Genomic DNA, 54,484 nt, shown 5'->3' with positions numbered 1-54,484 from the left:
AATGGTGATCTCGGCGAGCTTCGCATCGTCAACCTGCAATTCGCCCATGGCTTCCATAGCGCTGCGGTGGAGGAGCAGAACCCCTCGACGCGCTGGCGCGTCGATCCGAAATTCGCAGGCCCCAGCTATGTCCTCGGCGATGTCGGGACTCACCCGCTTTATATCGCCAAGGTCATCCTGCCGCACCTGAAGATCAGGCGTCTGCTCTGCACCCGCCAGAGCTTCGTCAAAAGCCGAGCGCCGCTGGAAGACAATGCGGTGACCCTGATGGAATATGACAATGGCGCGATCGCCACCATCTGGTCGAGCGCCGTCAATGCCGGCTCCATGCACGGCCAGAAGATCCGAATCGTCGGCTCGAAGGCCAGTATCGAATGGTGGGACGAGCGGCCGAACCAGCTCTCCTACGAGATCCAGGGCGAACCGGCTCGAATCCTCGAGCGCGGCATGGACTATCTCTATCCCGAGGCCAAGATCGACGACCGGATCGGTGGCGGTCACCCGGAAGGTCTCTTCGAAGCCTGGGCGAACCTCTATCGCCGCTTCGGCTTTGCCATCAACAGAGAGCGCGGCCTCGCCCCTGCGGGGATCGAAGACCTCGTCTTTCCCGATGTCGATGCCGGACTGGAAGGCGTACGCTGGGTGGAAAACTGCGTGCGTTCTGCCGACGCTGGCGGGATCTGGCTGGATTATCGCTAGGTCTTCAAGGAGCCCTGGTGCGTCCCTGCCCTCAGATCGCGCCATATGCCGGCTTACACGGCTGCGCTGGAGACCTGTTCAAGGACGCCTTTCCATACCCTCTCAGATAAGCGGATCGTCATCATCCGTTGCCTGCGGCGGGCGGCGTCGCGTGCTGTCGTTGGCGGCTTTCTTATGCTCGTCGGCAGCTGCCTCGCGGATTTTCTGGAAGCGGTTGTCGCCGGCGTCGTCTGCGGGTGGCTGCGGGTCGCTCTTTTTCACAAAACGGATCATTGGTCATTTCCTGCTTTGAGAGTGGAAGCGCTCCGCACACATATCGGAGCGCTCTGAAAAATGGTGTCAGATGGCAAGCGCGGTGGCGCAGGCCTGAACACTTCGGCTGTCGGGTGAGGTCTGCCCAGGCATGGTCGCCCAACCGCCGGCCTCGACGAACTGACGCTGCTTGTAGCCTTCGGTAATCGCTTTGAACTCGATCAGTTTAGCGCCCGCATCCGGCGCCGCATTGAACCGTTCGACGCAAATGGCGGACGCCAGTTCTCCGCGTGCAACGTCGCCGGCGGCGGCTGCCGCTTTGCTTGACGTGCCGCCTGTTACCCAACCTCCCCAGCTGAAGCCGATAATCATCGTGGCGATTGCCGTGACGACGCAGGCCCAGACGAGAAGTGTCTTGGATGGCTGGTAACTGTCGAAACGCTGGGTGATCGATGTCTTGCTGCTGCTCTGAACGGACATTGGAATTCTCCCTGTCTATTGTTCGGGTTCGCCGTCCGGCCACGCCGGACGGTTCAGGCTGTTCTCAGTATCCCATATCGCCCATGCCGCCATTTCCGGCTGCAGGGGCGGAGTCTCTTGCGGGAATGTCAGCGATCATCACCTCGGCGGTGATCAGAAGCGCCGCAATCGAGCCGGCGTCCTGCAGAGCGGTGCGCACGACCTTGGCGGGATCGACGATGCCGGCCTCGATCATATCGACATAGGTCTCCGTCTGTGCGTCGAAGCCCTGATTGTGGTTATTGCTGCCCGCGAGTTTTCCAACGACGATGGAGCCCTCGAACCCGGCATTGTCGGCGATCTGCCGGATCGGCGCTTCGAGCGCCCTGAGCACGATCGAGATGCCCGCCGTCACGTCGGCGTTCTCCCCGGTCAGGCCCGTGAGCGCCGACTTGGCGCGCAACAGTGCCACGCCGCCGCCGGGCACGATGCCCTCTTCGACCGCCGCACGGGTGGCGTTCAGCGCATCGTCGATGCGGTCCTTCTTTTCCTTGACTTCCGTTTCGGTCGCGCCGCCGACGCGGATAACCGCGACGCCACCGGCGAGTTTCGCCAGGCGTTCCTGCAGCTTTTCCTTATCGTAATCGGAAGTGGTCTCCTCGATCTGCGCCTTGATCTGCTGGATACGAGCCTGGATGGCCGCTTTCTCGCCGGAGCCGTCGATGATCGTGGTGGATTCCTTGTCGATCAGCACGCGCTTGGCGTGGCCGAGCATATCGAGCGTGACGTTGTCGAGCTTGATGCCGAGATCCTCGGAAATCATCTGGCCTGATGTGAGCACGGCAATGTCTTCCAGCATGGCCTTACGGCGATCACCGAAGCCCGGCGCCTTGACGGCTGCGACCTTCAGGCCGCCGCGCAGCTTGTTGACAACAAGCGTCGCCAGCGCCTCGCCTTCGACGTCCTCCGAGATGAGGAGCAGCGGTTTGCCGGTCTGTACGACGGCTTCCAGGATCGGCAGCATCGCCTGCAGACTGCCGAGTTTCTTCTCGTGAACGAGGATATAGGGATCCTCCAGTTCCACGCGCATCTTCTCGGCGTTGGTGACGAAATAGGGTGAGAGATAGCCGCGGTCGAACTGCATACCCTCGACGACGTCGAGTTCGGTCTCGGCGGTTCGCGCCTCTTCGACTGTTATGACGCCCTCATTGCCGACCTTGTCCATCGCCTTGGCGATCATCTCGCCGATGGCGGCGTCGCCATTGGCGGCAATGGTGCCGACCTGGGCGATCTCGCTTGACGATTTGACCTTCATCGCCCTCGCCTTGATTTCCTTGACGACGGCGGTAACGCCGAGATCGATGCCGCGCCGGAGATCCATAGGGTTCATGCCGGCAGCGACGAGCTTTGCGCCTTCGCGGAATATGGAGGCGGCGAGCACCGTTGCCGTCGTCGTGCCGTCGCCGGCAAGATCATTGGTCTTCGAAGCCACCTCGCGCACCATTTGCGCGCCCATGTTCTCGAACTTGTCCGCGAGCTCGATCTCCTTGGCGACGCTGACGCCGTCCTTGGTAATGCGCGGTGCGCCATAGGCCTTGTCAATGACGACGTTGCGACCCTTCGGGCCAAGCGTCACCTTGACGGCGTTGTTGAGCAATTCGACGCCGCGCAGCAGGCGGTCGCGCGCGTCGTTGGAGAATCTAATTTCCTTGGCAGACATGATATTTCTTCCCAGTTCAGTCTTGAGATGCTGTCACAAATTCGACTCTCAGGCGGCTTTGTCGGCAGCCGCCTCGGTCTTTTCGACGATGCCCATGATGTCGGTCTCCTTCATGATCAGAAGGGTTTCGCCATCGATCGTGACCTCTGTCCCCGACCATTTTCCAAACAGAATGAGATCACCGACCTCGACATCGAGCGGGACCAGATTGCCGCTTTTGTCGCGCTGGCCCGGGCCGACTGCGACCACTTCGCCTTGCTGCGGCTTCTCCTTGGCGGTGTCTGGAATGATGATCCCGCCCTTGGATTTGACATCGCCTTCCGCACGTCGAATGACGACGCGGTCGTGAAGTGAACGGAATTTCATAGAGGTCTTTCTGCTGCCGGCGCGTATGGCGGCTGCAACTCATAAATAACACTCGTGGCACTCGATTGATAGGAGTGCCAAGAAATATTATTCGCGGAGGAATTTTTTTGAGATATTCAGGAAATCAATCCGACCGGATATTTTGTAATAATCAGGAAATGAATAGAATTTTATACGCCATCTCGCTTCATTTTATTTTCCTGAACGAAGAGTTAATTTGGCGTTTTTTATAGATAAATCAGAATTTATCTTGATTTAAACTCAATAGAGGCGCAATGATAGGTCTCGTCGATTTGGCCGACTTGGCTTCGCGGTGTCAGAGACCTACGACCCGCCATCACCACTGAATTCTCGACAGCGATCCATGACGTCGTTCCGGCGTTGAGTTCGTCTGTTCCGATCCGGAATGAGCTTGGCGCTGACCGCGGATGTACCGGCAGCCTCGAGTTCGTCCGGTTCGGATCTCAACGATACAGGAAATGCATCGGTGTATTCCTGCGGAGGCCTCAGCCGTGACAAGTCGCACCACACAAACCGTCGTCCGCTTTTCATCCCCATTCCGCCTGCCCGGTTTCGACGCGGCGCAGCCAGCCGGAGAATACCGCGTCGATTATGACGAGGAATTGATCGAAAGCGTTTCCAGGCTTGCCTGGCGACGGGTCGGCGCCTTCATCCACCTGCCGGCGATCGCCGCGCAGAGTTCGACGCAGCAGATGATGCCTATCCACCTGTCAGATCTCGAAACCGTGCTCGAAAAGGACCACAAACCGTCATGACCGCTACGCGCATCCCGCAACGCAATGGACGCTCAGTCCGGCGCGAGGCAGCAACACATATCTTCAAGGTGGGGCAGACTGTCCGGGTGAAGGACGGGTTCTTGGTCGTTCCCTCCAAGCTTCCCGACACATACCGCATTACCGCCACGCTGCCTCTGAGAGGAAATGTGCTGCAATACCGCATCCGTAGTGACGATGAACGTCATGAGCGGGTCGTGACGGAAGATAGCCTGGAACTGGTAAACCTATCGCCCGCCGGCAGCGGCGCAACACTGATCGAGAGGACGTTTGGCCAAGGCCGCGGCCCGAATGACGAAAGGTTGACATCGTGAACAGCCATGGAGACGAAGCCGAACGAAGACGGAATGCCTTTGCCGTCCACACATGGGAAGCGCCCGGCCGCTACTCCATGGAGATCGAACACGACCGCCGGATCGAATCCGCCCGTTCGTGGACCGTCTATCGTGTTTCTGCAAGCGTTCCCGTACACGCCGACCATGCCATGATCGGCAAGAGCCGTTCGGAGGCCGGGAAAGACATGATGTCCTTCAATCTCCTCAACATAGGATATCGCAAGGAATGGTTGAGGCTGTCGGGCGCCGCTCGGAGTGCTCGTAAGAGCCCGCCGGTCCAACCATGGCGCTAGCGTTTCTAAACCAAAGCCGAAGCTTCGATGCTGTGAGAAATGCTGTGCGCTTCGTCGGACATGACGGCATGTTCCAGGTGTTGTTCTTCATCGAGGTTGGCGCACTGGCGAAATCCGATGCCGCATTGCAAAGAACCGAGCCTTCGGAAACGAGGTGGCTTTCCTCCTTCGACGCCCTGCGCAACTCCATTCAGGAGGTGGCACACAAAGCCTATTCCTACCGCCGCCGCGCCTTCTATACTCTAACTGCGGCGGATTTCCGCTAGACGGATCCGGACGCGCGAGAACGCTCCATGTTGATCCGTTACGGCTATGAAATGACGCTGACCTGCCCGCAGCCGACCGCATTGGTATGTCTGTTGTCGGTGCATGAGGATCGTGCGGCCGACATCAGAATTCCGGAAACGGTATTCACCACGCCCAATGTTCCCACTTCGACTTATCGCGACCTCTTCGGCAACCGCTGTCTTCGGCTGGTTGCCCCGACGGGCGACCTGACCATATGGGGCGATGCGACGATCGAAGACGACGGCAAACCGGACAGGTCGCTGCCAGGCGCCAGGGAACTCCCGGTTTCGGAGTTGCCGGATGATTGCCTCGTCTACCTGATGGGCAGCCGCTATTGCGAAACGGATCGTCTCAGTCAAATTGCGTGGGATATGTTCGGCACCGTCTCACCCGGCTGGAGCCGCGTTCAGGCGATCTGCGACTTCGTTCACGGCCATATCCAATTCGACTACATGCAGGCGCGATCGACGCGGACAGCCTTCGAGGCGTTCCACGAACGCGTCGGCGTCTGTCGCGACTTTGCGCATCTCGCGGTGGCGTTGTGCCGTTGCCTCAACATTCCTGCCCGATATATCAATGGCCATCTCGGCGACATCGGCATTCCCGTCGTCGATCCGATGGACTTCAGCGCCTGGATCGAGGTCTTCCTTGACGGTGCATGGCATGCATTCGATCCGCGCAACAACACACCGCGGATCGGTCGCATCATCGTCGCACGCGGGCGCGACGCTGCCGACATACCGCTCATCAATTCCTTCGGACCGCATGTGCTGAGGGCGTTTCGAGTCTGGACCTATGAGGTGACGGACCTGCACCAGATGCAAAACGTCGCTGAGGGCGCTGTTTAAACGAGACCTGGGCGGGATGCGGCGATGTCCGGTCTCAGCTTTACCGCAGGCGACTGCAGTCGCAGGATTGCCTGTCCCGCACACTTTTGCGCGACATGCTTTAGAACACGGTTGAAAGATGTTGGCGTCGAGCCATCTTGGGTGTGAGCAGTCATTAGCGGAAGATAGGGAGTTTCGCAGTCCATGTTCGATCATATTTCCATCGGCGTAAAAGACCTGGAAAGAGCCCGCCGTTTCTACGATGCGGCGCTAACGCCGCTCGGATATGAGCGCCTCTCCAATTCCGACACCACGATCGGCTACGGCCTGGAAACGGTCGGGCTCTGGGTGATGCAGGTTGAACAACCTGTTGTTGCCGACATGCGATCCGGGCTGCATTTCTGCTTCGTCGCCCCGAATGAGGCTGCGGTCGATGCCTTTCACGCGGCGGCCGTCGCATCTGGCGGCACGGATAATGGTGAACCGGGTATCCGGCCGGATTACGGGCGCTTCTATTATGCTGCCTTCATCATCGACCCCGACGGCTATCGCCTCGAAGCTTATTTCCACAAAGGCGAGCTATAACGGACCGTCAGGCAGCGGCTCTCGGAATGGATACGCAGCAGCCGGAAGCTTCGAGCGCCTTATTGGCTACATCGATGAACAGGCGACGGAACCAGCGCGCCCGGCCGTCCGTCTGGTCGACTCGGCGATAAAGCATCGTCACGGGATCGGTCGGCAGCGAAAGCGGCGGCTCGCAAAGCATCAGCCCATGTAACTGCGCCATGCAGCGACCGATCGATTCCGGCACGGTGGCAATGGCGGGCATCGCCTTCAGCACCATCGGCAGAGCGGAAAAGCGCGGGACGGTCGCCACCACCTGTCTCACATCGCCGGTGCGGTTCAGCGCCATGTCGATACCGGTCGAGGTGTTGCCTTCGAACGAGACGGTGACATGCGCGACATTGGCGAAATCCTTGAGGCTCAACGGCGCCTTCAGCCCGAGCTGAGCTTCATCGTAGATGCAGATCGAGACTTGGTCGAACAGCGGCGCGCGAATGTGCCAGGAGGCCGGTTCGTCATGCATCGCGACGCTAAAATCGAAGACGCCTTCATCCAGCCGGCGTGCGGCATCGCGCTTTTCGGAAGCGATGCCGATCAGCCGGGCGCCGGGTGAAAGCTGGAGAAGACGGGCGGCGAGCGGGCCGAAGAAGGCCGATTCAAGATTGTCGCACATGCCGATGCGGAACTCGCCCTGCCAGCTTGCCGGATCGAATTCGGCCTGTGGGCGGATGGCGCGCTCGATGCCCGACAGCGCATCCTCGATCGCCGGGGCGATGGAAAGAGCGCGCGGCGTCGGCTGCAGGCCGCGGCCGACACGCACGAACAACTCATCGTCCAGCGCTTCGCGCAGGCGCCGCAATGCGGCCGACAGGCCCGGCTGGCCGAGCAGCAGGCGCTCGGCGGCGCGACTGACGTTGCGCTCCTGCATTAGCACCGAAAAGGCCAGCAGGAGATTGAGGTCGATCTTGCGAAGCGTGGCGTCATTCATCATCGTCAGTAATACCTGGCATGGCTACTATCAATTTGCAATAGGAATAGAAGCTGTACATTTTCTCGTTCCCTGCCGCCCGGCAACCTCCCCCGATGAGGCGGCAGTAAAGAAGGAACGATTTCGATGACTCTTTCCAAACCGCGAAGCGGGGCGGGGCTGGCATTGCTGCTGCTCTGCACCGCCAATTTCCTCGACGCCATGGACGTCTCCACCATCGGCGTTGCCTTGCCTGCCATCCAGGCCGAACTCGGCATGGAGGCGACATCGCTGCAATGGGCCGTCAGCGCCTATGTGCTCGGCTATGGCGGCTTCCTGCTGCTTGGCGGCCGCGTCGCCGACGTCTTCGGCCATCGCCGCGTCTTCCTCTGGTCGCTGGCGATCTTTGCCGCCGCCAGCATCGCCGGCGGCTTCGTCGATAGCGGGCCGACGCTGATCGCCGCCCGATTGATCAAGGGCATTGCGGCTGCCTTCACCGCGCCTGCAGCCCTTGCGCTGCTGCTCTCCGTCTTCGGCGAGGGAACCGCACGGGCAAAGGCGCTTGGCGTCTTCGCTTCGACCGGCGCCACCGGCTTCGTGCTCGGCATGGTGCTCGGCGGTGCCGCGACGATCTTCAGCTGGCGGGCGACGCTTGTCATGGGCGCGCCCGTCGCCATTCTGACGCTCTTTCTGGCGCCGCTGGCGCTGCCAGCCGACCCCAAAAGGACGGGACCGCGGCCCAGCTTCGACTGGGCCGGCGCGCTGACGATCACGCCAGGGCTGCTGCTCTTCGTCTTCGGCATCACCAATGCTGCGGCCGCCGGCTGGCAAGCCTTCCCGACTTGGGGTTCGCTGCTGGCATCGCTGGTGCTGATCCTGCTCTTCCTCGTGGTCGAAGCGCGGCATGCCGATCCGATGGTGCCGCTCGGCATGTTCCGCCGGGCCAAGCTCCGGCATGCCAATGCGATCGCCGCTCTCTTCCAGGGCGCCTATGTCGGCTTCCAGTTCCTGGCGACGCTCTATTATCAGAACGTCATCGGCTGGTCGGCCTTCACCACCGGCTTCTGCTTTGCGCTCGGCGGCGTCTTCGTGATGTTCCTGGCGCCACGTTTTGCGACGCTTGCGCAAAACCGCGGCGCCACCGGGCTGATGGCGGCGGGTGTCGGCCTGCAGGCGTTCAGCTACATCTTCTGGGTGACAGCACTCGGATATGTCGACCCGATCCTACTGGTGCTGTTTTCGCAGATCCCGCTCGGCCTCGGCTACGCCATGACCTACCCCTCGGTGCAGGTCGCGGCTCTTTCCGACGTGGAAGACGACAAGTCAGGGCTCGCCTCCGGACTGCTTTTCGCCTCCTTCCAGATCGGTGGCGGCATCGTGCTCGCGGCCGCCTCGGCAGTCTTCGGCGCCGCGCCACATTTCGGCTGGAACCCCTATATCGCCGGCATCGCTTTCGTGGCGCTGCTTGCGGTGGCGATCACCCTGCTTGCAGCCGCCGGTCCGCGGAGATCGGCCGCCCGGAGGCCCATCTATCAGGCGGCGGAATGACCGTCATCGGCCCGCACCCTGACCGGTGCGGGCTACTCATCAACCGCAGCGATATTTGCTGCAAGAATCCCGTTGCGTTGCCTGGGTGAAAGGCGCATGGTCGCAACTTCGGCAGCCAGTGTACGGGCGCTGCCGACTGAGGGTTTTTATACCCTTGCCCCGATGAAAGGAGGACCGATGTCTTCCACTTTCGAAAAGCCGCATCTGACTTCGTCCGATCTCGACATGCTGCAGGGCGTGCTCGACGACGCCGGCTACGACGCCAAAATCCTGATCGGCAACGAACGTGTCTTCAACGTCGCGGCCATACTGTTGATCAGGCTGTTCGAAGAGGGCGTCACCTCGCCGGCCTTGCTCTCACAAGCGCTCGAACACCATTTCGGCAAGCTGAAGACGCCGCCGAAACCGGTAACCCCCGTCTTTAACCGATATGCGATACAGGGATTACCCCGCGAAAGACGCGCTGTCGGCTAGAGCAGTACCAGCAAAAGTGCGCAGCGGTTTTGCCTCCGGATAGCGCAAAAACAAAAAGATTGAGCATTTCCGTCACTCGGAGAAACCAGGAAATCCTCCGCTACATAACTCCTTAAATCGGAATCGATTTAAGGGCAAAATTATGCAGCAATTCAAAGTGCTACAGCGTCCTTTGCGCGTCTAAAAAGACGCACGGCGCTGTAGAGGCAAGCGAGCCGCCCGGCTCCGAAGGATTATTGTGCGGAAAATCCTCTTGCTCTGTATCTGCGTCGTAGCGACCGGTTATTTCGGATGGGTGCAATTCGGGGCTTACCAACAACGGCAACAGGCTAGGGATCTCGCAGACATCGACAGGGAGCGCCGGGTGGCGCTCCTGGAAATCGATGGCTGCCAGGCGAAAGTGGATCTGCTTCTGTCGATGACAGACCGCCTGCTCAAGGCCGGCGGTATGCTGGTGCCGCTCGATATCGGACGGGACATAGAACTCTGTTTGGCCCGCGGCATCATGTCGACATCAGGCCTGGCGGAGATGGAAAGAACGAAGCTGATCCGCCTGTTTCCGGTGAATGACTAAGGCGGTCGCAATCTTTCAGATTCGCTCCTCGCGCTTCAGCTCTTTGTTTTCACGCATTTCGTGATCGCAAAACCGCTGCATGGTTTTTGTGCGACAGGCGTTATGCCCTGTGGAAATATGGCTTTCCTGCGGCGACGGCCTTAATGGCACCTCAATTTTACTCTATAAGGAGGGCTCGCTGATTTGGCCGATGCGGCATTTGCGGTGACCGGATTTCCGGCCCGCCATTTTCCCGATCGCGAAAGCATGGTGACGTCCCGTCTCAACGTCGGGTTTGGCTTTCGGTGACCTCTCCGGTCATCCGCCTCCAGACAGCGATGCGGTTTCAGCAGGCATCATTTTCATTCCATCCCTGCGGCCCGGTGTTGTCGGGTTGCCCCTCATGACGATCCCGCGATCTCGATCGCGACCGACAAACGGGGCGAATACCACGCAGGCTGCGGCTTTCAATTTCGATCTAAAGGGAGATTTTATCCATGGCAAAAGGACAGGTAAGAAGCAATCGCGAGGTCCGGAAGCCGAAGAAGGACAAGCCGGAAGCGAAGGTGGAAAGCACATTCGCCAACCAGATGAAGACGGCGACCAAAACCGCCCCGCAGGGCAGTGCTCCAAAGAAATAGAACCTCTTATCGAGCCGCCACTCTCGCCCTCGCTGCGCCTAACGGCGCAAGTGATAGCGCGTCCTGTCGGACACGCTGGCGTGACATCATCACCCATTGACATCTTCTCGAAAAAGGAATTGCTGCAACCATGACCACTCTTCATACAATGTACCACTTCGACTATCCGCTCTTCCTCATTCGCTCGGCCGTAGTGATTGCACTCGGCCTTTCGGCCATCGCGGCCTTTCACGGCGTCACTCTGTGATCGAATCTGCGCGCCGCAGCGAGTGCGAGGAAATCCAGGTGGCCCCTTTGGGCGAGTCTGACGAAAACCCGGAGAACGAAACCCCTGAGCGATCCCGGGCGAATGCCGAGCTTTTCGCTGAAAAACGCTGGCTGAAGATCCTTGCCGGATATCGCCAGCCACGAGCCGGACGCAGCGCTTTCGAGCTTGTCGTCACCGTCATCCCTTTCGCGCTGTTCTGGGCTGCCGCTTGGGCAGCGGTTCATTACAGCTTCTGGCCCGGCCTGATCCTCGTCCTTCCCGCCGCCGCCTTCCTGCTCCGGTTATTCATGATCCAGCATGATTGCGGCCACGGCTCGTTTTTCGCCCGTCGCCGCGTCGACGACTGGGTTGGACGCACGATCGGCATCCTGACGCTGACGCCCTACGACTATTGGCGCCGGGCGCATGCGGAACACCACGCCTCGGCCGGAAACCTGGACGAACGCGGCGTTGGCGACATCGAAACCCTGACAATCGCCGAATACAACGCGCTGTCGCGTTGGGGCCGGCTTGGCTACCGGCTCTACCGGCACCCGATCGTGATGTTCGGGATCGGACCGGCCTGGCTGTTCCTCTTCAAGCAGCGCCTGCCTTTCGGCATGATGCGCTCCGGCGCCCTGCCCTGGGTTTCGACCATGGCGACCAATCTTGCCATCGCACTGGTCGCCGCGCTGCTGATCTGGGCCGTCGGAATCGTCCCCTTTTTGCTGGTGCATCTGCCGACCGTGCTTCTGGCCGGTGCTGCCGGCGTCTGGTTATTCTACGTGCAGCACCAATTCGAGGAAACACATTGGTCGAAGAAGCCGGACTGGCAGTTCCAGCATGCGGCCCTCCACGGTGCCTCGCATTACGACCTGCCGCCAGTGCTGCGCTGGATCACCGGCAATATCGGCATCCACCACGTGCACCATCTGTCGAGCCGGGTGCCTTACTACCGGCTGCCGGAGGTGCTGCGAGACCATCCTGAGCTTGCCGATATGGGCCGCATCACGCTCATGGAAAGCCTGCGTTGCGTCAAGCTGGTACTGTGGGACGAACAGACGAAGCGACTGGTCTCGTTTCGCGACGCAGCGCGCCTCGCCGCCGCCCGGTAACGGACTTGAGAGCGGTTCAGACGACATCATGCTCTAATTCAGATTTTAGGCCGATCCGGCCTAAAATCATGCTGTTCTAGCGATAGCCCGTCACATCCGCCGGCCTGCCGGGCTCCTGCACTTCCACCATGTAGCGCCAGCAATCCGGCCGAGAACCGTCGATATCGTCGAAGCCATAGGTCTTGGCGATTGCACCGCTCGATAGCGATTGTCCGTTCCAGCGGGCGCGGTCGGGATCGGCAGCGATAGCGGCAACGGCACGGCCGACGAAATGCGGCGTTTCGGAAATGGCGAAATGCGGCTGCACCTTCGTCGCCTCGCGCCAGTTCTCCTCGCTGACGCCATAAGCATCCAGCATCATTTCGGAGCGCAGCCAACCGGGCGTGATCGAAATTGCGGTGGCGCCGTATTTCGCCAAATCTTGCGCATGCGCCCAGGCCATACGGGTGACACCGGTTTTGACGACGTCGTAAAAGGGCGACAGCCGGTAATGGGTGGCATTGTATTCGGCCGTGCCGTCGGTCATCTCGACCAGCAGCCCGCCGGGCCGCTCGATCATCAGCCGCAGGGCGTAATGGGCGGTAATCAGATGCGTCTCGATGCCGAGCCGCAGCATGCGCAGGCCCTTGTCCAGCGAATGCTCCCAGACGGCCTTGTCCCATTCGAACAGTTTCTCGCAGCCCCAGATGTCGTTGACGAGAATATCGAGCCGGCCGGCTTCGCCGCGGATGCGGGCAACCAGCGCCTCGACCTGTTCCTTGACGAGATGGTCCACCTGAACGGCAATGCCCCTGCCGCCGGCTGATGTCACCAGCTCGGCCGTCTCCTCGATCGTCTCCGGTCGCATATATTCGGATTGCTGCGCGCGCGTCGTGCGCCCCGTTACGTAAACGGTTGCGCCGGCGGCGCCGAGTTCCACCGCGATGCCTCGACCGGCGCCGCGCGTTGCACCCGCCACCAAGGCTACTTTCTCCCGCAGGTTCGCTGTCACTTCTCCATCCTCCACGCTAAAACGGCCTTCACGCCGTAAGCACCCGGGTTTAGCTCTTTGTTTTCACGCAATTCCGGAAGGAAAACCGCTTCACACTTTTCCTGGAATTGCTCCAGCTGACGTCGCTTGTATATAAACGAATGATCGTTTACATTCGAGGCGAATGCAAGAGGAATTTCATGCCGCGTCGCCGCACACTTTCCGATGAACAGCTTCTCGCCATGGTGCTGGCGCTGATCCACGCCGAGGGGCCGGAGGCGGCGACCTTTGCGGCGGTGGCGAAAGCGAGCGGACTTTCCGGCTCGACGCTGGTGCAGCGTTTCGCGACGAAAGCGGCGATGCTGCGCGCCGCGTTGCTTTACGCCTGGGGCCGGCTGGATGCGGAAACAGCGCGGCTTGCCGAGACCGTGCCGAAAACGCCGGAAGGCGCCGTCGCGCTGCTCGTCGGCCTGTCGCAGGATTACGGCGACAATGCCGCCGCCTATGGCGAGGGACTGCTGGTGCTTCGCGAGGATTTCCGCGATCCGGTGCTGCGTGCCCGGGGTGCGGCCTGGGGAGCGGCACTGACGGCGGCAATCGCCCGATGTTTCGGATCGGCAAAGGCGCCGGAGACAATCGCCCGGCTGATGCTGTCGCAATGGCAGGGATCGCTGCTCTGGTGGGGTTTTGGCGCAGACGGGCCGGTGGCTGCCTATGTCGAGACGGAACTGCGGCGCTTCCTCGCGGCAATAAGGTCCTGAGCCCGCCCAGAGCATGATGCCGAAAAGTGTAAGCGGTTTTCAGACGACATCATGCTCTAACTCTTTAAGTTAGAACAGGATTCAGATTTTAGGCCGACCCGGCCTAAAATCATCTTGTTCTAGGCTTCCTCTTCGTCCTTCTCCTCACCCACCGTCAGCGGCCAGTCGACGACATAATCCTCGAGATCGTCGATATCGATCTCATTTTCGCTGATCGCGCGGCCCCGCGCGGAAATGCCGGCGGCATGGACGGTCTCCGGGTCGCCGGAGACGAGCGGGTGCCACCAGTAAAGATCGCGGCCTTCATTGACCAGCCGGTAGCCGCAGGTGGGCGGCAGCCAGGCAATGTCAGGCACGTTCTCCTTCGTCAGTTGCACGCAGTCCGGCACGAAATCCCAGCGGTTCTCATAGCTGGAGCAGCGACAGCTTTGGCCGTCGAGCAGCTTGCAGCTGACCGAGGTGAAATAGATATCGCCGCTATCCCATTCCTCGATCTTGTTGAGACAACAGAGGCCGCAGCCGTCGCAGAGGCTTTCCCACTCGGCGACGGTCATTTCGGCTAGCGTCTTGCTCTTCCAGAAGGGCAGATCGTTCATCGTTCGTTTCTTGCAACAGCGGCCCGCAAATTCGCGTGACCCTCATGCATCTCTCTTGTTATCAGCCGCAAAATCAATCAATTCTCAGTATACTCCTGGTACTCGGAGAATTCTCTCCTGGTATCGGAGAGCTTTGCGGCCATATGCGGGCCTCGCGCTTTCGTCGGATATGACCGAAGCGCGATCAGGCGGGAATACAGGACGTGCAGGATCCGGACAACCCAGAAAACGGGCCAGAAAACAGGCCCGGAAAAGCGGCGAACGAGGCTGCGGACAAGCGGCCGAGGAAGAGCCGTCACATTCTGCTGCGCATCGATTCCTGGATCGATTCGACCGTCTGGAACGCCGGCTTCCGCGCCGCCGAGATCTGGGAAGACATTACCATCTTCTTCCGCCGCTTCCGCGTGCGCGGCTGGAAGCGCATGGTCTTCGAACTTGCCGGCGAAGGGCTGACGCTCGGGGCGGCCGGCTCGGTGCTGATGCTGCTGCTTGCCCAGCCCGCCTTCGAGGCGACCAAGGAGGACTGGCGCAACCGCGGCGATTTCGCCGTCACCTTCACCGACCGCTATGGCAACGTCATCGGCCATCGCGGCGTCATCCACCAGAATTCCGTGCCGATCGACGAGCTGCCGGATTCGCTGATCAAATCGGTGATCGCCACCGAGGACCGGCGCTTCTTCGACCATTTCGGCATCGATTTCATCGGCCTCTTCCGCGCCATGAGCGAGAATGCACGCGCCGGCGAAGTCGTGCAGGGCGGCTCGACGCTGACCCAGCAGCTCGCCAAGAACCTGTTCCTGTCCAACGAACGCTCGATCGACCGCAAGGTCACCGAGGCGTTCCTGGCACTATGGCTCGAGGCGAACCTTTCCAAGAAAGAAATCCTCTCCACCTATCTCGACCGCGCCTATATGGGCGGCGGCACCTTCGGCGCAGCGGCGGCGGCACAGTTCTATTTCGGCAAGAACATCACCGATGTGAACCTTGCCGAATCCGCCATGCTTGCCGGCCTGTTCAAGGCGCCGGCCAAATACGCGCCGCATGTCAACCTGCCGGCGGCGCGTGCCCGCGCCAACGAAGTGCTGACCAATTTGGTGCAGAGCGGGCTGATGACCGAGGGCCAGGTGATCGCCGCCAGGCGCAATCCAGCCACCGTCGTCGACCGCAACGAGGTGGAATCGCCCGATTTCTTCCTCGATTGGGCTTTCGACGAGGTGCAGCGGCTGTCACCGCGTTTCCACCAGCATTCGCTGATCGTGCGCACGACGATCGACATGGGCATCCAGCAGGCGGCCGAGGATTCGGTCGAGACGTCATTGCGCGAATATGGCGAGGCCTATCACGCCAAGCAGGGCGCGATGGTGATGATCGAGAACGGCGGCGCCGTTCGCGCCATGGTCGGCGGCCGGGATTACGGCGAGAGCCAGTTCAACCGCGCCACCAGGGCGCTGCGCCAGCCGGGTTCCTCCTTCAAGGTCTACACCTATTCGGTGGCGATGGAGAGCGGGATGACGCCGCAGACGACGATCGTCGACGCGCCGATCTCCTGGGGCAATTGGAGCCCGCATAATTATGCGAATCGCTATGCCGGCCGCATCACACTCGAGACCGCCATCGCCCAGTCGATCAACACCGTGCCGGTGCGGCTCGCCAAGGAAAAGCTCGGTATTCAGCCGATCCGGGCAATGGCGAAAAACCTCGGCGTCGAAACGCCGATCCGCGACGACGTTACCATCCCGATCGGCACCTCCGAGGTGACGGTGCTCGACCAGGCGACGGCCTACGCCACCTTCCCGGCCGGCGGCTACCAATCGCGCCGCCACGGCATCACCCAGATCCTCGATTACGACGGCGACGTGCTCTACGATTTCGACCGCGACGAGCCGGCGCCGAAACGCGTGCTCTCCGAAAAGGCCGATGCCTATATGAACCAGATGCTGTCGCGCGTTCCCTATGTCGGCACGGCGCGCAAGGCAGCCCTCGACAACGGCATCGTGACAGCCGGCAAGACCGGCACGACCCAGGCCTATCGCGACGCCTGGTTCGTCGGCTTCACCGGCAATTACACCTGTGCCGTCTGGTTCGGCAATGACGACTATACCTCGACCAACGAGATGACCGGCGGCTCGCTGCCGGCGATGACCTTCAAGCGCGCCATGGACTACGCCCACCAAGGTGTCACGCTGCGGGCCATCCCCGGCATCGAAAACCCCCTACCCTCGGACAAGGATCTCGCCAAGACTGCCGCCGCCAAGCCGCAGGACGGATTGCCGCAGCTTATCCGGCCGCGCATGCTTTCGGTTCAATCGACGGACATCCTCAAGAAGCTCGGCGAGAAGCTGAAGGATGCCGCCCCGCTCGCGCCGGCGAAGGTGGCGAGCGCGGAGTAGCCGGCCACGCCTCACGTCCAGATCTCCCATCAGCGTCCGCCGGCATCGATGCATCGGCGTGGATTGCTGTCGCCGCCTGCGCCATGACGGCTTTGCCGCAGTTGGCATGACCGTGGATCAATCGGCCTCTATGTCGTGGCGTGGCATTCCACCCTGCCAGAATCAGTGGTAACCCTTTCATCCGATATGGTTTCCAAGGTCTTGACGTGTTTCGATTCCCCCTCTTTATCGCGATCACGCTGATCGTCGCCTTTGGCGGCGGGATCATGATTTCGCTTTATGCGCTGGATGCGACGCAGGGTTTCGGGGCGATCAAGCTCGGCGCCTGGGAGGCCTTTCCGGCGTTGCAGACCGTCGAGGCTGATCCTTATGCCAAATCGCACCGGGCGCGCGCCGGCAAGCTGCTCTATGGCAGCGCCGAGGGCCTGACCTTCACGGCGAGCGTCGACGACGACGGCGCGCGGCTGAATGCCGGCTGCCGCTATCGCATCAGCGGGCAAACGCCGCCTGCCCGGCTCTGGACCCTGTTTACCGCCGACAATGGCGGCAATCCGGCGGCGGTGACGACCGGGCATCCCTCAGCGCTCAATTCCTGGACGGTGCTGCGCCAGCAAGACAGCAGTTTCTCGATCGAGATATCCGCCGTGGCGCAGCCGGGCAACTGGCTGGCCCTGCCACAGGCCGGCACTTTCCGGCTGGTGCTGACACTGTTCGACACTCCGACCGCCGGTAGTTCCGGCGTGATCGACCTCGCCATGCCGAAACTCACCAAGACCGGATGCGGCAATGCTTAGGATATTCTTCGCCGTCCTGACCGGTCTTTTCGGCGCAGCCCTGCTGCATCTCGTCATCATCCTGTCGCTGCCGCATTTCACCGGCAAGGATGCGGCAACCCGCGTGGAGGCAGAGGGCGACCTCAACAATTTCTACCTGCTCGGCAACCAGTATGACGAAGCCGGCCTTGCCAATGGCGACCCCTTCGTGCGCACCGCCGTCTGCTCCTTCGATGTCGAGGATGCGCCGGTGCATTTCACCGCCAAGGGCAATGTGCCCTTCTGGTCGATCGCGATCTACGACAGCGCCTCCAACGAGGTCTTCAGCATGAACGACAGGACGTCGGTCGGCGGTGCGCTCGATGTGGTGGCCGGCAGTCCGATCCAGCTGACCGACCTGCGCAAAAACCTGCCGCAGGAGCTGCAGCAGGCGATCCTGGTGGAAATGGCACGGCCGGACGGTTATGCCGTGCTGCGGACGCTGGCGCCGCAGGCGAGCTTCGATGAGGCCGCGCGCAACTTCCTGACGGAAGCCGGCTGCGAGCAATTCGCCGCTCGCTGAAGTTGAAGAGCGGTTACTTCTTGTTGACGCGCGGCGCGGGCGCCGGACGATGTTTCGGGCTCTCGGCCAACCGCTCGTAGCGGACGCCGGTGAACCAAAGGATCTTGGCTTCGCGGGGCTCCTTGTCCGGGCGACGCGGCGCCCGCGGCCGCCGATCCGCCAATGCGACTACTATTGCCATTCTCGTCTCCATGCACTGCCCGAGACGGATGAACTTGCGATGGATTTCACCCTGCCCGCCAATGTGCGAGCCGGCGCGTCCTGCAGTGCCGGAATGACCGGACCGAGGGCATTCGCGCCTTTCCCACGGCACTTGATTGAAATACCGTGATGCGGAGTTTCAACGATCCAACTACTCAAATCGCGTCGTTCCTATCCGAATTGAGCCACATGACAGTTAACAGTTTACTAATATTCAGCGGATGCCAAACACAGTTCACCTCACTTCTCCTTTAACGCTCGAAGAGTTGATTTGGTTTCACGCCGCCCGCGCGGATGCCCAGCCTGGCGTCGACGTATAAAATTAGAGATAATTCATATAGTTGACATTGGCGCGGCAAACTCCCTGGCGGGAAAGGGGCGGTGTTGCAAAAATGCGTCATGAAAATATTTAATTGCGAGGCGCTCAGATGGGCGTATGTTCGCGCATGTCGATCACATGTTTCCGGGCACCGATCGATCGGAGATGTTCCCCGCTCTTGCCGGAATGCGGAGGGTAAGCGGTGTCTTTGTTGGTGAATTCATCCTTCTCGCCTGACGATCTCGACGTGCTGCGCAGTGCGCTCGATGCCTGGTGCTCGGAACGGCGCATCGACATCAAAAGCGTCGAGGCGCAGTTCGCGGCATCCGCAGCCCTCGACCTTTACCAGGCCGGTTACGACAGTCGCGAAAAGTTGCTGCACGCGCTGCGCGATCATAGGATCGCCTGAGCTTTTCCACCATCACAGCGGCGATGAGCATCGCGTAACGGCGCTTCCAAACCGATCATTTTTATAGTGCCGGCTAGCCATGCCGACACTCGCTTAGCGTGTATATTTCTGTTGCTTTTTAATAAAATCTTCAGCATGCATTAACCGTACCGGTGTAGGATTTGTTCATAACCGTATGGCCTGACATGCGTTCCGCCAGCGCATATCGGCCCTTGGTCCCCTTGTTCTGCGTTTTCGGGGTGTTTTTGTGCGTGACCGGTTTCGAGACCTAGAAGGCCCCTTGGCCGTCAGGAAAAAGGACGTGGTGTTAATGGCGACTGTCAGCAGTTTCGAGAACCTGTCTCATCCGACACGGTCCGAACTGCGCCAATTTGCCGAACTCTTCATGCCGCTGTTCCAGGCCTCCTCCGACGAGGCCAAGCGCCAGGCGGTCGCGGCGCTGTCCCAATGCGAGAACATGCCGGCAGCCGTGGCGCTGTTCATCGGCAACCAGCCGATCGAGATCGCGGCGCCTTTTCTTGCCGCCTCAAAGGCCGTCGCCGACGATACGCTGATCACCATCGCGCGCATGCAGGGTGCAGCGCATGTCAAGGCGATCGTCAGCCGCGATTCACTCTCGCCGAAGGTCATCGATGCTTTGGTGGCGCTGCGCCAGAGCCAGCCGCGGTCCGCGGGCGCATCGGCGCCGATCATGGAATCGCCGGCGGTCCCGCTTTCACCAGCGCCTGCCGAGACCAACGAGGCAGATGCGCTGGAGGAACAGCGGGTTGCCAATGAAGAGGCATTGCGCGAGCGCATCCTCGGGCTTGCCAGTCATCTCGGCCGTGCCGACGAGGACAGGCTCGGTCTGCGCACGCTCACGGACATTCAGGAGGCGCTGCTGGTGCGCTTCGCTCGCTCGCGCGAGGCGACGCATTTCGCAACCGCACTTGCCGACGCGCTTTCCGCCAGCCGCTGGCTTGCCGAGCGCATCATGCTCGATCTTTCCGGCCAGCAGCTCGCCACGACGCTGACCAGCCTCGGCATGAGCTTTCTCGACGCCGTCTTCGTGCTCGAAAGGCTCTATCCGCACCTTGCCGACCAGCAGCACAACGTCACGCGCGGCTGGATGGTGCTCGATGCGCTCGACCCGGAAGAATGCCACGAACGCGTCGAAGCCTGGCGGCGTGCGGATCGCTACACCTATAGGCCGGAAGCGCCTGATACGCCGGCGCCGGCAGCACCCGACCATCGTTTCATCCGCCAGGCGGCGCCGCAGCGCGACATGCGCGTCATGGGGCGGCGGTATCGCTGAGCTGGAATGACTAACCTCAACGCATGGTGAGCTGTTCGAAATGGCGAGGAGCTGACGCGCTTGGCCGTCAGCCGCCCTTGGCAAGCGGGATCATGTCCCCCAGTTCCTCCGCCTCCAACTCGACGATCCAGAGATCGGGGTCGAATTTGCGTTCGCGCTCCAACATCGCACGCACCGCTTCCGGTTCGCTGCGCGACAGGCGGATCTCGAACAGGCGGTCACCGGCCTGACCTTCGTCGAAGGCGGTCTGCGGCGCCGGCGCATAGAGCGTTTCCAGGCCGCTGCGGAAATGCTGGCGGATAAAGATCGCACCCGCCTCCTCCGCGCCCCTCTTCTCGACGGCGGCGAAATCGCCGCTGGCAAAGACGCGGCGCAGGAGGGCTGAAACGAAGATGTCGGCGCGTAGTCTCATTGGTGCGGTATAGACCGGCCTGTGGGCGGCGGCAATGCGGGGTCAGAGTCTGATCCCGGGGTCAGACCTTGATTGCCAGCCGCAATCCGCCCCAGTGCCGCCCGCGCACGGTAATCGGAGCGGAGATATCCTTCATCATCACGAAATTGCCGCCGCCCATGTCGCGCCTGTAGGTCTGGACGAGGAAAGGCGCGGTGCTGCGGCCGGCGGCAAGACCGACGCGATCGGCGAAGATGCGGCGATTGCGGCAATTGGCGGTGTTCCAGACGGTGTCGCCGGGCCGCTGGGCCTGCGAGAATTTTCGGTTGTGAGTCGGCAGATAGCCGTTCTCGTCGATCGCCGCGCAAAAGGCGATGCGCTCGTCCAAGGCTGTGACGGGTTCCTGGATCGGCGGCAGCAGGCGGTCGGTGAGCTCGGTAAAGGCTGCCATCACCTGTGCCGGATCGGAGCCGGCTATCGGCCGATAGCGTCGATCGAAGAGAGCATCGAGCCCGATCTGGCCTTCAGCGACGGCGCGTTCGAAGGCGCCGGAAATCTGTCTTGCCACCGATTGCGCTTCCTCGATCCAACGGCTGTCGGCGGTCTTGACGCCGGCGCTCGCCGTCAGCTGGATCAGTGTTTCCGACAGGCCGACGACGCTGTCGACGCGTTTCGCCGCCTGCTGCAGCCTGACATTCGAGCCAGCGACTTCGGCCGACATCTCGCCGAGTTTCTCGACAAAGCCGGCGCATTGCTGGTCGACCGCCTCGGTGGTGTTGGCCATGACAGTCGAACTGTCGAGGATGCGGGTGATGACATGTTCCATGCTTTCGAAGGCACCGCGCATCGCCTCCGACTTGTCACGCACGCCGGCCGCACTGTCGCGCGCATCGCTGCCGACGGCCGAGAGCCGGTCGATCTTCACACGCAGTTCGTCCAGCGTCTGCTGGATGGAGCCGGTCGCCTTCGAGGTCTGCAGCGAAAGCGCGCGGACCTCGGCGGCGACGACCGCAAAACCCTTGCCCGCATCGCCGGCGCGCGCCGCCTCGATCGCGGCATTCAGCGCCAGCAGGTTGGTCTGGCGGGCAATGGTGCTGATCTCCTCGGCGATATTGTCGACATCGGCAAGCGACTTGGAGAAGCCGGCGATCTCAGTGCCGATCTCGTTGGAGGACTGGACCATGTGGCCGATCTCGGCGACGGAGCCGGTCAGGCGGTCGGCCGATTCCTTCAGCATGTGGCGGGCCTCGGCCGCCGTGCGGTCGGTCTCGCGCAGCGACACGGCGACCGAGCGGTTGGTCTCGGCAATCGAAAGCGCGGTGCGGGTGACATGATCGAAGGCGGAGGCATGCCGGGCCGACATCCCCGCCATATCCTGGATAGCGCCGGCGATATCGACGAGATCAATGCCAAGGGTGGAGGCTTCTTCGGCAAGGCGCAGCAAAATGTAGCGGAGCGCCTCGGGGTCTGGCCCCCCGCTTCGACCGCCGGTTCTCCGGCCAGATCGTCTATCGCCTTCAGCGCATGCATGACCGACGCTCCCCCGCCCCAATCAGAAAAGCTTCAGGCAACATGGTTAACAAGTTGCAAACAGCGGCGACACCTTAGACTTAGGTTGTAGAGAAATCAGACTCCGTGACTGTGGGTGGCCGTGTGGCGCCATCAGCTGGCGATGAAGCCCGTCAGCCGCTCGCTCAGCTGCCAAAGGCGTTCGGCAAATTCCGGATCGGTTGCCCAAGGGCGGACACCGAGCATCTCGGTCGAATCGCCGGGGACGGCGGTGGCGATATCGCAGTTCTCGCAATAGACGCCGCCGAGACCCTCGAGCTTCTCGCTGACGGCGCACCAGACGGTGGTCGACGCCCCCTGCTCAATCGTCTTCTTGTTGTTTTCCGGATCGATGACCGGCTTGCCATCCTCATCGACATAGCCGCTCGCCCTGAGGAAGACGCTCGACTGGTGGCGGACCAGATTGGTGGTGACGATACCGCCGGGATGCAGCGAGAAGGCTCTGACACCGTGCTTCGCACCCAAAGCGTCCAGTGAGACCGCAAAGAGAGCATTTGCCGTCTTCGACTGGCCATAGGCGAGATAGGGCGCGTATTCGCGGTTCTCGAAATTCGGATCGTCGAAATCGACGCCGGAGAAGACGTGACCGCGCGAGGAGACGGCGACGACGCGCGCACCCTCGGCCTTCACCAGCGCCGGCCAAAGGCGGGCAGTGAGTTGGAAATGGCCGAGATGATTGGTGGAGAACTGCGATTCGTAACCACGGGCGTCACGCGTCAGCGGGTTCGCCATGACGGCAGCATTGTTGATGAGCAGATGCAAGGGCTCGCCGCTTTCGAGGAAGCGGTCGGCGAAGTCGTCGATCGACCCGGGGTCCATCAGGTCGAGCTTTTCCACCGCAAGGCCGGGAATGCTTTCCACGGCCGCCTTGGCCTTTCCGAGATTGCGGGCGGGAACGACAACCCTGGCGCCGGCTTCGGCGAGTACGCGCGCTGTCTCGAGGCCAAGACCGGAATAGGCGCCGGTGACAATCGCGACCTTGCCTGAAAGATCGTGCCCGGCAATGACGTCGGCGGCGGTTGAGGCCGCACCGAAGCCGGAACCGATGGGAGCTTGTGGGGTGGACATGGCATGCCCTCCGTTGTTGCATGATGGCCTTATGTACGCCCGAGAAACGGGATTCTGAATGCTTGCAAATCCCGATTTCCTGCTTCATCGTTCAAAAATGATCAGTGACCCGCTCTCCGAAATGCTCAATCTGCTCGATGCGCGCTGCCTTGTGTCGGGCGGGCTGATCGCCGGCGGCGCCTGGGCGCTGCGCTTCCCCCGGCCGAACCGGATCAAGATCAGCGCGGTCGCCAAAGGGCGCTGCTGGCTTTGCCTCGACAATGGCAGTGAACCCATTCTGCTCGAGGCGGGCGACGTTGCGCTTCTGAACGGCCGGCACTCCTTCATCCTGGCCAGCGACCTTGCCGTTGCGCCCGCCGACGCGGTCGGCGCCTTCAAGGAGAAGGTCGACGGCATGGCACGCCACGGCGTTGGCGAGGATTTCCATTATCTCGGCGGCCACATCGCGCTCGGGCCGCAGGGCATGGAGCTGCTGTCCGACGTGTTGCCGCCGATCATTCATGTGCGCGCCGCCCTTGCCGAAGCCGGCGTGCTGCGCTGGCTGCTCGACCAGCTGGTGCGGGAGATGGCGGCAAAGCGGCCAGGCGCCCTGCTCGCCTCGACCCAGCTTGCGCAGTTGATGTTCGTGCAGGTGCTGAGGGCGCACATCATGAGCTCGGCGCCATTGACGGTCGGGTGGCTCCGCGCCTTCGGCGACGATCGGATTGCGCCGGCGCTCCGGCTGATGCATGGCGATCCCGGCCGGTCCTGGCAGCTTGGCGAACTGGCAAAGGCGGCCGGCATGTCGCGCACGAGCTTTGCGCTGCGGTTCAAGACCGTGGCGGGGGTTGCGCCGCTCACCTATCTGATCGGCTGGCGCATGCGCCTTGCTGAACGCGAGCTCCGGGAGGGCAGCATGCCGGTCTCGGCGCTGGCGCTTTCGCTCGGTTACACATCCGAAAGCGCCTTCAGCAACGCCTTCAAGCGGATGACGGGTATGGCGCCCAGGCGCTATCGCGTGGCGATGGCCCGCGAGGCCGGGCCGATCGAAGAGGTGGTGGATGTCGAGGGCCAGGCGATGACGACGCATTACCGGCTGTTGAAGGCGGCATCATAGCGGCTAGATCGCGCCGATTTCCTTGAGTTTCTTCAGCACCGCCTGGTTCGGCTCACCGTCTTCGGGCAGGTTGTAGTGCTTCTGAAAATGGCGGATGGCCGCGCGGGTCTGCTCGCCGGCGACGCCGTCGACGCCGACATTGGCATAGGCCATGTTGGAAAGACCCTTCTGGATCTTCAGCACCAGGTCGACATTGGTGATTTCGCTTGATGGAACCTGCTTTGCCGCTGATGGGGCCGTTTTGACCGACTTTTCAGCGCTACGGATCGCCGCCGCCACCGGGTCTTCAGCCGCTGCCTTCGAACTTACATCTTCGGGCGGCTTTTCGGCGGGCACGGTCGAGGGGCCGGCGGCATCGGTCTTCAGCGCCGCCAGTACCTCCGGCGTCGGATCGCCGGTCTGGGTCATGCCGACGGTCTCCTCGAAGAAGAGAATGGCCGCACTGGTGCGCGGACCAATGATGCCGTCGGGTATGCCGTTATAGAGGCCGCGGCGCACCAGCTGCTGCTGGATGTCCATGACGAGCTGGCTCGGTTGCTGGCCGGGTACGGCGGGCGCCGGTGTCGCGTTGGTGGTGGCGGTATCCTGCGGCCGTTCGATCCGGAAGGTGGTGACGTCGCCCTGCTGCTCCTCGGCTAGGCGACGGGCGCCGAGCACGGTCGGAGACTGCGGATCGCGGGTGCGGAAGATCGGATGCGGATGCAGGCCCGGCTGATACCAGAGCGCATTGGCGGCGACGAAGGAGAAGATGACGGCGAAGGTGATCGTGCCGCCGGCGACCGACGGATTGCGGCCGATGACGCCGCCGAGCACGGAGGCGCCCTGCAGACTGAGCCCGCCCAGCACGGAGGCGCCCTGCAGGCCGAGTCCGCCGAGGGCGGCAGCGCCTGACATCAGAAGGCCCGGCTGCTGCCGTCCCCTTTTTCCCTTAGGCGATTTTCGCTTGCGCGCGGCCATCGAAACGCCCCTCTTCCAATTCTGCGCCTGTGTTGACCGCGCCCTTCAGCCGCGGCGGAAACTCGACGGTCGCGCCATGACCGGCGTCTTCGGCGTGCTGAGCACCCGAGCCGTCCATCGCGATCTCGATGGTGATGATCGTGCCTTCGCCCGGCTGGCTGGCGATGGCGAAATACCCGCCATGCAGCGCCACCAGCCCCTTGACCAGGGAGAGACCGAGGCCGGAGCCTTCGAACTGGCGGGTATAATCATTCTGGATCTGGACGAAGGGCTGGCCAAGCAATGCCAGCTTGTCGGCCGGGATGCCGATGCCGGTATCGCTGACCGTCAGCTTGAGGATGCCGTCGCGCGCTGCCGCATCGACCGAGACGACGCCGCCAGCCTCGGTGAACTTTATGGCATTGCCGACGAGGTTGATGAGGATCTGCTGGATGGCGCGCTGATCGGCAACAACCTCGCCGAGGCCGCGCTGGATACGGCTCGTCAGGGTGAGGCCCTTGGTCTTGGCCTGCAAGGCCAGCATCGATTCGCAGGATTTGACGGAGCTTGATATATCGAAGGCTTCGAGGATCAGCTCGTAGCGACCGGCTTCGATCTTGCTCATATCGAGCATGGTGTTGACGACGGACAGCAGATGCGCGCCGGATTCGCGGACCAGGCCGACATATTCGCGCTGGCGGTCGTTTTCAAACTTGCCGAAATATTCGCCGATCAGGATATCGGAAAAACCGAGAATGGCGTTCAGCGGAGTGCGCAGCTCATGGCTGACGGCGGCGAGGAAGCGTGACTTGGCGTCGTTTGCCGATTCGGCATCCGCCGCGCGGTTCTGGGCTTCGTCACGCAGCTGCTGCTCGACGGAGACGTCGCGCAGCTGCGCAATGATGGCGGCAAGTTCGCCATCGGCATCGCGCCGGGCTGTCATGTCCATTCTGAGATAGGCGAACTGGCGTTGATCGCGCGAGACCGAGGGCCGGTCGATGCGCAGATCGACGCTCTGAGCGTCCTCGCCTCGGCGCAGGTCATCAAGCGCCTGCAGGAAAAGGATGCGGTCGGAGACATGCACCTGCTCGAGGAAGCCCCTGCCCTTGGGATCGCGCATCCAGGCGAGGAAATCGCGGCGGTCGCGACCGCCGACCGTCGCCACACTGCCGTGCGGGTCGAGGAAGAAGACGAGGCCCGGGGTGGCGGCAAGGAAGAAATCCTCAGCCGACTGTGTGGCGATACCGGCCGACGAACCCTGACGGGCGAGCGCGATGCTGCCAACGGCGGAAAAGAGAAAGGCGGCGCAGACCATGGCGACACCCGCCGGCAAGGCGACGGCAGGACTGGTGACCGCCGAAAGGCCGATGGGCGCGGCAACGAGAGCGGCCGACGAGAACAGTACGAGGCGGCGCAGGATCGCGAGCTCGCGTTGGCGCACGGCTTCACCGCCGCCCGTCCGGGAGAGCCAGCTTGTCGCTGCCCGGTCTACGAGGGCCGTCATCCAGCCGCCAATGTTACTCAATACACGCACGCAATACCCGCCCGAAAGGCTGTCGATCGATCCGGACAATAGGCCTTGGCGACTTAAAGAAAGGATAAGGCAAAAGCGCTGTTCACAGCCTGAAACGGCTGAAATTCCCGTTTTGAAGCATCTGGAAGGCTCTTTGCCTTTTGTGGTTAATAGGGGGTAAGCGACGGATTTTCCTCATATTTCAGCATTGCGTTAACTCCTGTGGCAAGGCGAGCCGGCAAAAGTCCTGCAATTGCAAGCAGGTGCTGCCCTGATGCTTAACGGCGACCGCTCGCATTCGACTAAAATGTCCCTCAAATACCGTTCGCTAAAATTTGAACTAAATTTGCCGCAAATGCGCGTGAGTTTCGAAAAGCGGCATTCGCAACTTGGCGGTAGGGTGAAAACACACCGGACAACCGGCCTGATTCGGCGAAAAGAACCGGACGGGGAAACAGGATGGGCGACGACAATGTGGTTTCTGATCAAAGGATCCTTCTGGTTTGGCCTCGTGCTCGTGCTTCTTTCCGTCTTCAGCACGGAGAGTTCCGACAAGCTCGCCAACGGCCCGCAATTGCAGCTTTCCGACGCGTTCACGGCGGCAAGCGGCGCTTATGACTATTTGACCGGCATGTGCTCGGAGAAGCCCGAAGTCTGCGCCAAGGGCAGCGAGACCCTCACCGCGCTCGGCTACCGGGCCCGTGAAGGTGCCCGTGTTGCTTACGAACTTCTCGACAGCCAGTTCAAGGACGAGGCGCCGGCGACCGCAAGGCTTGCCGAACCGCAGATGCCGGTGGCGCTCAACATGCCTTCCCTCACCCCGCCTGCCATCCAGGAAAAGGTGCGCGAGGCAAAGGCTGCGCTCAACCAGCCGATGCCTTACCGCCCGCCGGTCGAAGATGATGCCGCAGCCGAAACGGTGGTAACAGGCGCAATTCCGCTGCCGACGCCAAAGCCGGCGATCTGACGAAATTTTTCGCGGGCATTCGTCCGCAATACCTTTCGGTTTTATAGCTTGCATCGGTGGTCCGCATGACGCGGAGAACCCCATGCCTGACGTGCCTGCCCTGTTTAATTCAGCATGTTGCTGCGCCGTGAGGATGCCCATCCCTCACGGCGTTTTTCTATCTTGGTTTACACAATTCCCGGCAAAACCGCTTCGCGCTTTGCCCGGGAAAATCGCTTCACACTTTTCCTGGAATTGCTTTAGCGGTTCAAATCCGCCGGTCTTTCACCTATATGCACTTGTAGAGCATTTCCTGACGCATTCCGGACGCAAAACCGCTGCGCACTTTTGCTGGAACTGCTTTAACAGTGAAAGGCTTCTCCATGGCATCCCTCGACCAGATCATCGACGACTTCGCTTTCCTGGACGATTGGGAAGACCGTTACCGCTATGTCATCGAACTCGGCAAGGCATTGCCCGACTTGGCCGAGGAGAAGCGCACCTCCGAGAACAAGGTGATGGGCTGTGCCAGCCAGGTCTGGCTGGTGACGCATACCACAGGCGATCCCGACGACCCGGTCATGAGCTTCGAAGGTGATTCCGACGCCCATATCGTGCGCGGCCTCGTCGCCATCGTGCTTGCCACCTATTCCGGCAAGATGGCATCCGAGATCGCCGGGCTCGATGCCTTCGAGATATTCTCGAAAATCGGCCTGGTGGAGAACCTCTCGTCGCAGCGCTCGAACGGACTGCGCTCGATGGTGAACAGGATCCGCGAAGAGGCAAGAGTTCGCGCCGCGGCTTGACGGTGATGATGGCTGATCGGCTTTCAGAGCCACAGCCGATCGATTCCGGCAGCGCCTGCCTTGGCACATCGAATACATTAACACTTGCTGATAGTATAGGAATACATTCTAAGCCTGTCGGCAAAGCATAAGACAGGGTCGCTCACACTATCTTGGCGCCCGCCCGAATCATCTGCGAAGGCCTGAATACCAACGCCGCTCAGCTTTTGATTGAACCACAGGATCGCTTCAACCTTTAGCTTTAGCCGATTCCCGGCAAAACCGCTTCGCGCTTTGCCTGGGAAAACCGTTTCGCACGTTCCTGACTGGCTCCATCGAGATTATTTTCCTCGCCTTGAAAAGGCGCACAAAAAAGCCGGGCACAAGACCCGGCTTTTTGTCGTCGATGCTTTCGAAAAAGCTCAGCCGCGGCCGCGCTTGCGGCGCTGCCCGAGGCCCATCTCCTTTGCCAGGCGCGAACGCGCTTCGGCATAAGCGGGCGCTACCATCGGGTAATCGGTCGGCAGGTCCCACTTCTCGCGGTATTCTTCCGGCGAGAGGCTGTGATGCGTCATCAAGTGACGCTTGAGGGACTTGAAGTTGCCGCCGCATTCCAAACATGTGATCTGCTCGTCCTGTACGGACTTGCGGACAGAAACTGCAGGCTTCTGCTTTTCGACGATCGCCGCAGCAGGCTGCGGTACGGACGTGTTGCTCAGTGCCGAATGCACGTCGGAAATCAGATTGGCCAGGTCGCTGACCGGTACAACGTGGTTGCTGACATAGGCCGCGACAATGTCGGCTGTCAGTTCCACAAGCAGCTCCGGCGCATTGCCGGTCGCTATATCCGTCATATTTTTTCTCCTGTTAGCATGCTCAAACGGCCTTTGACTGACACGCCAAAGACCCGCCTCGTAGAAGCGAACAGCAAAAGCGCAGGAATCGACCTTCTGTTTCGAAAAACGCGAAATCCACCCCTAGATTCCGAAGAGCGTAACCTGTTCTTATACTGCCTGACCGGAAACCACTACGTCATGCTCCAGGCGATGGCCTCAGTTTAGACATTAAAAATCAAAACTGAGGGACTTGGAAGCAGTACGATTGTAATTCACAATCAGAACTCTACTTGCATTTTCAAATACCATCGTTTGGTCGAAACGCCAATTATTATTTGTCGTTTTTCTTGAGAAAAAATGACAGATGAAGAATTGAGGGGCTCTCCGGCAAGCTTTACTCACAGCTTCCTGTGCATAAGTTTTGCATAAATCTGGTAAAGTTGCCGAACAGCATAGGCTCAACGATCCCTGATATCGTCACGAACCGAGAGCGCATCGAGATCATATCCCGAGCGATGGGCAGCTTTGGCAAGCAGATGGGCAGACACCGGCGCCGTCAGCAGGAAAAAGATAAAGCCGGCGACGGCACGGGCGAGAATCGCCGCATCCTGCGAATAGAGGCCGGCGGCGAGAAGCAACAGGCCGGAGCCGACAGTCCCCGCCTTCGAGGCCGAGTGCATGCGGGTGTAGAGATCGGGCAGCCTGACCAGGCCGATCGCCGCCGCAAGCGCAAAGAGCGCGCCGACGAGGAGCAGCAAGGCGGTGATGGAAGCCACGATATAGTCGATCATCGCTTCTTGCCCCCTGCCCGCTTTTGCGTGTTGCCGTTTGCCGCAGTTGCGGACGGCTTCGATGTGATGTTGCCGCGCGACAGCACGAATCGGGCGAAGGCGACAGTCGCCAGGAAACCGACGAGGCCGAGCGAGATGGCGATATCGATATAGAGCGAAAAGCCGGTCTTGACCGCGATAACGGCGATGAAACCGATGGCGATGCCGGTCAGCATGTCGAGGGCGAGGATTCGGTCCGGCAATGTCGGGCCGGCAACGACGCGCCAGACGGCGAGGATCAGCGCCAGGCCGAGGATGACGAGTGCGGCCGAGGATGCGACCGCAACGATGGCGGCAGGTGTGATCACCGGAAGGCCTCCATGATCTTGCGTTCGAAACCGTTGGCGATATCACGCTTGGTCGCCTCAGGATCGGAACAATCGAGCGCGTGGACATAGAGCGTGCGGCGATCTGAGGAGACGTCGACCGAAAGCGTGCCGGGTGTCAGCGTGATGAGGTTTGCCAGAAAAGTGATCTCGAAATCGCTCGTCACCGTCAAAGGGAAGGCGAAGATGCCGGGTTTCAGCTTCATATCGGGCGAGAGGACGGTGACCGTGACCCTCCAGGCCGACAGCGACAATTCCTTCAAGAACAGCGCGGCGAGCGAGAGAACCGGGCGGACGTGAGGGATATGATACCCCTTGCCGCGGAAGGATTCGCGGATGATGGCCAGCGCCAAGGCCCCGAGCAGGACGCCGAGGACGAGATTGTGCAGCGAGGCGCTGCCGGTAACAGTGAGCCAGGCAATGGCAAGCAGCAGGTTGAAGAGGAAGAAGATCACGGCGCGCCTCCTTCCGGGAAGACCGAATGAAGATAGGCCTCTGGATCGGCAAGGCCGGCGGCGGCCGATTGCGACAGCGTCAGCAGTTGTTCCGGCAATATCCCGAAGCCGACGACCAGCACTGTCAGCGCGGCGAGCGGCAGGCCCGTGCGCCACCGCGCCCTAGACGACGTCAGGACTATCGGCGCCGGGACTATCGGTGCCGGGCGCCAATAGGCGAGCAGGAAGAGACGGCCGAAGGCGATCGTCGTCAGAAAACCGCCGACGAGGATCGATGTCGCCAGCCACCAGGCGCCGAGATCGAGCGAGGCCTTGACGAGAATGACTTTCGGCCAGAAGCCGGAAAAGGGCGGCAGGCCACAGGCGGCAAGGAAGAGCACGAGGGAGAGCGCGGTGAAGCCGCCGCTTTGCCGATAGAGCCCGCCGAGGGCCGACAGCGAAAAGCCGCCGCCGCGCCGGGCGATCTCGCCGGCGGCAAGATAAAGCGCCGTCATCAGCACCATGGAATGGAGCGCATAGAAGACCGCACCGCTGATGCCGCCAAGCCCGCCGAGGGCGACGCCGGCGAGCATGTTGCCGATGCCCGATATGACGACAAAGCCGAACAGCCTGCGAATATCGTTTTCGGCAAGCGCGCCGAGAGCGCCGACGAGAATGGTCGCGGCGGCGGCGAGCGCGATCACCAGGCTCAACTCCTCGCGTTCCACCGGCAGCAGCATGACCATCACCCGGATCAGCGCGTAGATGCCGACCTTGGTGAGCAGGCCGGCAAACAGAGCGGAGACGGTGATGCGCGGCGTATGGTAGGCGGCGGGCAGCCAGAAATTGACCGGGAAGGCCGCCGCCTTCATGCCGAAGGCGAGCAGGAAGAGGCTTGCCAGCGTCATCAGCGGCGCCGTGCCGCGCAAATCCCTCACCCGGGCCGCGATATCGGCCATGTTGAGCGTGCCGAAGGCGGCATAGAGGATGCCGACCCCGACCAGGAACAGGGTTGTGGCGATGAGATTGAGCACCGCATATTTCAGCGCGCCGTCGATCTGCTCACGTTCGGAACCAAGGATGATCAACCCGAAGGAGGAGATCAGCAGCACCTCGAACCAGACATAGAGATTGAAGATATCACCGGTGAGAAAGGCGCCGGTGACGCCGGCCATCAGCAGCATGAGCAGCGGGAAGAAGCCGTATCGCCGGCCGCTTTCGCCAATATCGGCCAGCGCATAGATGCTAGCGGCGAGCGCGGCAAGGGCTGCGGTGAAGGCCATCAGCGCACCGAAGAGATCGACAGTGAAGGCGATGCCGAAGGGAGGCAGCCAGCGGCCCATGACCATGGTGAGTGGCCCCTCGGCCGCGACCTTGGCGAGCAGTGCCGCATCGATCAACGCCAGCGCCGCAAGGCCAGGGATGGCAAGCCAGGCCTGCAGGCGGGGATAGCCGCGCAGCATCAGCAGGACTGCGCCGAGCGTGATGCAATGGGCGACCGGCAGGATGGCGAGCCAATGACCGATGGGCACCGGGGCGGTGATCAGGGCGGCGGAGAGATCGACGGTAGAGGTGGGGGCGGCCATCAGATGGCGCCTCCGCTATCGCGAGAGAGGGCTTGCCATGGGTTGAGCATCCGCACCAACATCCGCCTCAATACCCCAATGGCGGCAGCGGCCGGTCGTCGGGCTCGGCGGCGCGCATGTCGCTGGTGTTGTCGGTGCCGAGGTCCTGATAGGCGCGGTAGGTCAGCACCAACAGGAAGGCAAGGAACGAAAAGGAGATGACGATCGCCGTCAGGATGAGGGCCTGCGGCAGCGGGTTGGCCGTGCCTGCGGGCAAGCTGTCGAGACCCGCCGGGATGATCGGCGGCACCTCGCGCGTCAGCCGGCCGCCGGTAAAAAGCAGGAGGTTGACAGCATTACCGAGGATGGCGACGCCGAGCATGATCCGGATCGAGAATTTCGACAGCATCAGGTAGATGGCGGCGGCAAAGAACAGGCCGACGAGGATCGCGAGAAGCGGCTCCATCATTCCACCTCCTTTTCTTCGAGCGCCAGTGCGATCGAGGTGATGGCGCCGAGCACGACAAGATAGACGCCGACATCGAAGAGCATGACGCTGGACAGCGGCACCTCGGTGCCGAAAAGCGTCGGATAGATCCAGAGGCCGGTCATGAAGGGAACGGCAAACAGGATGGAGACAAGACCGGCCGCGGTCGACAGGAGCAAGCCAAAGCCGGCAATCGACAGCGGATGGAAAAACAGCGCGCGGCGAACGGCGCCAACGCCGCGGGCAATGCCGTAGATCGCTAGTCCCGAGGCAGCGATCAGCCCGCCGATAAAGCCGCCGCCCGGCTCGTTATGGCCGCGTAGCAGCACGAAGACGGAAAAAAGCAGCATCAGCGCGGTGAGGAACGGGGCGACGGTGCGGAAGATGAGGGTGTTCACGCGATCAGCCCTCCGCCGCGGGATCATTGGCGGCAAGCTTGCGCTCGCTGCCGGCGCGGATGCGGATCAGCGCCAGGATGGCAAGGCCGGTGACCGCCACGACGGCGATTTCGCCGAGCGTGTCGGTGCCTCGGAAATCGACGATGATGACGTTGACGACATTGGCGCCATGGGCGATCGATTTGGAATAGGCGTTGAAGAAAGCCGTCAGAGCGTCGTTGAACGGCGCCTGCGTCGCCCGCATCAGCAAAAGCGTGAACCCGAGGCCGCAGGCGAGCGCCAGCGCACCGTCGAAGAGCTTGCGGCCGAGTGGCCGCCGATCAGCGGGCGAGAGCCGGAGCCTGGTCATGACCAAGGCAAGGATCACCACCGAAAGGGTTTCGACCATGAACTGGGTGAAGGACAGGTCCGGCGCGCCGAACAACAGGAAGATGATGGCGACGGCGAAACCCTGGATGCCGAGCGAGACGATCGCCGTCAACCGGTCGCGGGCGACGAGCACGGCGGCAAGACCGAAGGCGGCGATCAGGAAGACCGCCCATTCATGGAGCCTGACATCGACCGGCCAGGCCGGGAGACGCGGCAGTTCGCCATAGACGACGAGCGGGACGATGAGGATAGCGGCGACGCAAAGGAAGGTGCAGGTGACATAGATCTCCAGCCGCCCCGGCTGGAGGACACGCATGAGGCGGCCGGCGAAGCAGACAAGGCCCGATATGGCAAGGTCGAAACCGTGATCCGGCCCGCGCCCGGCCGCATGCAAGAAGACGGCCATCAGGAAACGGGCGCGCGCGAGTTGCCAGTAGACGCCGATACCGAGCAGCACGGTCAGGGCGGAGAGCGCTAAGGGCAGGCCGATATGCGGCGTCAGCGAAATATCGATCTCGACGGGTGTCTGGCGGATGGCGGAGGCGATCGGCGAGGACAGGACGGTGTGGGTGAAGGTCGAAAAGATCGCCGCGAGCAGGCCGAGGACGGCGAGAACGGCCGGGCCGAGCCAAAGCAGGACGGGCGCTTCGTGCGGAGGTTTCGGCGTCTCCACCGGCTGGCCGAGGAAGGGTTTCAGCGCCACGGCAAAGGCGACGGCAAACATCAGCGCATTGCCGAATACGGTTATGGCGGTAAAGGTGAGTGCGCGGACATCGCCGCCGACGAGTGCCGTATAGATCTCCTCCTTGGAGAGAAAGCCGAAGAAGGGCGGCAGGCCGGCCATCGACAAGGCCGCCGCAAGTGCAATCATCCAGGTGAGCGGCATCGCCCGCATCAGGCCACGCAGCCTGGTAATATCGCGCGTGCCGGTTTCGTGATCGATGATGCCGGCGACCATGAAGAGCGCGCCCTTGAAGAGCGAATGCGCCACCAGATAGAGCGTCGCCGCCTCCACCGCATGGTCAGAGCCGAAGCCGATCAGCATGACGAGCAGGCCGAGCGAGGAGACGGTGGTATAGGCGAGCTTGAGCTTCAGGTCGGTCTGGCGGATGGCGAGCGCGGTGCCGACCACCAGCGTCAGCCCGCCGAAGAAGGGCAGTAGGATCTCCCAGGCAGGCGTTGCCCCCATGACGGGATTGAGCCGCATCAGCAGATAGACGCCCGCCTTCACCATCGTCGCCGAATGCAGGTAGGCGGAAACCGGCGTCGGCGCCTCCATGGCGTTCGGCAGCCAAAAATGGAAGGGAAATTGCGCCGACTTGGTGAAGGCGCCGCCCAGGACCAGAAGGAGGGCTGCGAGATAGAACGGGCTTTCGCGCACGACATCGCGCGTTCCCATGAGCCGCGACATCTCAGTGACGCCTGAGATATTCCAGAGCAACAGCAGACCGGCCAACAGGCAGAGCCCTCCCCCACCGGTCACAACAAGCGCCTGCAGGGCTGCGCGGCGAGCCGCCGCACGCTCGTGATCGAAGCCGATCAGCAGGAAGGAAGTGATCGACGTCAGCTCCCAGAAGACGAAGAGCATCAGGAAACTGTCGGAAACGACGACACCGAGCATCGCGCCCATGAAGAGGAAGATGAAGGAGAAGAAGCGGCCCTGATCCTTGTGTCCTTTGAGGTAGCCGCCGGCATAAAGCACGATCAGGGTGCCGATACCGGTGATCAGCAGTGCGAAAGCCAGCGACAGGCCGTCGAGGAACCAGGAGAAGGAGAGATGAAAGCTCGGCACCCAGGAATAGCCGCCGGTGACGACCTCGCCGCGCGCGATCTTGGGAACGAAACGCAGGAAATGCAGGAAGGCGAGCAAGGGAGCGATCGCCAGGAGCCAGGCACCGTTTGCGCCGAAGATGCGGATGACGAAGGGGGCAGCAAGAGCGCCGACGAGCGGCAGACACAGGGCCAGAAATGTCAGAGCCGTGACATCGGCCATGTCCCCTCCTCTACTGCATAATTCTCTACTGCATAATTCAAAATGTTACAGTCCTTCGCACGTCCGACAAGGCGCGCGGCGCTGTAAAGGCAACAGACGAAAAGCCAGAGAAACCCAGCCTGTCTTCTGGCTTAGGCGAAACGGGGGAGCGTCTCAAGTGATTTCGGCCGCAGGCCCCACTGCATGGCGATGTTCGAAGTCGATCAGGCCATCGATCGGGAAAGACGCGACAGCAGCCGGGCGATGCAACCGTGCAGGATGAAGACCACAAGCGTCAGCGGCCAGAGCAGGCAGGCGAAGAGTCCGGCGAGACGATGGAGCGTAAAGCCGTCATGGTTGGCCCAGCCTTCCAACAGCGTGACCGCCATGGCGGCCACGGCCACCAGGCCGTAGAGCAGGACGATTGCTGCCTCAAACACCAGTGATTCTCCAATGCACGTAACATTAACCCTAACAGAAAACCCCTAACGGATGTAAAAGCAAGCGTCTTCCTCCAATTGCGGTATGCCGCCAATCTGATGGCGCGGCGCTGGAGACTTGATGAAGTGAACGCGGCGCACCACATTTTGCGCAAACGGAACCGCCCCTCGGCGAAAGGAGCACCTCATGTCCGAAACTGCGACCACCGCCAAGATCCACAAAACCGATGACGAATGGAAAGAGCAGCTCACCCCCGAGCAATACCGCATCACGCGCCAGCACGGTACCGAACGCGCCTTTACCGGCCCCTACTGGGACTCCTTCGAGACAGGGCTTTACCGCTGCGTCGGCTGTAATGCGCCGCTTTTCCGCTCCGACACGAAATTCGATGCCGGCTGCGGCTGGCCGAGCTATTTCGAAGCAGTGTCGCCCGAAGCGGTGACGGAGCATCGCGACACGGCCTTTGGCATGGTGCGCACCGAAATCCGTTGCGGCAGCTGCGAAGCCCATCTCGGCCACGTCTTTCCCGACGGGCCACCACCGACCGGCCTGCGCTACTGCATCAACGGCCATTCCATGGTGTTCGAGCCCGGGAAGTAGGCGCGCAGCCCCGCAATCGGCAAGCGGCCCATTCCGATGTGATGGGCCGCTGACTTCCTCCGTCGTAGACGCTATCGACGGATCGGCGATACCAGGAGAAGGCCGATGGCGCGCGATATCCTGAAGACCGAGCGGCTGACGCTGCGGGAGATCACGCCTGCCGACCTGCCGTTTCTCCACCGCATTTTCGGCGATGCCGAATGCATGCGGTATTACCCCGGCATCAAGAGTTTCGACGAAACCGCGCGCTGGTTCCAGAGGCTCGCCTTCGACAGTTATACCAGTCACGGCTTCGGCCTCTGGACGGTGACGGACCGGCAGAGCGGCACATTGCTCGGCGATTGCGGCATCACGCTGCAGGAAACCTCCGCGGGCCTGGAACCCGAGATCGGCTATCATCTGTGGCGCGACCATTGGGGCAAGGGCTATGCGATCGAGGCGGCCGCCGCCTGCTGCGACCACGCGCTTCATGACCTTGGCCTTGCGCGCATCGTCTCCATCGTCAGGCCCGACAACATTCCCTCGCAACGTGTTGCGAAGCGGGTGCACCGGCGGCGGGAAACATTCGCCAAAACAGGCAGCCCCGATGGCGGCATAATGGAATTCTACCTCTACATCACGGACCGGACATAGAGCGGTTCAGACCCGCCTGGTTACTCGCGCTCGGCTGGACAGGGCCAGGTCGTCGGGGCGGAGAGGCCGGCCGGCAGCTTGGTCGAGGCATCGCCGCAGGCAAGGTCGATCTGGGCCTGTTCGAGCCCTGCTGCGGCCGAGAGGTCAAGGCCTTCGATGCGCGTGAGGAACATGAAGGCGCGATCGAACATCGGCGTGGTTTCGAAGGTCGCGCCGGAGAGATCGGCACGGGAGAGATTGGCGAACGAGAATTTCGCACCCGTCAGCACCGCTTTGTCGAAGTCGGCGCGGCCGAGCTCGGCCTTTTCGAAGCTCGTGCCGGCGAGCCGGGCGCCGGCGAAATTGGCCCGCTGCAGCTCGGCGCCGGCAAAGGAAGCACCATCGGCGGCGATATTGGCGAAGCTGGAGCGATAGGCCTCGATCTTGGCGAAGTTGGCGCCTTCAGCGTGTGCGCCCTCGAGTGAGGCGCGCACCAGCGTCGCTTTCTCCAGGTTGGCGGATTTGAAGTTGGCGCCAGCGAGATCGGTCAGCGAGAAGTCGGTGCCGACGAGATTGGCGCCTTCGAGATCACTGCCCTGCAGCATCAGGTTCTTCTTGGTGCATTCCTGCCAGTCGAGCTTCGGCGAGGCCATGCTGCCGCAATCGGCGGCCCGGGCTACAACCGGCGGAAATGCCAGAAGGACGAGGGCAAGGAGACCGAGCGACGATCTTTGCATTGCCATTGAACTATTCACCCCCATGACGCTTACATGACGCTTTCAGGCCGCATTCCGCGAAGCAGACTGCGTCCACATTCTTACACAGCTCAGACTACAATAAAAAGATGGTGCGCGCCGTTCACAATGGCTTTGCCGGATGGGTCTGGGGCTTTGCCGGGCAGGTGGATCAATCCACCTTGCCGGGCAAGCGAAGTTCCATGCAAGTCAGGTCCAGCCAGCGGCCGAATTTGGTGCCGACCTCGGAAAATCTGCCGGCGATACGGAAACCGAGCTTTTCGTGCAGCCTGACCGAGGCGGTATTGTCAGCCTCGATACCGGCGATCATCACATGGATGTTGCCGGCCGCAGCACGCGCGATCAATTCCCGCATCAGGCGCTCGCCGATGCCCGCACCGCGGCAATCCTTGTCGACATAGACGGAATGCTCGACCGTATGGCGGTAGCCGTCGAAGGCCCGCCAGTCGCCATAGGAGGCGTAGCCTGCGACCTTGCCCGACATTTCGGCGACGATGACGGGAAAGCCCCGCGCCTTGCGCGCCCTGAACCATTCCAGCCGATTTTCGAGATCGACCAGTGTGTCGTTCCAGATCGCCGTCGTGTGCTCGACAGCGTGATTGTAGATATCGCGGATGGCGGAAAGATCGGCTTCGGTGGCGTCGCGGAGGAGGACAGCGTCTGTCATGATTGCCCGGTTCGTATTGTCTGTGAAGGCGGCATACGCCCGACCCCGACAGATGTAAACGACCGTCGTTCAGACCCCCGGCGCCGACAGGCTGAAGCAAGTGAAGACGGCCGAATAATGCACAGCTGCGGCGGTGACGACGAAACCATGCCAGATGGCGTTTTGAAAGCGCAGCTTCTCCCAGACATGGAAAATAACGCCGAGCGAATAGATGACGCCGCCGATGACGATCAGCAGCATCGAGGCGGAAGGAATGCGCGAGGCGACGGGCCCGGCCACCAGCACGCCGCTCCAGCCCATAGCGAGATAAAGCAGGATGGCAAATCGGTCATAACGCCCGGGGAAGACGCATTTCAGGACAATGCCGACGGCGGCGAACAGCCAGATCGCGACCAGCATGAACAAGAGCAGCGGGTCGTCGGCGCCGCGTTCGAGGAAGGGCGTGTAGGTGGCGGCGATCAGCAGGAAGATCGCCGAATGATCGAAGCGGCGCAGAAACCATTTCGTGCGCGAGACCGGCCAGGCGTTGTAGGAAAAGGAAATGGCAAGCGTCAGCACCAGCCCGACCCCATAGATCCAGGCGGCCGCGAGCGCGCCGTAAGAACTCCAGACCGTGGCGTAGAAAATCAGCACGGTGGCCCCGATCAGCGCCAGCACGAGGCCGACGCCATGGACGATACCGTCGGCGATCAGTTCGTATTTATCATAAGCCCAGCGAATGCCGTTGAACTCGGCCATGCACGCCAATCCGTTTCATACCCCGATTGCAATCGTCGCATCGAACCGGCGGGCGCGCAACTGCGGCAAAGCGCACCGGCGGTAAATCTTCGTGACAGGCCGCAGTGGCGCAAAAATCAAATCTTCTGCCGGTCGACCAGCACCGAGCATTTGGCATGACGCACGACCCGGTCGGCGGTGGCGCCGATGAAGTAGTTGGAAAAGTCCGGAACGTGTGAGGCGACGATAATCAGATCCGCGCCGTGGCTTTCGGCGGTCGAGATGATGGCTTTGGCAGGCGGGCCGTTGGCGATCTCGACGGTTGCCGTGACGCCGGTGGTTGTCAGCAGCGCTTGCAGCTTGTCGCGGCTGTCCTGCATGGCGTCCTCGACCATATTGGCAGGCAACTCGATCGCGACATAGCTCGGCACATCTTCGATAACGTTGAGCGCGATGATCTCACCGCCGTCATCGAGCAAGGACGCGGCCTTGCGGAGGATCTTTTCTCCCTTTTCGATGCCGCCGAGCGCGATCGCGACGATGATCTTTCTGTACATGGCTTCCCTCCATGACTAGTATTTATAAGCTTCCTCTAAATAAGATATGGGCGCGTTGACGGCGATCAAGTGGGCGCAAGTCATCGTCAACATCTGTTCAACGCTTCATCCTCAAAAACGGGCCTTCTGTGAACAATCGGAATGCGCCATATAAGGATCAAGTACGGCAACCGAGGGACCAGAGGCGAATGAACCGGCGAAACTTCCTCGGGCTTGCCACAGGCGGCATGTTTGCCGCCACCGCCGGTACGCCTTCTCTCTTACAGGCCAATTCAGAGGCAGGAGAACAATCCATGACGACCGAAACTTCCTATGCGCTGACGCGGCCCGCCTATATCGACCAGTCGCATCTCGTCGTCACCGACCTTGGCCTCGTTTCCGGTTTCTATCAATCGATGCTTGGCCTGAAGGTCATCGAGAAGACGGCGAGCGGCGAAGTGCTGGGTGTCGGCGATCTCCCTTTGCTGACGCTGACGACCGCAAAAGATGCGACCATCGCGCCGCGCAATGCCGCCGGCCTTTTCCACACCGCCTTCCTTATGCCGAGCAGGACCGAGCTCGCACGCTGGCTGCGCCATGCGGCACAGAACAATGTCGCGCTCGACGGCGCCTCGGACCATCTCGTCAGCGAGGCGATCTATCTTTCCGATCCCGAAGGCAACGGCATCGAGATCTATGCCGACCGGCCGCACGAACAATGGAAATTCCACCAGGACGGCATGGTGGAGATGGCGACGCTTCGCCTCGACCTGCAAGCGCTCTATAACAGCGCGCCTGATGAGCGCTGGGACGGCATGGCGGTGGGAACGGCGATCGGTCACCTGCATCTGCAGGTCGGCGACATCCCGCAGGCCGACGCCTTTTACCGCGACGTCCTCGGCCTCAAGCTGATGGCGCGCTATCCCGGCGCGAGCTTCTTTGCGAGCGGCGGCTATCATCACCATCTCGGCGCCAATATCTGGAACAGCCGCGGCGCGACGGCTCGCGCCAGCAATATGACCGGGCTTTCGGACTACAAGATCCGTTTCAACGACAAGGCGACGCTGGATGCGGCGGTCTCCAAGCTCGATGCGCTGGAGATCAAAAGCGAGAAGCGCGACGGCGGCATATTCCTCAGGGATCCCTGGGGCATCGGCCTGACGCTGTCGGCGTAATTTCCAGGTTGCCGCAGATCAGCCATAGCGGTTGAAGACGCTCACGCCATGCGGGCAATGCCATCGGCGCAAAGACATGCCGGATGCACCTTCACAGGCGGTCTTTCCTTCAGGGAACCGGAACCCTATCGGTGCGTTTCCGTGAGGAAGCAATGGGGCTTCGGGGACCTCACCGCATGGGCATCGCCAATGGCATCCGCAAACAAGCAAAGAAAATCGCGATCGGCGAACGCCACACCAGCGCCTGGGCACAGTCGCTGAAGGAAGCTGCGGAAGAACTGCCGCCGCCTCCGCTGCACCGTCTGGAAAAGGATGGGCTCGACGTCAGCATGGCCTGGGCGATCATCGGCATCTTCGGCATTCTTTTTCTTGCCGCGGTCTACCTGATGTCGCTGATCCTCATCCCGATCACACTTGCCGTCGTCGTCGGCATGATCCTCGGCATGGCGGCAGAAAAGCTCGGCAAGATGGGAGTGCCGCGGCTTGCCAACGCCTTCATGCTGTCGAGCGCCGTCGCGCTGGTGATCTTCCTGCTGATCAACTCGCTTGCCGACCCGCTGATGACGCTTGCCAATGAGGGCCCGGCCTTCGCCGAGCGAACCATAAACCGCGTCATGCCATATCTGGAACGCATCAGATGGCTGCATATCACGCCGGCGACATTCGAAAGCGGGTCGATGTCGATCGGTGCGCTGCTCGAAAACACCGGCAACGTGCTGCACGTGGTGACGAGTAGCCTGACGCCGGCGCTGGTGCAGGGGATGATCTTCTTTGCGGCGCTGCTGTTCTTCCTCGCTGGTCGGGTCAACTTGCGCAAGACGATCATCATGACCTTCCGCACCCGCACGCAACGCCTGGCGGCAATCCGTGTCATCAATGCCGTAGAGCAGGTGCTCGGCTTCTATTTCGCCACGGCCTCGCTGATCTATGTCGGGCTCGGCGTCGTCATGACTGTCATCGCCTATGCCGGTGGGCTGTCGGCCCCGGTGCTCTGGGGCTTCTTCGCCTTCCTGTCGAGCTTCATCCCCTATCTCGGCATCACGCTGATGACACTTGCCGTCGCGGTCGCCGGCATCCTGACCCATGATGGCATCCTCATCGGACTGATGCCGGCGGCAGCCTTCTTCACCGTGCATCTCCTCATGGAGAACCTGATCTTCCCGGCGGTGATGGGACGGCGGCTGGAAATCAATCCCTTCGTCGTCTTCCTCGCCATCCTGTTCTGGACATGGATGTGGGGTGCCGTCGGCGCCATGCTGGCGCTGCCGCTTTCGCTGATCGTCATGACTATTATCGACGAGTTGCTGATCGAGGAAAAACCGCAGCCGCAATTGCCGAAATAATCAACCGGGGAAACCTTCGTGGCAGCTGATCTCGACCTTACCGAATCCGATCATGACCAGATGGTCAGCGGCCGTTCTCTCTGGGGAAAAAGCGGCATTCGGCCCGAATGGCGGCCGATCGAGCAGAGCTTTTCCACCGACATCGCCGTGATCGGCGGCGGCATTACCGGCGCATTGGTTGCCGAACATTTAACGGCCCGCGGTTTCTCCGTTGTTATCATCGACCGGGAAGAGCCTGGTTTTGGCAGCACCGCGGCGAGCACGGCGATGCTGCAATGGGAAATCGACAGCACCCTCACCGAGCTCGAGGATTATTACGGTTTCGAGCGTGCGGCCGGCATCTACCGCCGAAGTGGTGCCGCGGTCGCCGGCCTTTCCAAGCTGATCGCCGCAAACGAGATCGCCTGCGGCTTCCGGTCTCGCAATACGCTCTATCTGGCTGATGGCCGCGAAGGCGCGCGCAACCTGCTGGAGGAGCGCCAGCTTCGTCGCCGGGCGGGCCTGCCCGGCGTCTATCTCGAACATCCCGATCTCTTCACACAATTCGAACTCGACCGGGATGGTGCGATCTATTCGCCGGGTTCGGCGGAGTGCGATCCGCTGCTTCTGACCTGGGCGCTGCTGGAGATGGCCGTCCGGCGCGGCGCGCGGCTGGTCAACGCTTCCGTGGCTGCGCTTCACAGCGAAGGTGACCGCGTCATGGCGGAGACGGATGGAGGCCACGTCATCGAGGCGCGGCATGTCGTGCTTGCGACCGGCTATTCGATGCCGGGCCTCGACATGCCGAAACTGCACCGGTCGAGTTCGAGCTGGGCGCTCGCCACCGTGCCGCAGGACCCGGCAAATTTCTGGCGCGACAGGGCGCTGATCTGGGAGGACAGCCACCCCTATCTCTACATGCGCACGACACCGGATAATCGCATCGTCGCCGGCGGCGAGGATGACGATACCACGGATGCCGAGGTACGAGATCGGAAGCTGCCGGCCAAGATCGTCGCAATCCAGGAGAAGATGAAGCGGCTGTGGCCGAAGGCGGATACACGCGTCGCCCATGCCTGGTGCGGCACCTTTGGCGAGACGGCCGACGGCCTGCCGCTGATCGGTCCGGTGCCGCAGATACCACATGTGTTCGCAGCCTATGGCTACGGCGGCAACGGCATCACCTTCTCCTATCTCGCCGCGCAAATGATCGGCGCCATGCTGGCCGGCATGCAACGGGATTGGTTCGAGGATTTTGCCGTCGACCGCGACGGACCGGGTTTAAGAACGCTGCACGAGCGCTTCCGACCGGAAATCATGCTGCGTTAAATCTGGTTCGAGACGGAAGAAGCTTCGGCCGCTATTCGGTCGTCTTGTCGTCGCCGGTGTCCTCGACATCCTGGAGTCGGACGAATTGAGTCCCCTTGGCCTTGAGATCGACCAGTGCTTTGGCCACCCCCTCGCCGGCCGCATGGGTCGGCTGGTTGACGTGGGAGATGACGACGTCGCCGTCCCTGGCCGAGGCGATACGCTTTTCGGTGATCACAGCCCCGAGCAGCGAGCCGCCGTCGCCATTCACCGAATAACCGGCAATGCGATAGCCCATGGCGCGGATCTCGCCGATGGCGGAAAGATCATATTTGGCGGTCGAGCCGCGGAACCAGTGCGGCGCCGGGATGCCAGCTGCAATCATTGCGGCAGCGCCGCCTTCGACTTCCTGCCGCACCGCCTGCGGCGAGCCGGCAGACGCGATGCCATAGATCAGTGTCGGCGTGTCGACGGCCGGAATATGGTTCTGGCCATGATTTTCGAGTTCGAAGAGATCGGTATTCTGCAGGAACACGGCGACCGCAGCGGGATTGCGCTTCAGCCAGCGGGCGGTGACGAAGATCGTTGCCGGGATGCGTTCACGCACCAAGGTCGAAAGGATGCGCTCGTCCGCCTGCCCCATGCAGGCATCGAAGGTCAGCGCAACACGGGCATGGCCGGCGACATTGGAACGGGCAATATGCAGATGCGGCTCGACGAGTTTTGGCGCCGGCGCCTTCGGGGCCGGACTGACTGCAGCCGGGACCTGACCGAGCGCGGCCGGCACGGCTGACGGAATTTCGTCCGCCAATGCAGTTGATATGGTGGAGAAAAGGAACGCCGAAGCGAGCAGGATGCGGTTCATACGATGGATTTCTATGATTCGAGCTGCCGATTTTAGCGGCGGCTCTCCCCCGGCGCCATGCGGCCGGTTGTCACCGCAGCCGCCTGGACGGACCGGGCAGCATCAATCATAGAGATAATACTTGTCCCACTTCTCGCGCGGCACCTTCTCGCCGATCTCGTAGTTGAGTTCGCGCACGTTGATATGCTGCGGACCGGTGATGCAATTGTAGGAGAGATGATACCAGTCGCCCTTGCTGCGGAAGACAGCACCCGGCGCGTCCAGCGAATTGTCGCCGGGGATCGGGTCCTTGAAGGTGTAGGCGATCACCTTGTCGGGCTTGAAGCCGGTGCTGTCCTTGTTGATGCGGCTCATCGCCTCGGTGTCGCAACTCTGTTCCAGGCGGGTCGAGGGATCGAGTTTTTCCAGCTGCTTCTTGATGGCGGGATCGACGGCAAAGGCGGGGGCAGCGAGGCTTGCGAGGGATACAAACAGGAGCAGACGTTTCGGCATTGCGGAGAAAATCCCTTACTGTTGTCCATTCTTCACCCTGCCACAGGCGGCTTGCCGGAGGCTTGGCACGTGCAAATTTCGCGCGAGCGGACTTTCTTAAATATTGTGGTGACATCAAGGCAAGGCGGGCAAAGCGTCCTCCTTGTCTGTGGAAGGTCATCCGCGCCCTTGCCACACCCTTGCCGCTTGATCCGGGACCAGTGCGCCTCTATCTCTTGCCAACCCGACATTCCCACCGGAGCCATTCCTTGTCCGCTTTCAAGAGCCTGCCGACCCCGCCTGCCGCACCGAAGAAGCCCACCTCCGATACGCGCCACGGCATCACCCGTACGGACGACTATGCCTGGCTGCGCGCCGATAACTGGCAGGCGATGTTCAAGGATCCGTCGATCCTCGATCCCGAGATCCGCCGCCATCTCGACGCTGAAAACACCTATATGAACGCGGCGATGGAGGACACCAAGCCGCTGCAGAAGGTGCTGTTTTCCGAGATGCGCGGCCGCATCAAGGAAGACGACAGCTCGGTGCCGATGAAGGACGGCGCCTATGCCTACGGCACCTTCTATGTCACCGGCGGCGAACAGCCGCGTTATTTCCGCATCGCCCGCGACGGCAATGTCGCCGACGAGGCGATCCGCACCGTGCTGCTCGACGGTGACAAGGAGGCGGCCGGCAAGGCCTATTTCCGCCTCGCCGGCCTCGACCATACGAGCGACCACAACCGCGGCATCTGGGGTTATGACGACAAGGGTTCGGAGTTCTTCACGCTGAAGGTGCGCGACCTCCAGACCGGGCAAGACCTCGAGGACCGGATCGAGAATACCGGCGGCGGCGGCGTCTGGGCGCCGGATGGCAAGAGCTTCTTCTATTCGGCACTCGACGAGAATCACCGGCCATCGAAGGTGTTCCACCACATTCTCGGCCAGCCGCAGTCGGAAGACCGGCTGGTCTATGAGGAAGCCGATGCCGGCTTCTTCATGGGCGTCGGCGGCTCGCTGCTCGACGATGTCATCTATATCGACATCCACGACCACGAGACCAGCGAATACCGGCTGCTGTCGACCAAGGACTTGACCGCCGAGCCGAAGCTGGTGGCGGCGCGCGAGGAAGGCATCGAATATTCGCTGACCGAGGGCGGCGACGTCTTCTACATCCTCACCAATGACGGCGGCGCCAAGGATTTCAAGATCATGGAAGCGCCGGTCGACAATCCGGTGAAGGAAAACTGGCGCGAAGTGGTCGCCCACAAGCCCGGCACGCTTGTTATCAGCCACATGGCCTATGCCCGCCATCTCCTGTGGCTGGAGCGCAAGGACGGGCTGCCACAGATCATGATCCGCGACCGCAAGACCGGCGAGGAACATGCGATCGCCTTTGCCGAGGAAGCCTATTCGCTGGGGCTGCAGGGCGCGGCGGAATACGACACCGATATCATCCGCTTCTCCTATTCCTCGATGACGACACCGTCGCAGCTCTATGACTACAACATGGTGACGCGCGAGCGCACGCTGTTGAAGACGCAGGAAGTGCCGTCCGGTCACAATCCCGACGACTACGTCACCCGCCGCGTCTTTGCCCCGGCGTGGGATGGCGAGAAGGTGCCGGTCACCCTGCTCTATCGCAGGGATACCCCACTCGACGGCAGCGCGCCCTGCCTGCTCTACGGCTATGGCGCCTACGGCATCACCATTCCGGCCGGCTTCAACACCAACTGCCTGTCGCTCGCCGACCGCGGCTTCGTCTATGCCATCGCCCATATCCGCGGCGGCAAGGACAAGGGATTTTCCTGGTACGAAGACGGCAAAATGGACAAGAAGACGAATACCTTCAAGGACTTCGTCGCAGCGGCCGACTATCTGAATCAACAGAAGTTCACCTCTTACGCGAAGATCATCGCTGAGGGCGGATCGGCCGGCGGCATGCTGATGGGTGCGGTTGCCAACATGGCGCCGGAGAAGTTTGCCGGCCTCATCGCCGCCGTTCCCTTCGTCGACGTGCTCAACACCATGCTCGACGACACTTTGCCGCTCACCCCGCCGGAATGGCCGGAATGGGGCAATCCGATCGACAGCAAGGAAGAATACGAGCAGATCGCATCCTACTCGCCCTATGACAATGTCGGCGCAAAGGCCTATCCGCCGGTCCTGGCGCTCGGCGGCCTGACCGACCCGCGCGTCACCTATTGGGAGCCGGCCAAGTGGGTGGCGAAGCTGCGCGACAAGACGACGGGCGACGCGCCGATCCTGCTCAAGACCAACATGGACGCCGGCCATGGCGGCGCCTCGGGCCGCTTCCAACGGCTGGAAGAGATTGCCTTTGAGTATGCGTTTGCAATCAAGGTTGCCGGCAAGATGTAAAGGATTCGGAGGAGCCGATGACGGTCTTTGTTGCATTGCTGCGCGCCGTCAATGTCGGCGGCACCGGCTCTTTGCCGATGGCCGAACTGAAGGCGATCTGCGAAGGCCTCGGCTTTTCCGACGTGAAGACCTACATCCAGAGCGGCAACGTGCTTTTCCGCTCGGATGAGGCGGAAAAGACGGTGGAGGAGCGGCTCGACGAGGCGCTCGGCAAGACGATGGGCAAACGCCCAGGCGTGATGGTGCGCAGCCGCAAAGAACTCGACAAGCTTGCCGCCGACGCACCCTTCCCCAAGGCCAAGCCGAACTTCCTGCTGGTCTACTTCCTGCCCGAAAAGCCGCCCGGCGATGCGCTGGAAAAGATGGTGGCGCCCGACGGCGAGGAGGCGAAACTCGCCGGCCGGGAAATCTACGTGCATTATCCCAACGGCTCCGGCCGCTCGAAGCTGAAGCTGCCGGCGCTGAAGACTGGAACGTCGCGCAATCTCAACACCGTGCGCAAGCTCGCGGAAATGGCCGCGGCGATGGAAGGCAAGGACTGACGTCCAAAAAGCTAGTGCGGCTCTGCGCCTCCATGAAAGGCTGAACCGCTCGACGCCCTCGGCATCTCCGCCACCGGCAGGAAGAGCATCTTCACGAAGGTGCGGAGCATCAGCACCTGTTCGGCCAGCGTGTTCGGCTCCTTCAGCGTCTTCGACAAAACGATGCCGCCTTCCAGGACTGAGGACACCATGTCGGCAAGCTGGTCGACGTCGACGGGTTCGCGCAGCGGATAGACGGCCACGATTTCCCTGATCATGCGGCCGAAGCGGCGCCGCCAGGCAAGCACCGCATTCCGGTTGATCTCCTGTATCTCGCGGTCGAACAGCCGCTCGTAATAGCAGATGCCCGCCACAAGACAGCCCGGATGGCCGTTCGGCAGGTCGGAGAGCAATTCGGACAGCAGCTTCAGGCCGAGCAGGAAGGACTGCAGCGGATCGTCGACCAGATCGCGCGCGCGGCTGAAGATCTCGTCGTAGATGCGCTCGTCATTTTCGATGTAACGGTTGAGCAGCGCCTTGGCGAGCTCGTTCTTGTCTCTGAAATGATAGAAGAAGCCGCTCTTGGTGATGCCGGTCTCGGCGATCAGCTCCTCGATGGATGTGCCGCCGAAACCCTTCTGCAAGACTGCCGCTTCGGCCACATCGAGGATGCGGGTCCGCGTTTCCTCGCCCTTTCGCATGTCCCCTCCTGTACCGACGGTACAGTTTTCAGCGCCGCACCTTCAGGCTTGCTTGCGCCCCCGGCAGCATCGGTTGAAGCAAGCAATTGATATCAATCGGCAAAAACCAAAACCACCTGGAGTATACCGCAAGTCGTCTAGTTTGGCAGCCGATTAAGCGCCAGAACATCATTCATCGACGGCAGCCGTTTCGGGCGCCGCGAGGGAGAGGCTTCAACAATGGCAAAGTACAGAAATGGTTTGCCGCAGCTCAAAGGCGGCACCTTCATTACCGATGGCGGCATGGAAACGACGATGATCTTCCAGGAAGGGATCGAGCTTCCGCATTTCGCCGCCTTCATATTGCTGTCTTCCGATGACGGGCGGCAGCGCATGCGGAATTACTATCGCCGCTATCTCGATATCGCCCGGCGGCACGGCACGGGCTTCGTGCTCGACACCGCCACATGGCGAGCCAATCCGGACTGGGGACAGAAGCTCGGCTATACCAGCGAAGCCCTGAAGGCGGTCAACGAGGAGGCCGTCGACCTGCTCGTCGGTTTACGCAGCGCCTATGAGCGGCCGGAGCAACCGATCGTCATCAGCGGCGCGATCGGCCCGCGCGGCGACGGCTACAAGGCAGGCAGCATGGATGCGGCCGAAGCGGAAGACTACCACGCCTTCCAGATCGGGACTTTTGCCGGCACGGAAGCCGATATGGTGAGCGCCTTCACGCTGACCAATATCGACGAGGCGATCGGCGTGGCGCGGGCGGCACAGTCGCTCGGCATGCCCTCGGCCATCTCCTTCACGCTGGAGACGGATGGCCGGCTGGTGACGGGCCGCAGCATTCAGGACGCCATCGAGACGACGGATGCGGCGACCGGCGGAGCGCCGGCCTATTACATGATTAACTGTGCCCATCCGACGCATTTCGAAACAGCACTCGATCCTGGAAGCGCCTGGGTGAAGCGCATCTCCGGCATCCGCGCCAATGCCTCGACCATGAGCCATGAGCAGTTGGACAATAGTGAAACGCTGGATGCGGGCGATCCCGAAGATCTCGGCCGCCGCTACCGCAAGCTCATCGATCGCATGCCTGCGGTGCGCGTGCTTGGCGGCTGCTGCGGCACCGACCACCGCCATGTCGCGGCGATCTGCGAGGCATGCCTGCCGCAGGCGGCGTGACGACCTGAGAGCGAGGAGAGAATGACGATTGGGGGCACGATGATGCGTGGGTGCGGCTGGCACGATCTGTGGCTTGCGATTACGGGACGGCAGAGGCGCACCGAGCCCGAGGCAGCCGTGGAGGTGGCGCTGCGGGATAGTGATCTCGCCTTCGGGGGCTTGCCCGGCCAGATGAACTACGGCCTCGAGGCAGACCGGCGCGAGGGCCGGCTCTTGCGACGCAGGCAGCTGCGGGAGCCGGTCGGCTTCTGACGAAGGGAAAGGCGGTGTCAGCCTTTGGCGACGGCGCCTTTCGTCTGCTTGGCCTTGTAGCCGGTGATCTCCTCGCCGGCAGTCGGCGAGAAGCGCAGGTTCCAGAAGGTCGCGGTGATCGAGATGATCGTGACGACGATGAAGGCTGCCGAGAAATCGCCAAGGGCCGGCGTCTCGGCGCCACTGAACGCCATGGAGCCGTGCAGCGCCAAGGCGCCGATGCAGATGCCGAGCGACAGCATCAGCTGCTGGAAGGTGGTGTAGAAGCTCGTGGCCGAGCTCATCCGCTCCTTGCTGATCTCGTCATAGGCAATGGTGTTATAGGCGGTGAACTGGAACGACAGGAAGAAGGCGCTGAGCACCAGGACGATGAAGACCAGCGGCATCGGCCAGTCCGGCCGGAAGGCGGCACAAAGGCCATAGCCGATCGTCCCGAGGATGCCGTTGAGGATGAGGCTCCTGCGGAAGCCCAGCCGGCGGAAGACAAATTTCGCCATCGGCTTCATGGCGAGAGCGCCAAGCGCGGTCGCGATGATGATCTGGCCGGCCGCGGCGGCAGACAGGCCGAAGCCGATCTGGAAGAGCAGCGGCAGCAGGAAGGGCTGCGCTCCTTGCGTGATGCGCGTCAGCGAACCGGCAATGACCGACGTGCCGAAGCTCGGCACCTTCATCAGCGAGAAATCCATGATCGGCGACGGGTGCTTGCGGGCATGTCTGAGATAGGCGATGCCGAAAAGCAGGCCAAGCGCGATGAGGAAGATCGAAAACGCACCCTCGCCCTCATGGCTCGACATTTCGAAGCCGAAGAGCAGCGAGCCGAGCGAGACGCCGGAAAGAATGAAGCCGATCGTATCGAACGGACCGCTTGCCTTGCCCTTGACCTCGTCGATGTAGATCGAGACGAAGATCATGCCAATGATGCCGATCGGCACATTGATATAAAAGATCCAGCGCCAGTCGAGATAGGTAACGATGAAGCCGCCGAGCGGCGGGCCGACGATCGGGCCGATCAGCGCCGGCACGAGCAGCCAGGACATGGCGCTGACCATATCCTTGCGGTCGACGCTGCGCATCAGCACTAGGCGCCCGACCGGCATCATCATCGCGCCGCCGATGCCCTGCAGCAGCCGCGCCAGCACCAGGAAGGACAGCGTCGGCGCCAGGGCACAGAGGATGGAGCCGACGACGAAGACGGCGATGGCCGAGCGGAAAACGGTGCGGGAGCCGAAACTATCGGCCATCCGGCCGCTTGCCGGAATGAAGATCGCAAGGCTCAAGAGATAGGAGGTCAGGGCGATCGACATGGCCGGGGCGCTGACGCCGAAATCACGTGCCATGGTCGGCAGCGCGGTCGCAAGCACGGTCGCATCGATATTTTCCATCAGCATCGCACTCGCGACAATCATCGCGATCACCCGGAAATTGGGTGTGGCGCGCCGAACCATCGGCGCCTGGTAAATCTGATCCGACATCGTCCGGGATCACTCGCGGTGGCGCGGCGGAGCACACAAGGCAGCAAGGCCGCGGGGGATGACATGGCGCAAAGCCAAGGGGAGACGATCTGCTATACGCCCGCGATCATGGCGGCGCTATGTCGTTTATGGCAAAGCTGCTTTGACGAGAGGTAAAGGCAGATCACGATTCCTTGCATGGGTCTGTTCTTCGTGAAGGTCTTCATCCCCTGGCTTGCGCGGCATGCATCCTAGCCCTACCTATGAACCATGACCTCCGCCCTGCAGAAAAACCGGCCCGGTGCGGCCTTTCCGTTCGACAATAGCTATGTCGGCTTGCCGCCGCACTTCTTTGCGGCGCAAGTGCCGACACCGGTGGCGGAGCCCTGGCTGATCAAGCTCAACGAGCCGCTCGCCGCCGAGCTTGGGCTCGACGTCGAGGCCCTACGCCGCGACGGTGCGGCAATCTTTTCCGGCAATCTCGTTCCCGAAGGGGCCGAGCCGCTGGCAATGGCCTATGCCGGGCATCAGTTCGGCGGCTTCTCGCCGCAGCTCGGTGACGGGCGGGCGATCCTTCTCGGCGAGGTGGTCGACCGCAGCGGCAAGCGCTACGATATCCAGCTGAAGGGCGCCGGACCGACGCCTTTTTCGCGCCGCGGCGATGGGCGGGCGGCAATCGGGCCGGTATTGCGCGAATATATCATCAGCGAGGCGATGTTTGCGCTCGGCATTCCCGCCACACGGGCGCTGGCGGCGGTGACGACAGGCGAGCCGGTCTATCGCGAAGAGGTGCTGCCGGGCGCGGTCTTCACCCGCGTCGCGGCCAGCCATGTCAGAGTCGGCACGTTCCAGTACTTCGCGGCCAGGGGCGATACCGACGGCGTGCGGGCTCTGGCCGACTATGTGATCGACCGGCACTATCCCACATTGAAAGAGGCCGAGAACCCCTATCTCTCGCTCTTCGAAGCGGTCTCCGAACGCCAGGCGGCGCTGATTGCCCGTTGGCTGCATGTGGGCTTCATCCATGGCGTGATGAACACGGACAATATGACCGTCTCCGGCGAGACGATCGATTTCGGCCCCTGCGCCTTCATGGATACCTATGATCCCGCGACCGTCTTCTCGTCGATCGACCAGCATGGCCGTTACGCCTATGCCAACCAGCCCGGCATCGGGCAATGGAACCTCGCAAGGCTCGGCGAAACGCTGCTGCCGCTGATCGACGCCGAGCCCGACAGCGCGGTCGACAAGGCCAATGTGGTGATAAAGAGTTACGGCGAACGGTTCCAGGCGCATTGGCTGGCCGGCATGCGCGAAAAGATCGGCCTTGCCGGTGAAGAGGACGGCGATCTCGAACTGGTGCAGGCGCTGCTGTCACTGATGCAGGCGCAGGGCGCCGATTTCACCCTGGCCTTCCGGCGGTTGTCGGATCTTGCCGGCGATGACGTCGCAGCGCCCGCATTTGCGGCAAGTTTCCGCGAAGCGGATGCGTGCGGCCCCTGGCTCACGCAGTGGCGCGAGAGATTGTCCCGCGATCCGCAGACGGCCACTGAGCGCGCCATTGCCATGCGCAGCGTCAATCCAGCCTTCATTCCGCGCAATCACCGGGTCGAACAGGCGATCAAGGCTGCCGTCGAGGACGGGGATTTCTCGCTGTTCGAGGCGCTGCTGAGCGTGCTTTCGAAACCCTATGAGGACCAGCCGGGCTTTGCCGCCTATAGGGAACCACCGAAGCCGGACGAACGGGTGCTTGCGACCTTCTGCGGAACGTGACGGGCGGTCTTGCCCGTTTAGGTGGGACATTTGCGCCACAGCGATCCGCTTCGATCCGGCCCGACGCCCGGTTCGGTGCATCCGCGCCCTGCGGCAATTGTGGCCGTTGAAAGGCATCTCCCTCGCGCTATCTGCCTGATCGGCGGGGCTTTTCCGCCGATCCTTCACCCCGGCTAACCTCAGCGGGAGACTGCCTTATGGCGATCATCGTCACCTCCATCTTCTTCATCATCATCGGGCTGGCACTCGGCGGTGGCGGGCTCTGGCTCGTCACGCTCGGCGGCAGCGTCTTCTATCTGTTTGCCGGGCTGATGTTCGTGATTACCGCCGGTCTGCTTCTGATGCGCAAGGCGGTGGCGCTCTGGGTCTATGCGGTGCTCGTCGTCGCAGCACTCGCCTGGGCGATCTGGGAGGTTGGCTTCGACTGGTGGCAGCTCGGCCCGCGCGGCGGCATGATCATCTTGCTCGGGCTCTGGCTGCTGACACCATGGATCCGCCGGCCGCTCGGCCTGCGCAGCCCGACGGGCATCACCTACGCCGCCAACCCCTGGCCGCTCGCCGTGCCTGTCATCCTCGCCATCCTCGTCGCCCTTTATTCGATGACGACTGACCCGCATGATCTTGCCGGCGAACTGCCCAAGGACATGGTCGCCGCCAATCCCGCCTTCGGCGGCAGCGTGCCGGATGGCGAATGGCATCAATATGGCCGCACGCCTTTCGGCCAGCGCTATTCGCCGCTCGACAAGATCACAGCCCAGAATGTCTCCACTCTCAAGGAAGCGTGGCGATACCAGACCGGCGACGTCAAACGGCCGGAGGATATTAGCGAGACGA

General features: G+C 61.8%; 61 protein-coding genes and 1 pseudogene (2 of these 62 running past the window's edge). 32 read left to right on the top strand and 30 right to left on the bottom strand.

Annotation, left to right across the window (positions count from 1 at the left end):
- Nucleotides 1-699 carry the 3' portion of a Gfo/Idh/MocA family protein gene (locus ACD590_RS05425; protein ID WP_439002296.1) on the top strand. Its footprint begins 465 nt before the window's first position, so the window shows 699 of its 1,164 coding nt (coding positions 466-1,164); its start codon lies beyond the left edge, outside the window; the stop codon is at nt 697-699.
- Between the two features lie 102 nt (nt 700-801).
- Here the strand turns inward: ACD590_RS05425 and ACD590_RS05420 are convergent, their stop codons facing one another.
- The 4 genes from ACD590_RS05420 to ACD590_RS05405 form a co-directional block, all read right to left on the bottom strand.
- Nucleotides 802-972, bottom strand: a complete 171-nt coding sequence (locus ACD590_RS05420; RefSeq protein WP_326889385.1) for a hypothetical protein — start codon at nt 970-972, stop codon at nt 802-804.
- Between the two features lie 66 nt (nt 973-1,038).
- Nucleotides 1,039-1,431, bottom strand: a complete 393-nt coding sequence (locus ACD590_RS05415; RefSeq protein ID WP_018241289.1) for a hypothetical protein — start codon at nt 1,429-1,431, stop codon at nt 1,039-1,041.
- A gap of 64 nt (nt 1,432-1,495) precedes the next feature.
- Nucleotides 1,496-3,130 carry a chaperonin GroEL gene (groL, locus tag ACD590_RS05410; RefSeq protein ID WP_018241288.1) on the bottom strand — a complete coding sequence of 545 codons (1,635 nt, stop codon included), beginning with the start codon at nt 3,128-3,130 and terminating at the stop codon, nt 1,496-1,498.
- Nucleotides 3,131-3,178: 48 nt separating this feature from the next.
- Nucleotides 3,179-3,496 (bottom strand): co-chaperone GroES, encoded by a 318-nt coding sequence (locus ACD590_RS05405; RefSeq protein WP_439002295.1) that lies wholly within the window; start codon nt 3,494-3,496, stop codon nt 3,179-3,181.
- Between the two features lie 512 nt (nt 3,497-4,008).
- Between ACD590_RS05405 and ACD590_RS05400 the strand changes: the two genes are divergently transcribed.
- From ACD590_RS05400 to ACD590_RS05375, 6 genes are all read left to right on the top strand, one after another.
- Entirely contained in the window at nt 4,009-4,272 is a 264-nt protein-coding gene (locus tag ACD590_RS05400) for a hypothetical protein (protein ID WP_112906375.1), read from the top strand.
- The gene (locus ACD590_RS05395; RefSeq protein WP_439002294.1) at nt 4,269-4,604 is read left to right on the top strand and encodes a hypothetical protein; all 336 of its coding nucleotides are present in this window, start codon (nt 4,269-4,271) and stop codon (nt 4,602-4,604) included. Before ACD590_RS05400 ends, ACD590_RS05395 begins: the two co-directional genes overlap by 4 nt.
- Nucleotides 4,601-4,918 (top strand): hypothetical protein, encoded by a 318-nt coding sequence (locus ACD590_RS05390; protein WP_018241285.1) that lies wholly within the window; start codon nt 4,601-4,603, stop codon nt 4,916-4,918. The genes ACD590_RS05395 and ACD590_RS05390 overlap by 4 nt, the downstream gene beginning before the upstream one ends.
- Nucleotides 4,909-5,184, top strand: a complete 276-nt coding sequence (locus tag ACD590_RS05385) for a DUF1488 domain-containing protein (protein WP_131702256.1) — start codon at nt 4,909-4,911, stop codon at nt 5,182-5,184. Before ACD590_RS05390 ends, ACD590_RS05385 begins: the two co-directional genes overlap by 10 nt.
- 27 nt (nt 5,185-5,211) lie before the next feature.
- Complete coding sequence (locus tag ACD590_RS05380) at nt 5,212-6,054, top strand: transglutaminase-like domain-containing protein (protein WP_439020851.1); 843 nt, start codon at nt 5,212-5,214, stop codon at nt 6,052-6,054.
- Nucleotides 6,055-6,237: 183 nt separating this feature from the next.
- A complete protein-coding gene (locus ACD590_RS05375; RefSeq protein ID WP_112906371.1) occupies nt 6,238-6,618 on the top strand; it encodes a VOC family protein in 381 nt (126 codons plus the stop codon).
- Between the two features lie 7 nt (nt 6,619-6,625).
- Here the strand turns inward: ACD590_RS05375 and ACD590_RS05370 are convergent, their stop codons facing one another.
- A complete protein-coding gene (locus tag ACD590_RS05370) occupies nt 6,626-7,588 on the bottom strand; it encodes a LysR family transcriptional regulator (protein ID WP_112906370.1) in 963 nt (320 codons plus the stop codon).
- A 123-nt stretch (nt 7,589-7,711) separates the two neighbouring features.
- Here ACD590_RS05370 and ACD590_RS05365 point away from each other — a divergent pair, with 123 nt between their 5' ends.
- From ACD590_RS05365 to ACD590_RS05345, 5 genes are all read left to right on the top strand, one after another.
- A complete protein-coding gene (locus ACD590_RS05365; RefSeq protein ID WP_439002292.1) occupies nt 7,712-9,112 on the top strand; it encodes an MFS transporter in 1,401 nt (466 codons plus the stop codon).
- A gap of 96 nt (nt 9,113-9,208) precedes the next feature.
- Nucleotides 9,209-9,586, top strand: coding sequence for a hypothetical protein (locus ACD590_RS05360; protein ID WP_026230636.1), 378 nt, complete (start codon nt 9,209-9,211; stop codon nt 9,584-9,586).
- 238 nt (nt 9,587-9,824) lie between these two features.
- Complete coding sequence (locus ACD590_RS05355; protein ID WP_026230637.1) at nt 9,825-10,160, top strand: hypothetical protein; 336 nt, start codon at nt 9,825-9,827, stop codon at nt 10,158-10,160.
- Between the two features lie 476 nt (nt 10,161-10,636).
- Nucleotides 10,637-10,780 carry a hypothetical protein gene (locus ACD590_RS05350; RefSeq protein WP_439002291.1) on the top strand — a complete coding sequence of 48 codons (144 nt, stop codon included), beginning with the start codon at nt 10,637-10,639 and terminating at the stop codon, nt 10,778-10,780.
- A 294-nt stretch (nt 10,781-11,074) separates the two neighbouring features.
- Complete coding sequence (locus ACD590_RS05345) at nt 11,075-12,142, top strand: fatty acid desaturase (RefSeq protein ID WP_027685400.1); 1,068 nt, start codon at nt 11,075-11,077, stop codon at nt 12,140-12,142.
- Nucleotides 12,143-12,218: 76 nt separating this feature from the next.
- Here the strand turns inward: ACD590_RS05345 and ACD590_RS05340 are convergent, their stop codons facing one another.
- Entirely contained in the window at nt 12,219-13,133 is a 915-nt protein-coding gene (locus tag ACD590_RS05340; protein ID WP_439002290.1) for an SDR family oxidoreductase, read from the bottom strand.
- Nucleotides 13,134-13,312: 179 nt separating this feature from the next.
- Here ACD590_RS05340 and ACD590_RS05335 point away from each other — a divergent pair, with 179 nt between their 5' ends.
- The gene (locus ACD590_RS05335; RefSeq protein ID WP_247266020.1) at nt 13,313-13,873 is read left to right on the top strand and encodes a TetR family transcriptional regulator; all 561 of its coding nucleotides are present in this window, start codon (nt 13,313-13,315) and stop codon (nt 13,871-13,873) included.
- 119 nt (nt 13,874-13,992) lie between these two features.
- On the opposite strand, the gene ACD590_RS05330 is transcribed toward ACD590_RS05335, so the two are convergent.
- A complete protein-coding gene (locus tag ACD590_RS05330; RefSeq protein WP_018241273.1) occupies nt 13,993-14,469 on the bottom strand; it encodes a YcgN family cysteine cluster protein in 477 nt (158 codons plus the stop codon).
- A gap of 203 nt (nt 14,470-14,672) precedes the next feature.
- Between ACD590_RS05330 and ACD590_RS05325 the strand changes: the two genes are divergently transcribed.
- The 3 genes from ACD590_RS05325 to ACD590_RS05315 all read left to right on the top strand — a co-directional run bounded on the left by ACD590_RS05325 (nt 14,673) and on the right by ACD590_RS05315 (nt 18,194).
- Nucleotides 14,673-16,859 carry a transglycosylase domain-containing protein gene (locus tag ACD590_RS05325; RefSeq protein ID WP_028733879.1) on the top strand — a complete coding sequence of 729 codons (2,187 nt, stop codon included), beginning with the start codon at nt 14,673-14,675 and terminating at the stop codon, nt 16,857-16,859.
- Nucleotides 16,860-17,065: 206 nt separating this feature from the next.
- A complete protein-coding gene (locus ACD590_RS05320; protein WP_018241271.1) occupies nt 17,066-17,653 on the top strand; it encodes a DUF1214 domain-containing protein in 588 nt (195 codons plus the stop codon).
- The gene (locus ACD590_RS05315; RefSeq protein ID WP_018241270.1) at nt 17,646-18,194 is read left to right on the top strand and encodes a DUF1254 domain-containing protein; all 549 of its coding nucleotides are present in this window, start codon (nt 17,646-17,648) and stop codon (nt 18,192-18,194) included. Before ACD590_RS05320 ends, ACD590_RS05315 begins: the two co-directional genes overlap by 8 nt.
- A gap of 13 nt (nt 18,195-18,207) precedes the next feature.
- On the opposite strand, the gene ACD590_RS05310 is transcribed toward ACD590_RS05315, so the two are convergent.
- Nucleotides 18,208-18,375, bottom strand: a complete 168-nt coding sequence (locus ACD590_RS05310; RefSeq protein ID WP_003546657.1) for a hypothetical protein — start codon at nt 18,373-18,375, stop codon at nt 18,208-18,210.
- Between the two features lie 541 nt (nt 18,376-18,916).
- On the opposite strand from ACD590_RS05310, the gene ACD590_RS05305 reads away from it, so the two are divergent.
- Both ACD590_RS05305 and ACD590_RS05300 read left to right on the top strand, forming a co-directional pair.
- Nucleotides 18,917-19,123, top strand: coding sequence for a hypothetical protein (locus ACD590_RS05305; protein WP_017963548.1), 207 nt, complete (start codon nt 18,917-18,919; stop codon nt 19,121-19,123).
- 247 nt (nt 19,124-19,370) lie between these two features.
- A complete protein-coding gene (locus ACD590_RS05300) occupies nt 19,371-20,417 on the top strand; it encodes a DUF2336 domain-containing protein (protein ID WP_130652063.1) in 1,047 nt (348 codons plus the stop codon).
- Nucleotides 20,418-20,484: 67 nt separating this feature from the next.
- Here the strand turns inward: ACD590_RS05300 and ACD590_RS05295 are convergent, their stop codons facing one another.
- The 3 genes and pseudogenes from ACD590_RS05295 to ACD590_RS05285 all read right to left on the bottom strand — a co-directional run bounded on the left by ACD590_RS05295 (nt 20,485) and on the right by ACD590_RS05285 (nt 23,445).
- On the bottom strand, nt 20,485-20,829 hold the full coding sequence (locus ACD590_RS05295; protein ID WP_018241267.1) for a DUF1491 family protein: 345 nt from the start codon (nt 20,827-20,829) through the stop codon (nt 20,485-20,487).
- Between the two features lie 61 nt (nt 20,830-20,890).
- Nucleotides 20,891-22,338 (bottom strand): annotated as a pseudogene (locus tag ACD590_RS05290) (methyl-accepting chemotaxis protein).
- 132 nt (nt 22,339-22,470) lie between these two features.
- Nucleotides 22,471-23,445 carry an oxidoreductase gene (locus tag ACD590_RS05285; RefSeq protein WP_439002289.1) on the bottom strand — a complete coding sequence of 325 codons (975 nt, stop codon included), beginning with the start codon at nt 23,443-23,445 and terminating at the stop codon, nt 22,471-22,473.
- 58 nt (nt 23,446-23,503) lie between these two features.
- Here ACD590_RS05285 and ACD590_RS05280 point away from each other — a divergent pair, with 58 nt between their 5' ends.
- Entirely contained in the window at nt 23,504-24,541 is a 1,038-nt protein-coding gene (locus ACD590_RS05280) for an AraC family transcriptional regulator (RefSeq protein WP_018241265.1), read from the top strand.
- A 3-nt stretch (nt 24,542-24,544) separates the two neighbouring features.
- Here the strand turns inward: ACD590_RS05280 and ACD590_RS05275 are convergent, their stop codons facing one another.
- On the bottom strand, nt 24,545-25,498 hold the full coding sequence (locus ACD590_RS05275; RefSeq protein WP_131702251.1) for a peptidoglycan-binding domain-containing protein: 954 nt from the start codon (nt 25,496-25,498) through the stop codon (nt 24,545-24,547).
- Nucleotides 25,470-27,050 (bottom strand): sensor histidine kinase, encoded by a 1,581-nt coding sequence (locus tag ACD590_RS05270; protein ID WP_026230643.1) that lies wholly within the window; start codon nt 27,048-27,050, stop codon nt 25,470-25,472. Before ACD590_RS05270 ends, ACD590_RS05275 begins: the two co-directional genes overlap by 29 nt.
- 412 nt (nt 27,051-27,462) lie before the next feature.
- Between ACD590_RS05270 and ACD590_RS05265 the strand changes: the two genes are divergently transcribed.
- A complete protein-coding gene (locus ACD590_RS05265; protein ID WP_028733871.1) occupies nt 27,463-27,957 on the top strand; it encodes a DUF5330 domain-containing protein in 495 nt (164 codons plus the stop codon).
- Between the two features lie 362 nt (nt 27,958-28,319).
- Nucleotides 28,320-28,742: a SufE family protein gene (locus ACD590_RS05260; RefSeq protein ID WP_018446245.1), complete on the top strand. Its 423-nt coding sequence runs from the start codon at nt 28,320-28,322 to the stop codon at nt 28,740-28,742.
- A gap of 401 nt (nt 28,743-29,143) precedes the next feature.
- Here the strand turns inward: ACD590_RS05260 and ACD590_RS05255 are convergent, their stop codons facing one another.
- The 9 genes from ACD590_RS05255 to ACD590_RS05215 all read right to left on the bottom strand — a co-directional run bounded on the left by ACD590_RS05255 (nt 29,144) and on the right by ACD590_RS05215 (nt 36,378).
- Nucleotides 29,144-29,575, bottom strand: coding sequence for a MucR family transcriptional regulator (locus tag ACD590_RS05255; protein WP_003557810.1), 432 nt, complete (start codon nt 29,573-29,575; stop codon nt 29,144-29,146).
- A 440-nt stretch (nt 29,576-30,015) separates the two neighbouring features.
- Entirely contained in the window at nt 30,016-30,348 is a 333-nt protein-coding gene (mnhG, locus tag ACD590_RS05250; protein ID WP_113543384.1) for a monovalent cation/H(+) antiporter subunit G, read from the bottom strand.
- Nucleotides 30,345-30,695 (bottom strand): cation:proton antiporter, encoded by a 351-nt coding sequence (locus ACD590_RS05245; RefSeq protein ID WP_028733869.1) that lies wholly within the window; start codon nt 30,693-30,695, stop codon nt 30,345-30,347. Before ACD590_RS05245 ends, mnhG begins: the two co-directional genes overlap by 4 nt.
- Entirely contained in the window at nt 30,692-31,168 is a 477-nt protein-coding gene (locus ACD590_RS05240) for a Na+/H+ antiporter subunit E (protein ID WP_439002288.1), read from the bottom strand. The genes ACD590_RS05245 and ACD590_RS05240 overlap by 4 nt, the downstream gene beginning before the upstream one ends.
- Nucleotides 31,165-32,733, bottom strand: coding sequence for a Na+/H+ antiporter subunit D (locus ACD590_RS05235; RefSeq protein WP_439002287.1), 1,569 nt, complete (start codon nt 32,731-32,733; stop codon nt 31,165-31,167). The genes ACD590_RS05240 and ACD590_RS05235 overlap by 4 nt, the downstream gene beginning before the upstream one ends.
- 67 nt (nt 32,734-32,800) lie before the next feature.
- Nucleotides 32,801-33,178, bottom strand: coding sequence for a Na+/H+ antiporter subunit C (locus ACD590_RS05230; protein ID WP_439002286.1), 378 nt, complete (start codon nt 33,176-33,178; stop codon nt 32,801-32,803).
- Nucleotides 33,178-33,597 (bottom strand): Na(+)/H(+) antiporter subunit B, encoded by a 420-nt coding sequence (locus ACD590_RS05225; protein WP_427148862.1) that lies wholly within the window; start codon nt 33,595-33,597, stop codon nt 33,178-33,180. The genes ACD590_RS05230 and ACD590_RS05225 overlap by 1 nt, the downstream gene beginning before the upstream one ends.
- Nucleotides 33,598-33,601: 4 nt before the next feature.
- A complete protein-coding gene (locus tag ACD590_RS05220) occupies nt 33,602-35,959 on the bottom strand; it encodes a putative monovalent cation/H+ antiporter subunit A (protein ID WP_439002285.1) in 2,358 nt (785 codons plus the stop codon).
- A gap of 203 nt (nt 35,960-36,162) precedes the next feature.
- A complete protein-coding gene (locus tag ACD590_RS05215; RefSeq protein ID WP_018241253.1) occupies nt 36,163-36,378 on the bottom strand; it encodes a hypothetical protein in 216 nt (71 codons plus the stop codon).
- A 187-nt stretch (nt 36,379-36,565) separates the two neighbouring features.
- Here ACD590_RS05215 and msrB point away from each other — a divergent pair, with 187 nt between their 5' ends.
- Nucleotides 36,566-36,979 carry a peptide-methionine (R)-S-oxide reductase MsrB gene (gene msrB / locus ACD590_RS05210; RefSeq protein ID WP_018241252.1) on the top strand — a complete coding sequence of 138 codons (414 nt, stop codon included), beginning with the start codon at nt 36,566-36,568 and terminating at the stop codon, nt 36,977-36,979.
- 105 nt (nt 36,980-37,084) lie between these two features.
- Complete coding sequence (locus tag ACD590_RS05205; protein ID WP_439002284.1) at nt 37,085-37,612, top strand: GNAT family N-acetyltransferase; 528 nt, start codon at nt 37,085-37,087, stop codon at nt 37,610-37,612.
- A gap of 20 nt (nt 37,613-37,632) precedes the next feature.
- Here ACD590_RS05205 and ACD590_RS05200 read toward each other — a convergent pair whose 3' ends face one another.
- The 4 genes from ACD590_RS05200 to ACD590_RS05185 all read right to left on the bottom strand — a co-directional run bounded on the left by ACD590_RS05200 (nt 37,633) and on the right by ACD590_RS05185 (nt 40,287).
- Nucleotides 37,633-38,334 (bottom strand): pentapeptide repeat-containing protein, encoded by a 702-nt coding sequence (locus tag ACD590_RS05200; protein ID WP_018241250.1) that lies wholly within the window; start codon nt 38,332-38,334, stop codon nt 37,633-37,635.
- 163 nt (nt 38,335-38,497) lie between these two features.
- A complete protein-coding gene (locus ACD590_RS05195; RefSeq protein ID WP_018241249.1) occupies nt 38,498-39,013 on the bottom strand; it encodes a GNAT family N-acetyltransferase in 516 nt (171 codons plus the stop codon).
- A 69-nt stretch (nt 39,014-39,082) separates the two neighbouring features.
- On the bottom strand, nt 39,083-39,751 hold the full coding sequence (trhA, locus tag ACD590_RS05190; RefSeq protein WP_026188320.1) for a PAQR family membrane homeostasis protein TrhA: 669 nt from the start codon (nt 39,749-39,751) through the stop codon (nt 39,083-39,085).
- A gap of 116 nt (nt 39,752-39,867) precedes the next feature.
- Nucleotides 39,868-40,287 carry a universal stress protein gene (locus tag ACD590_RS05185; protein WP_018241247.1) on the bottom strand — a complete coding sequence of 140 codons (420 nt, stop codon included), beginning with the start codon at nt 40,285-40,287 and terminating at the stop codon, nt 39,868-39,870.
- Between the two features lie 293 nt (nt 40,288-40,580).
- Between ACD590_RS05185 and ACD590_RS05180 the strand changes: the two genes are divergently transcribed.
- The 3 genes from ACD590_RS05180 (at nt 40,581) to ACD590_RS05170 (ending at nt 44,092) form a co-directional block, all read left to right on the top strand.
- The gene (locus tag ACD590_RS05180; RefSeq protein ID WP_032980181.1) at nt 40,581-41,441 is read left to right on the top strand and encodes a VOC family protein; all 861 of its coding nucleotides are present in this window, start codon (nt 40,581-40,583) and stop codon (nt 41,439-41,441) included.
- Between the two features lie 176 nt (nt 41,442-41,617).
- On the top strand, nt 41,618-42,784 hold the full coding sequence (locus tag ACD590_RS05175; protein ID WP_018241245.1) for an AI-2E family transporter: 1,167 nt from the start codon (nt 41,618-41,620) through the stop codon (nt 42,782-42,784).
- Between the two features lie 18 nt (nt 42,785-42,802).
- Entirely contained in the window at nt 42,803-44,092 is a 1,290-nt protein-coding gene (locus tag ACD590_RS05170; protein WP_283186297.1) for an NAD(P)/FAD-dependent oxidoreductase, read from the top strand.
- A 31-nt stretch (nt 44,093-44,123) separates the two neighbouring features.
- On the opposite strand, the gene ACD590_RS05165 is transcribed toward ACD590_RS05170, so the two are convergent.
- A complete protein-coding gene (locus ACD590_RS05165) occupies nt 44,124-44,936 on the bottom strand; it encodes a polysaccharide deacetylase family protein (protein ID WP_028733860.1) in 813 nt (270 codons plus the stop codon).
- Between the two features lie 102 nt (nt 44,937-45,038).
- Complete coding sequence (locus tag ACD590_RS05160; protein ID WP_003557772.1) at nt 45,039-45,428, bottom strand: DUF930 domain-containing protein; 390 nt, start codon at nt 45,426-45,428, stop codon at nt 45,039-45,041.
- Between the two features lie 248 nt (nt 45,429-45,676).
- On the opposite strand from ACD590_RS05160, the gene ACD590_RS05155 reads away from it, so the two are divergent.
- Nucleotides 45,677-47,785, top strand: a complete 2,109-nt coding sequence (locus tag ACD590_RS05155) for a S9 family peptidase (RefSeq protein ID WP_018241242.1) — start codon at nt 45,677-45,679, stop codon at nt 47,783-47,785.
- Nucleotides 47,786-47,802: 17 nt separating this feature from the next.
- Complete coding sequence (locus tag ACD590_RS05150) at nt 47,803-48,327, top strand: DUF1697 domain-containing protein (protein WP_027685440.1); 525 nt, start codon at nt 47,803-47,805, stop codon at nt 48,325-48,327.
- Between the two features lie 11 nt (nt 48,328-48,338).
- Here ACD590_RS05150 and ACD590_RS05145 read toward each other — a convergent pair whose 3' ends face one another.
- On the bottom strand, nt 48,339-49,007 hold the full coding sequence (locus tag ACD590_RS05145; protein WP_018241240.1) for a TetR/AcrR family transcriptional regulator: 669 nt from the start codon (nt 49,005-49,007) through the stop codon (nt 48,339-48,341).
- Nucleotides 49,008-49,226: 219 nt separating this feature from the next.
- Between ACD590_RS05145 and ACD590_RS05140 the strand changes: the two genes are divergently transcribed.
- A complete protein-coding gene (locus ACD590_RS05140; RefSeq protein ID WP_439002283.1) occupies nt 49,227-50,174 on the top strand; it encodes a homocysteine S-methyltransferase family protein in 948 nt (315 codons plus the stop codon).
- Between the two features lie 21 nt (nt 50,175-50,195).
- Nucleotides 50,196-50,426: a hypothetical protein gene (locus ACD590_RS05135; RefSeq protein WP_439002282.1), complete on the top strand. Its 231-nt coding sequence runs from the start codon at nt 50,196-50,198 to the stop codon at nt 50,424-50,426.
- Nucleotides 50,427-50,443: 17 nt separating this feature from the next.
- Here the strand turns inward: ACD590_RS05135 and ACD590_RS05130 are convergent, their stop codons facing one another.
- Entirely contained in the window at nt 50,444-51,898 is a 1,455-nt protein-coding gene (locus tag ACD590_RS05130) for an MFS transporter (RefSeq protein ID WP_131702242.1), read from the bottom strand.
- Between the two features lie 249 nt (nt 51,899-52,147).
- Here ACD590_RS05130 and ACD590_RS05125 point away from each other — a divergent pair, with 249 nt between their 5' ends.
- Together ACD590_RS05125 and ACD590_RS05120 are read left to right on the top strand one after the other, a co-directional pair.
- Complete coding sequence (locus ACD590_RS05125) at nt 52,148-53,650, top strand: protein adenylyltransferase SelO (RefSeq protein WP_439002281.1); 1,503 nt, start codon at nt 52,148-52,150, stop codon at nt 53,648-53,650.
- A gap of 197 nt (nt 53,651-53,847) precedes the next feature.
- A protein-coding gene (locus ACD590_RS05120) for a glucose/quinate/shikimate family membrane-bound PQQ-dependent dehydrogenase (RefSeq protein ID WP_130716023.1) crosses the window boundary here: on the top strand, nt 53,848-54,484 show its 5' portion. It continues 1,703 nt past the right edge of the window; 637 of the gene's 2,340 nt are visible here — the first part of the coding sequence; its start codon is at nt 53,848-53,850; its stop codon lies beyond the right edge, outside the window.

It is taken from the genome of Rhizobium sp. 862_C5_N1_2 (genome assembly GCF_051811205.1).
Classification (GTDB): domain Bacteria; phylum Pseudomonadota; class Alphaproteobacteria; order Rhizobiales; family Rhizobiaceae; genus Rhizobium; species Rhizobium leguminosarum.
This window is presented reverse-complemented; position numbering and strand designations above follow the sequence as displayed.

What these genes read in the sequence shown, in the direction of transcription:
- ACD590_RS05275 (WP_131702251.1), bottom strand. Translation starts at nt 25,498, where the DNA reads ATGGCCGCGCGCAAGCGAAAATCGCCTAAGGGAAAAAGGGGACGGCAG.
- mnhG (WP_113543384.1), bottom strand. Translation starts at nt 30,348, where the DNA reads ATGATCGACTATATCGTGGCTTCCATCACCGCCTTGCTGCTCCTCGTC.
- ACD590_RS05185 (WP_018241247.1), bottom strand. Translation starts at nt 40,287, where the DNA reads ATGTACAGAAAGATCATCGTCGCGATCGCGCTCGGCGGCATCGAAAAG.
- msrB (WP_018241252.1), top strand. Translation starts at nt 36,566, where the DNA reads ATGTCCGAAACTGCGACCACCGCCAAGATCCACAAAACCGATGACGAA.
- ACD590_RS05315 (WP_018241270.1), top strand. Translation starts at nt 17,646, where the DNA reads ATGCTTAGGATATTCTTCGCCGTCCTGACCGGTCTTTTCGGCGCAGCC.
- ACD590_RS05195 (WP_018241249.1), bottom strand. Translation starts at nt 39,013, where the DNA reads ATGACAGACGCTGTCCTCCTCCGCGACGCCACCGAAGCCGATCTTTCC.
- ACD590_RS05330 (WP_018241273.1), bottom strand. Translation starts at nt 14,469, where the DNA reads ATGAACGATCTGCCCTTCTGGAAGAGCAAGACGCTAGCCGAAATGACC.
- ACD590_RS05365 (WP_439002292.1), top strand. Translation starts at nt 7,712, where the DNA reads ATGACTCTTTCCAAACCGCGAAGCGGGGCGGGGCTGGCATTGCTGCTG.
- ACD590_RS05230 (WP_439002286.1), bottom strand. Translation starts at nt 33,178, where the DNA reads ATGGAGCCGCTTCTCGCGATCCTCGTCGGCCTGTTCTTTGCCGCCGCC.
- ACD590_RS05255 (WP_003557810.1), bottom strand. Translation starts at nt 29,575, where the DNA reads ATGACGGATATAGCGACCGGCAATGCGCCGGAGCTGCTTGTGGAACTG.
- ACD590_RS05385 (WP_131702256.1), top strand. Translation starts at nt 4,909, where the DNA reads ATGGCGCTAGCGTTTCTAAACCAAAGCCGAAGCTTCGATGCTGTGAGA.
- ACD590_RS05205 (WP_439002284.1), top strand. Translation starts at nt 37,085, where the DNA reads ATGGCGCGCGATATCCTGAAGACCGAGCGGCTGACGCTGCGGGAGATC.
- ACD590_RS05130 (WP_131702242.1), bottom strand. Translation starts at nt 51,898, where the DNA reads ATGTCGGATCAGATTTACCAGGCGCCGATGGTTCGGCGCGCCACACCC.
- ACD590_RS05370 (WP_112906370.1), bottom strand. Translation starts at nt 7,588, where the DNA reads ATGATGAATGACGCCACGCTTCGCAAGATCGACCTCAATCTCCTGCTG.
- trhA (WP_026188320.1), bottom strand. Translation starts at nt 39,751, where the DNA reads ATGGCCGAGTTCAACGGCATTCGCTGGGCTTATGATAAATACGAACTG.
- ACD590_RS05420 (WP_326889385.1), bottom strand. Translation starts at nt 972, where the DNA reads ATGATCCGTTTTGTGAAAAAGAGCGACCCGCAGCCACCCGCAGACGAC.
- ACD590_RS05235 (WP_439002287.1), bottom strand. Translation starts at nt 32,733, where the DNA reads ATGGCCGCCCCCACCTCTACCGTCGATCTCTCCGCCGCCCTGATCACC.
- ACD590_RS05380 (WP_439020851.1), top strand. Translation starts at nt 5,212, where the DNA reads ATGTTGATCCGTTACGGCTATGAAATGACGCTGACCTGCCCGCAGCCG.
- ACD590_RS05150 (WP_027685440.1), top strand. Translation starts at nt 47,803, where the DNA reads ATGACGGTCTTTGTTGCATTGCTGCGCGCCGTCAATGTCGGCGGCACC.
- ACD590_RS05310 (WP_003546657.1), bottom strand. Translation starts at nt 18,375, where the DNA reads ATGGCAATAGTAGTCGCATTGGCGGATCGGCGGCCGCGGGCGCCGCGT.
- ACD590_RS05295 (WP_018241267.1), bottom strand. Translation starts at nt 20,829, where the DNA reads ATGAGACTACGCGCCGACATCTTCGTTTCAGCCCTCCTGCGCCGCGTC.
- ACD590_RS05360 (WP_026230636.1), top strand. Translation starts at nt 9,209, where the DNA reads ATGGTCGCAACTTCGGCAGCCAGTGTACGGGCGCTGCCGACTGAGGGT.
- ACD590_RS05160 (WP_003557772.1), bottom strand. Translation starts at nt 45,428, where the DNA reads ATGCCGAAACGTCTGCTCCTGTTTGTATCCCTCGCAAGCCTCGCTGCC.
- ACD590_RS05285 (WP_439002289.1), bottom strand. Translation starts at nt 23,445, where the DNA reads ATGTCCACCCCACAAGCTCCCATCGGTTCCGGCTTCGGTGCGGCCTCA.
- ACD590_RS05140 (WP_439002283.1), top strand. Translation starts at nt 49,227, where the DNA reads ATGGCAAAGTACAGAAATGGTTTGCCGCAGCTCAAAGGCGGCACCTTC.
- ACD590_RS05415 (WP_018241289.1), bottom strand. Translation starts at nt 1,431, where the DNA reads ATGTCCGTTCAGAGCAGCAGCAAGACATCGATCACCCAGCGTTTCGAC.
- ACD590_RS05375 (WP_112906371.1), top strand. Translation starts at nt 6,238, where the DNA reads ATGTTCGATCATATTTCCATCGGCGTAAAAGACCTGGAAAGAGCCCGC.
- ACD590_RS05125 (WP_439002281.1), top strand. Translation starts at nt 52,148, where the DNA reads ATGACCTCCGCCCTGCAGAAAAACCGGCCCGGTGCGGCCTTTCCGTTC.
- groL (WP_018241288.1), bottom strand. Translation starts at nt 3,130, where the DNA reads ATGTCTGCCAAGGAAATTAGATTCTCCAACGACGCGCGCGACCGCCTG.
- ACD590_RS05395 (WP_439002294.1), top strand. Translation starts at nt 4,269, where the DNA reads ATGACCGCTACGCGCATCCCGCAACGCAATGGACGCTCAGTCCGGCGC.
- ACD590_RS05280 (WP_018241265.1), top strand. Translation starts at nt 23,504, where the DNA reads ATGCTTGCAAATCCCGATTTCCTGCTTCATCGTTCAAAAATGATCAGT.
- ACD590_RS05350 (WP_439002291.1), top strand. Translation starts at nt 10,637, where the DNA reads ATGGCAAAAGGACAGGTAAGAAGCAATCGCGAGGTCCGGAAGCCGAAG.
- ACD590_RS05335 (WP_247266020.1), top strand. Translation starts at nt 13,313, where the DNA reads ATGCCGCGTCGCCGCACACTTTCCGATGAACAGCTTCTCGCCATGGTG.
- ACD590_RS05200 (WP_018241250.1), bottom strand. Translation starts at nt 38,334, where the DNA reads ATGGCAATGCAAAGATCGTCGCTCGGTCTCCTTGCCCTCGTCCTTCTG.
- ACD590_RS05175 (WP_018241245.1), top strand. Translation starts at nt 41,618, where the DNA reads ATGGGCATCGCCAATGGCATCCGCAAACAAGCAAAGAAAATCGCGATC.
- ACD590_RS05180 (WP_032980181.1), top strand. Translation starts at nt 40,581, where the DNA reads ATGACGACCGAAACTTCCTATGCGCTGACGCGGCCCGCCTATATCGAC.
- ACD590_RS05165 (WP_028733860.1), bottom strand. Translation starts at nt 44,936, where the DNA reads ATGAACCGCATCCTGCTCGCTTCGGCGTTCCTTTTCTCCACCATATCA.
- ACD590_RS05135 (WP_439002282.1), top strand. Translation starts at nt 50,196, where the DNA reads ATGACGATTGGGGGCACGATGATGCGTGGGTGCGGCTGGCACGATCTG.
- ACD590_RS05220 (WP_439002285.1), bottom strand. Translation starts at nt 35,959, where the DNA reads ATGGCCGATGTCACGGCTCTGACATTTCTGGCCCTGTGTCTGCCGCTC.
- ACD590_RS05260 (WP_018446245.1), top strand. Translation starts at nt 28,320, where the DNA reads ATGGCATCCCTCGACCAGATCATCGACGACTTCGCTTTCCTGGACGAT.
- ACD590_RS05145 (WP_018241240.1), bottom strand. Translation starts at nt 49,007, where the DNA reads ATGCGAAAGGGCGAGGAAACGCGGACCCGCATCCTCGATGTGGCCGAA.
- ACD590_RS05405 (WP_439002295.1), bottom strand. Translation starts at nt 3,496, where the DNA reads ATGAAATTCCGTTCACTTCACGACCGCGTCGTCATTCGACGTGCGGAA.
- ACD590_RS05265 (WP_028733871.1), top strand. Translation starts at nt 27,463, where the DNA reads ATGTGGTTTCTGATCAAAGGATCCTTCTGGTTTGGCCTCGTGCTCGTG.